The sequence below is a fragment of the Nostoc sp. PCC 9305 genome (genome assembly GCF_963920915.1).
Taxonomy (GTDB): domain Bacteria; phylum Cyanobacteriota; class Cyanobacteriia; order Cyanobacteriales; family Nostocaceae; genus Nostoc.
In genome coordinates, this window is the sequence record NZ_CAWUDN010000021.1 from 1 (window position 1) to 57,671 (window position 57,671).

General features: G+C 42.8%; 49 protein-coding genes and 1 pseudogene (1 of these 50 running past the window's edge). 27 read left to right on the plus strand and 23 right to left on the minus strand.

Going from position 1 to position 57,671, the window contains the following annotated elements:
- Window positions 1-124: 124 nt before the first annotated feature.
- The gene (locus ACM0OX_RS10085) at window positions 125-949 is read right to left on the minus strand and encodes a SirB1 family protein (protein ID WP_414514759.1); all 825 of its coding nucleotides are present in this window, start codon (window positions 947-949) and stop codon (window positions 125-127) included.
- Window positions 950-1,504: 555 nt separating this feature from the next.
- Here ACM0OX_RS10085 and atpD point away from each other — a divergent pair.
- The 4 genes from atpD (at window position 1,505) to ACM0OX_RS10105 (ending at window position 8,133) form a co-directional block, all read left to right on the plus strand.
- Window positions 1,505-2,953 (plus strand): F0F1 ATP synthase subunit beta, encoded by a 1,449-nt coding sequence (atpD, locus tag ACM0OX_RS10090; RefSeq protein ID WP_335105531.1) that lies wholly within the window; start codon window positions 1,505-1,507, stop codon window positions 2,951-2,953.
- Window positions 2,954-3,099: 146 nt separating this feature from the next.
- Complete coding sequence (gene atpC / locus ACM0OX_RS10095) at window positions 3,100-3,513, plus strand: ATP synthase F1 subunit epsilon (protein ID WP_292715968.1); 414 nt, start codon at window positions 3,100-3,102, stop codon at window positions 3,511-3,513.
- A gap of 443 nt (window positions 3,514-3,956) precedes the next feature.
- A complete protein-coding gene (locus tag ACM0OX_RS10100) occupies window positions 3,957-6,062 on the plus strand; it encodes an SPFH domain-containing protein (protein WP_414514760.1) in 2,106 nt (701 codons plus the stop codon).
- 226 nt (window positions 6,063-6,288) lie between these two features.
- The gene (locus ACM0OX_RS10105; RefSeq protein WP_414514761.1) at window positions 6,289-8,133 is read left to right on the plus strand and encodes a protein kinase domain-containing protein; all 1,845 of its coding nucleotides are present in this window, start codon (window positions 6,289-6,291) and stop codon (window positions 8,131-8,133) included.
- A gap of 10 nt (window positions 8,134-8,143) precedes the next feature.
- On the opposite strand, the gene ACM0OX_RS10110 is transcribed toward ACM0OX_RS10105, so the two are convergent.
- On the minus strand, window positions 8,144-8,443 hold the full coding sequence (locus ACM0OX_RS10110; RefSeq protein ID WP_094333099.1) for a 30S ribosomal protein PSRP-3: 300 nt from the start codon (window positions 8,441-8,443) through the stop codon (window positions 8,144-8,146).
- A gap of 203 nt (window positions 8,444-8,646) precedes the next feature.
- Here ACM0OX_RS10110 and ACM0OX_RS10115 point away from each other — a divergent pair, with 203 nt between their 5' ends.
- From ACM0OX_RS10115 to ACM0OX_RS10125, 3 genes are all read left to right on the plus strand, one after another.
- Complete coding sequence (locus ACM0OX_RS10115; protein WP_414514762.1) at window positions 8,647-9,117, plus strand: DUF29 domain-containing protein; 471 nt, start codon at window positions 8,647-8,649, stop codon at window positions 9,115-9,117.
- 44 nt (window positions 9,118-9,161) lie between these two features.
- Window positions 9,162-9,965 (plus strand): TIGR01548 family HAD-type hydrolase, encoded by an 804-nt coding sequence (locus tag ACM0OX_RS10120; RefSeq protein WP_414514763.1) that lies wholly within the window; start codon window positions 9,162-9,164, stop codon window positions 9,963-9,965.
- A gap of 87 nt (window positions 9,966-10,052) precedes the next feature.
- Entirely contained in the window at window positions 10,053-11,441 is a 1,389-nt protein-coding gene (locus tag ACM0OX_RS10125; RefSeq protein WP_414514764.1) for a cytochrome P450, read from the plus strand.
- A gap of 59 nt (window positions 11,442-11,500) precedes the next feature.
- Here the strand turns inward: ACM0OX_RS10125 and ACM0OX_RS10130 are convergent, their stop codons facing one another.
- Window positions 11,501-12,304, minus strand: coding sequence for a tetratricopeptide repeat protein (locus ACM0OX_RS10130; RefSeq protein WP_414514765.1), 804 nt, complete (start codon window positions 12,302-12,304; stop codon window positions 11,501-11,503).
- A gap of 221 nt (window positions 12,305-12,525) precedes the next feature.
- The gene (ruvB, locus tag ACM0OX_RS10135) at window positions 12,526-13,626 is read right to left on the minus strand and encodes a Holliday junction branch migration DNA helicase RuvB (RefSeq protein ID WP_414514766.1); all 1,101 of its coding nucleotides are present in this window, start codon (window positions 13,624-13,626) and stop codon (window positions 12,526-12,528) included.
- Between the two features lie 232 nt (window positions 13,627-13,858).
- Here ruvB and hisF point away from each other — a divergent pair, with 232 nt between their 5' ends.
- From hisF to ACM0OX_RS10150, 3 genes and pseudogenes are all read left to right on the plus strand, one after another.
- Window positions 13,859-14,632, plus strand: a complete 774-nt coding sequence (gene hisF, locus ACM0OX_RS10140) for an imidazole glycerol phosphate synthase subunit HisF (protein WP_334840134.1) — start codon at window positions 13,859-13,861, stop codon at window positions 14,630-14,632.
- Between the two features lie 99 nt (window positions 14,633-14,731).
- Window positions 14,732-14,923 carry a hypothetical protein gene (locus ACM0OX_RS10145; RefSeq protein ID WP_094348875.1) on the plus strand — a complete coding sequence of 64 codons (192 nt, stop codon included), beginning with the start codon at window positions 14,732-14,734 and terminating at the stop codon, window positions 14,921-14,923.
- Between the two features lie 294 nt (window positions 14,924-15,217).
- A pseudogene (locus tag ACM0OX_RS10150) lies at window positions 15,218-15,301 on the plus strand (IS5/IS1182 family transposase); the annotation flags it as partial.
- Window positions 15,302-15,483: 182 nt separating this feature from the next.
- On the opposite strand, the gene ACM0OX_RS10155 reads toward ACM0OX_RS10150, so the two are convergent.
- Entirely contained in the window at window positions 15,484-16,965 is a 1,482-nt protein-coding gene (locus ACM0OX_RS10155; protein ID WP_414514767.1) for a GTP-binding protein, read from the minus strand.
- 185 nt (window positions 16,966-17,150) lie between these two features.
- Here ACM0OX_RS10155 and tpiA point away from each other — a divergent pair, with 185 nt between their 5' ends.
- Both tpiA and folP read left to right on the plus strand, forming a co-directional pair.
- Window positions 17,151-17,882: a triose-phosphate isomerase gene (tpiA, locus tag ACM0OX_RS10160; RefSeq protein ID WP_414514815.1), complete on the plus strand. Its 732-nt coding sequence runs from the start codon at window positions 17,151-17,153 to the stop codon at window positions 17,880-17,882.
- A gap of 262 nt (window positions 17,883-18,144) precedes the next feature.
- Window positions 18,145-19,005: a dihydropteroate synthase gene (gene folP / locus ACM0OX_RS10165; RefSeq protein WP_414514768.1), complete on the plus strand. Its 861-nt coding sequence runs from the start codon at window positions 18,145-18,147 to the stop codon at window positions 19,003-19,005.
- Window positions 19,006-19,008: 3 nt separating this feature from the next.
- Here the strand turns inward: folP and ACM0OX_RS10170 are convergent, their stop codons facing one another.
- Window positions 19,009-19,845, minus strand: coding sequence for an SPFH domain-containing protein (locus ACM0OX_RS10170; RefSeq protein ID WP_414514769.1), 837 nt, complete (start codon window positions 19,843-19,845; stop codon window positions 19,009-19,011).
- Window positions 19,846-20,224: 379 nt separating this feature from the next.
- Here ACM0OX_RS10170 and ACM0OX_RS10175 point away from each other — a divergent pair, with 379 nt between their 5' ends.
- Window positions 20,225-20,569 carry a hypothetical protein gene (locus ACM0OX_RS10175; RefSeq protein WP_104905479.1) on the plus strand — a complete coding sequence of 115 codons (345 nt, stop codon included), beginning with the start codon at window positions 20,225-20,227 and terminating at the stop codon, window positions 20,567-20,569.
- A gap of 292 nt (window positions 20,570-20,861) precedes the next feature.
- Window positions 20,862-21,041, plus strand: a complete 180-nt coding sequence (rpsU, locus tag ACM0OX_RS10180) for a 30S ribosomal protein S21 (protein WP_069073049.1) — start codon at window positions 20,862-20,864, stop codon at window positions 21,039-21,041.
- A 270-nt stretch (window positions 21,042-21,311) separates the two neighbouring features.
- On the opposite strand, the gene pth is transcribed toward rpsU, so the two are convergent.
- The 3 genes from pth to psbH form a co-directional block, all read right to left on the minus strand.
- Window positions 21,312-21,953 carry an aminoacyl-tRNA hydrolase gene (gene pth / locus ACM0OX_RS10185; protein WP_414514770.1) on the minus strand — a complete coding sequence of 214 codons (642 nt, stop codon included), beginning with the start codon at window positions 21,951-21,953 and terminating at the stop codon, window positions 21,312-21,314.
- Window positions 21,954-22,083: 130 nt separating this feature from the next.
- Complete coding sequence (locus ACM0OX_RS10190) at window positions 22,084-22,356, minus strand: TatA/E family twin arginine-targeting protein translocase (protein WP_099103129.1); 273 nt, start codon at window positions 22,354-22,356, stop codon at window positions 22,084-22,086.
- Window positions 22,357-22,497: 141 nt separating this feature from the next.
- The gene (gene psbH, locus ACM0OX_RS10195) at window positions 22,498-22,701 is read right to left on the minus strand and encodes a photosystem II reaction center phosphoprotein PsbH (RefSeq protein ID WP_094348882.1); all 204 of its coding nucleotides are present in this window, start codon (window positions 22,699-22,701) and stop codon (window positions 22,498-22,500) included.
- 85 nt (window positions 22,702-22,786) lie between these two features.
- Between psbH and psbN the strand changes: the two genes are divergently transcribed.
- Window positions 22,787-22,918, plus strand: coding sequence for a photosystem II reaction center protein PsbN (gene psbN, locus ACM0OX_RS10200; protein WP_012410654.1), 132 nt, complete (start codon window positions 22,787-22,789; stop codon window positions 22,916-22,918).
- Between the two features lie 231 nt (window positions 22,919-23,149).
- Here psbN and ACM0OX_RS10205 read toward each other — a convergent pair whose 3' ends face one another.
- The 4 genes from ACM0OX_RS10205 to ACM0OX_RS10220 form a co-directional block, all read right to left on the minus strand.
- On the minus strand, window positions 23,150-24,154 hold the full coding sequence (locus tag ACM0OX_RS10205; protein ID WP_414514771.1) for a transaldolase: 1,005 nt from the start codon (window positions 24,152-24,154) through the stop codon (window positions 23,150-23,152).
- A gap of 258 nt (window positions 24,155-24,412) precedes the next feature.
- Window positions 24,413-25,843, minus strand: a complete 1,431-nt coding sequence (gene pyk / locus ACM0OX_RS10210; protein WP_335198119.1) for a pyruvate kinase — start codon at window positions 25,841-25,843, stop codon at window positions 24,413-24,415.
- A gap of 260 nt (window positions 25,844-26,103) precedes the next feature.
- Window positions 26,104-27,147 (minus strand): type I glyceraldehyde-3-phosphate dehydrogenase, encoded by a 1,044-nt coding sequence (gene gap, locus ACM0OX_RS10215; protein WP_414514772.1) that lies wholly within the window; start codon window positions 27,145-27,147, stop codon window positions 26,104-26,106.
- 253 nt (window positions 27,148-27,400) lie between these two features.
- On the minus strand, window positions 27,401-29,239 hold the full coding sequence (locus ACM0OX_RS10220) for a vWA domain-containing protein (RefSeq protein ID WP_414514773.1): 1,839 nt from the start codon (window positions 29,237-29,239) through the stop codon (window positions 27,401-27,403).
- A 259-nt stretch (window positions 29,240-29,498) separates the two neighbouring features.
- Between ACM0OX_RS10220 and ACM0OX_RS10225 the strand changes: the two genes are divergently transcribed.
- On the plus strand, window positions 29,499-29,858 hold the full coding sequence (locus ACM0OX_RS10225; protein ID WP_335150900.1) for a Rieske (2Fe-2S) protein: 360 nt from the start codon (window positions 29,499-29,501) through the stop codon (window positions 29,856-29,858).
- Between the two features lie 174 nt (window positions 29,859-30,032).
- Here the strand turns inward: ACM0OX_RS10225 and ACM0OX_RS10230 are convergent, their stop codons facing one another.
- Window positions 30,033-30,536: an Hsp20/alpha crystallin family protein gene (locus tag ACM0OX_RS10230; protein WP_414514774.1), complete on the minus strand. Its 504-nt coding sequence runs from the start codon at window positions 30,534-30,536 to the stop codon at window positions 30,033-30,035.
- A 795-nt stretch (window positions 30,537-31,331) separates the two neighbouring features.
- Here ACM0OX_RS10230 and ACM0OX_RS10235 point away from each other — a divergent pair.
- Complete coding sequence (locus ACM0OX_RS10235) at window positions 31,332-37,085, plus strand: PAS domain S-box protein (protein ID WP_414514775.1); 5,754 nt, start codon at window positions 31,332-31,334, stop codon at window positions 37,083-37,085.
- 270 nt (window positions 37,086-37,355) lie between these two features.
- Here the strand turns inward: ACM0OX_RS10235 and ACM0OX_RS10240 are convergent, their stop codons facing one another.
- The 3 genes from ACM0OX_RS10240 to ACM0OX_RS10250 form a co-directional block, all read right to left on the minus strand.
- Window positions 37,356-39,002, minus strand: a complete 1,647-nt coding sequence (locus tag ACM0OX_RS10240; protein ID WP_414514776.1) for an ABC1 kinase family protein — start codon at window positions 39,000-39,002, stop codon at window positions 37,356-37,358.
- Between the two features lie 31 nt (window positions 39,003-39,033).
- The gene (yidD, locus tag ACM0OX_RS10245) at window positions 39,034-39,330 is read right to left on the minus strand and encodes a membrane protein insertion efficiency factor YidD (protein ID WP_414514777.1); all 297 of its coding nucleotides are present in this window, start codon (window positions 39,328-39,330) and stop codon (window positions 39,034-39,036) included.
- Window positions 39,331-39,408: 78 nt separating this feature from the next.
- Complete coding sequence (locus tag ACM0OX_RS10250) at window positions 39,409-40,473, minus strand: mannose-1-phosphate guanylyltransferase (protein WP_414514778.1); 1,065 nt, start codon at window positions 40,471-40,473, stop codon at window positions 39,409-39,411.
- 115 nt (window positions 40,474-40,588) lie between these two features.
- On the opposite strand from ACM0OX_RS10250, the gene ACM0OX_RS10255 reads away from it, so the two are divergent.
- From ACM0OX_RS10255 to ACM0OX_RS10270, 4 genes are all read left to right on the plus strand, one after another.
- On the plus strand, window positions 40,589-42,109 hold the full coding sequence (locus ACM0OX_RS10255) for an LCP family protein (protein WP_414514779.1): 1,521 nt from the start codon (window positions 40,589-40,591) through the stop codon (window positions 42,107-42,109).
- A gap of 126 nt (window positions 42,110-42,235) precedes the next feature.
- The gene (locus ACM0OX_RS10260; RefSeq protein WP_414514780.1) at window positions 42,236-42,742 is read left to right on the plus strand and encodes a pentapeptide repeat-containing protein; all 507 of its coding nucleotides are present in this window, start codon (window positions 42,236-42,238) and stop codon (window positions 42,740-42,742) included.
- A gap of 46 nt (window positions 42,743-42,788) precedes the next feature.
- Window positions 42,789-43,466 carry a hypothetical protein gene (locus ACM0OX_RS10265; protein ID WP_414514781.1) on the plus strand — a complete coding sequence of 226 codons (678 nt, stop codon included), beginning with the start codon at window positions 42,789-42,791 and terminating at the stop codon, window positions 43,464-43,466.
- Window positions 43,424-43,813, plus strand: a complete 390-nt coding sequence (locus ACM0OX_RS10270) for a hypothetical protein (protein WP_414514782.1) — start codon at window positions 43,424-43,426, stop codon at window positions 43,811-43,813. The genes ACM0OX_RS10265 and ACM0OX_RS10270 overlap by 43 nt, the downstream gene beginning before the upstream one ends.
- A gap of 213 nt (window positions 43,814-44,026) precedes the next feature.
- On the opposite strand, the gene ACM0OX_RS10275 is transcribed toward ACM0OX_RS10270, so the two are convergent.
- Window positions 44,027-47,044: a GAF domain-containing protein gene (locus tag ACM0OX_RS10275; RefSeq protein ID WP_414514783.1), complete on the minus strand. Its 3,018-nt coding sequence runs from the start codon at window positions 47,042-47,044 to the stop codon at window positions 44,027-44,029.
- 761 nt (window positions 47,045-47,805) lie between these two features.
- Between ACM0OX_RS10275 and murJ the strand changes: the two genes are divergently transcribed.
- From murJ to ACM0OX_RS10290, 3 genes are all read left to right on the plus strand, one after another.
- Window positions 47,806-49,410 carry a murein biosynthesis integral membrane protein MurJ gene (murJ, locus tag ACM0OX_RS10280; protein ID WP_414514784.1) on the plus strand — a complete coding sequence of 535 codons (1,605 nt, stop codon included), beginning with the start codon at window positions 47,806-47,808 and terminating at the stop codon, window positions 49,408-49,410.
- A 221-nt stretch (window positions 49,411-49,631) separates the two neighbouring features.
- Window positions 49,632-50,144 carry an outer membrane beta-barrel protein gene (locus ACM0OX_RS10285; RefSeq protein WP_414514785.1) on the plus strand — a complete coding sequence of 171 codons (513 nt, stop codon included), beginning with the start codon at window positions 49,632-49,634 and terminating at the stop codon, window positions 50,142-50,144.
- Window positions 50,145-50,348: 204 nt separating this feature from the next.
- Window positions 50,349-50,642, plus strand: a complete 294-nt coding sequence (locus tag ACM0OX_RS10290; protein WP_414514786.1) for a hypothetical protein — start codon at window positions 50,349-50,351, stop codon at window positions 50,640-50,642.
- On the opposite strand, the gene ACM0OX_RS10295 is transcribed toward ACM0OX_RS10290, so the two are convergent.
- The 3 genes from ACM0OX_RS10295 to ACM0OX_RS10305 form a co-directional block, all read right to left on the minus strand.
- Window positions 50,639-53,548, minus strand: coding sequence for a DUF3769 domain-containing protein (locus ACM0OX_RS10295; protein WP_414514787.1), 2,910 nt, complete (start codon window positions 53,546-53,548; stop codon window positions 50,639-50,641). The genes ACM0OX_RS10290 and ACM0OX_RS10295 overlap by 4 nt on opposite strands.
- Window positions 53,549-53,745: 197 nt before the next feature.
- Window positions 53,746-53,862 carry a photosystem II reaction center protein I gene (locus ACM0OX_RS10300; protein ID WP_041566417.1) on the minus strand — a complete coding sequence of 39 codons (117 nt, stop codon included), beginning with the start codon at window positions 53,860-53,862 and terminating at the stop codon, window positions 53,746-53,748.
- A 435-nt stretch (window positions 53,863-54,297) separates the two neighbouring features.
- Window positions 54,298-54,999 (minus strand): acyltransferase, encoded by a 702-nt coding sequence (locus tag ACM0OX_RS10305; RefSeq protein ID WP_414514788.1) that lies wholly within the window; start codon window positions 54,997-54,999, stop codon window positions 54,298-54,300.
- A gap of 231 nt (window positions 55,000-55,230) precedes the next feature.
- Between ACM0OX_RS10305 and ACM0OX_RS10310 the strand changes: the two genes are divergently transcribed.
- Complete coding sequence (locus ACM0OX_RS10310; RefSeq protein ID WP_414514789.1) at window positions 55,231-55,515, plus strand: hypothetical protein; 285 nt, start codon at window positions 55,231-55,233, stop codon at window positions 55,513-55,515.
- Between the two features lie 142 nt (window positions 55,516-55,657).
- Here the strand turns inward: ACM0OX_RS10310 and ACM0OX_RS10315 are convergent, their stop codons facing one another.
- Complete coding sequence (locus ACM0OX_RS10315; RefSeq protein WP_256091202.1) at window positions 55,658-55,786, minus strand: hypothetical protein; 129 nt, start codon at window positions 55,784-55,786, stop codon at window positions 55,658-55,660.
- 136 nt (window positions 55,787-55,922) lie between these two features.
- Window positions 55,923-56,051 (minus strand): hypothetical protein, encoded by a 129-nt coding sequence (locus ACM0OX_RS10320; protein WP_414514790.1) that lies wholly within the window; start codon window positions 56,049-56,051, stop codon window positions 55,923-55,925.
- Window positions 56,052-56,519: 468 nt separating this feature from the next.
- Here ACM0OX_RS10320 and ACM0OX_RS10325 point away from each other — a divergent pair, with 468 nt between their 5' ends.
- Together ACM0OX_RS10325 and glgP are read left to right on the plus strand one after the other, a co-directional pair.
- A complete protein-coding gene (locus ACM0OX_RS10325) occupies window positions 56,520-56,843 on the plus strand; it encodes a hypothetical protein (protein ID WP_335195981.1) in 324 nt (107 codons plus the stop codon).
- A 628-nt stretch (window positions 56,844-57,471) separates the two neighbouring features.
- A protein-coding gene (gene glgP / locus ACM0OX_RS10330; RefSeq protein WP_414514791.1) for an alpha-glucan family phosphorylase crosses the window boundary here: on the plus strand, window positions 57,472-57,671 show its 5' portion. Its footprint extends 2,365 nt past the window's final position; only the first 200 of its 2,565 coding nucleotides appear in the window; the start codon lies at window positions 57,472-57,474; its stop codon lies beyond the right edge, outside the window.

A 57,671-nucleotide genomic window follows, 5' to 3' on the forward strand; every position in this document is an offset into this window, starting at 1 on the left:
TAATTCGTAATTCGTAATTCGTAATTCGTAATTCGTAATTCGTAATTCGTAATTGGGCAGAGGGGCAGAGGGGAAAAACTTACTGCAACTTCTCCTCTGCTCCCCTGCTCCCCTGCCTCTTCCCCTACTTCTCTTTACCCAATTCGGTAATTAGCCGCCGAATCACAGATGCATCCTCGGCATTGGGAACTTTTGCTAAATAATTTTGTAAATCGTCTACGGCTTGGGGATAGTAACCGAGTTGATAGTAGATCAAACCGCGATCGCGCAATTCTAAAGTTAAACCAGGAAACAGCAACAAAATTCGTTCAACTGCTGCCAGCGTTTTTTCTAACTCTTGCTGTTTAAGGTAAATAAATTTTAAATTTGTCAACATCCGGGCTAAAAATTGCCGATTACTAACTACAGCTAAAAATTCTGGTTGTAGCGTTACAGGTTGCTGATAAAGTTGAGATAGGCGTTCCTCGCAATCTTGGGCAAATATTATTTCACCGCCATTGAAAGCATCCACAAAAATCTCTATATCGGGAATATCTGGGCGGATTAGGAAATGTCCTGGCATCCCTATACCCACCATTGGAAAATCAATCCGTCGAGCAACTTCCAGGTAAACCAGCGCTAAGGTAATGGGAATCCCCAATCGGCGATCTATTACATCATTGAAAAAGCTGTTGCGCGGGTCGTAATAGTCAATTTTATTACCAGAAAATTTTAAATCATCGTAGAGATACTGGTTAATACTTTGAACTATCCGCAGAGGATATCGTGAGTCAGGCAGACGTTCTTGTAGCTCCCACGCCATTGTATCAAGGGCGTTGAGGTATTCTTCTGCATCTAGATTGGGATATTCTTCTTGTGCAATATACAAAGCTGCCTTTGCCAAATCAATACGCTCGTCAGACTGCTGAATCTCTTGGTAAAAATATTGTCGTGCTGACGAGAAATTCATAAGCTGTTGCTCGGTGTAAGTGTGAGAATGAAGCCACAGGTACGCCCAACTCAGGCATCGCGGCTTGGCTAAAAGTTGTTTTTGTATCTATCTTCATCTTATGGATATTCAGAAGTTTTGGAAATGTAGTTTACATCTATATATTGCTAACTAACTTTTAGCAAATGCTGTGTTGGTGATGTCTTCGATGGGCTGTAACCACGCAAAGTACACAACGGAATACAAAACATTATTTCAAGACCAAATTTAGATATCAAATATCTAGCTTTTTGCTTGCGAGTGGAAGTATCTAAGTAATTTATATTAGTGGTATTTTTTGATACAAAGCATGAGAACTAGGGCGATCGCATCTGAAAAATCAGATTAGGGATAAACTAGAGCCTATCCCGTCAATCTAGTCAAGATGGGGACTACAACCGTAGCCACCAAACACCTTTTTAAGGAATTACTAAGAGAGTTATGTCCCCGTCCGGTGCTAGAGTGAAAGGTGACATTTCTTATTCTTATGTCTTCTCCGACCTTATCTGAAATCTAGCTTCAATCATTAGGCGCAGCATGGTCACAACCGCAGAAAAAACAAACATTGGTTACATTACCCAAATCATTGGCCCAGTTGTAGACGTTAAATTTCCCGGCGGGAAATTGCCACAAATCTACAACGCCTTGAAAATCAAAGGCACCAACGAAGCTGGACAGGAAATCAACATCACCGTTGAAGTACAGCAACTGCTGGGCGACAACCAGGTGCGGACTGTTGCGATGAGTTCTACCGAAGGCTTAGTCCGCGGTTTTGAAGTCAGCGATACAGGCGCTCCCATCAGCGTACCAGTTGGTAAAGCCACTTTGGGTCGGATTTTCAACGTCCTTGGCGAACCTGTGGACAACAGGGGCCCTGTAAATGCTGAGGCAACTCTACCCATCCACCGCTCTGCTCCCAAATTCACCGACCTGGAAACCAAACCTTCCGTGTTTGAAACTGGGATTAAAGTTGTTGACCTTCTGACTCCCTATCGACGCGGCGGTAAGATTGGTCTGTTCGGCGGTGCTGGTGTTGGTAAGACCGTGATCATGATGGAGTTGATCAACAACATCGCTACTCAGCATGGTGGAGTATCCGTTTTTGCTGGCGTGGGTGAACGCACCCGTGAAGGCAATGACCTTTACAACGAAATGATTGAATCTGGGGTTATCAACAAAGACAACCTCAATGAATCAAAAATTGCTCTAGTCTACGGTCAAATGAACGAGCCACCCGGAGCCAGAATGCGGGTTGGTCTTTCGGGATTGACAGTAGCAGAATACTTCCGCGATGTGAACAAGCAGGATGTGCTGTTGTTTATTGACAACATCTTCCGGTTTGTACAAGCAGGTTCGGAAGTATCGGCGCTACTAGGTCGGATGCCTTCAGCGGTGGGATATCAGCCCACATTGGGAACCGACGTAGGTGAACTGCAAGAACGGATTACCTCCACTACCGAGGGTTCGATTACCTCCATTCAAGCAGTGTACGTACCAGCGGATGACCTCACCGACCCCGCACCTGCTACCACCTTCGCCCACTTGGACGGTACAACAGTACTATCTCGTGGTTTGGCAGCTAAGGGAATTTATCCCGCAGTTGACCCCCTTGGTTCAACTTCCACCATGCTCCAGCCCAATATTGTCGGTGACGAACACTACAATACTGCGCGGGCGGTGCAATCAACTCTGCAACGTTATAAAGAACTCCAAGACATTATCGCCATTCTCGGTCTAGATGAATTGTCTGAAGAAGACCGTCTCATCGTAGCGCGGGCCCGGAAAGTTGAGCGTTTCTTGTCTCAGCCGTTCTTTGTGGCAGAAGTATTCACCGGTTCTCCTGGTAAGTACGTGAAGTTGGAAGATACCATCAAAGGGTTCCAAAAAATTCTGTCTGGTGAATTGGATGCTCTACCAGAACAGGCTTTCTACTTGGTTGGCGATATTAACGAAGCGATCGCCAAAGCTGAAAAAATCAAAGGTTAGTCATTAGTCACTTGTACTGAGCGAAGCCGTTGGCGCAGCCTCTCGTAGAGAAGTATTGGTCATTAGTCATTAGTTCAACTGCTAATGACTAATGGCAATTACAAAAGACAAAGGACAAAAGACGAAGGACGAAGGACAAAAGACAAATGACATTAACCGTTCGTGTAATTTCCCCAGATAAAACAGTCTGGGATGCTCCAGCTGAAGAAGTTGTTTTGCCTAGCACTACTGGTCAACTAGGTATCCTAACTGGACACGCACCACTTTTGACCGCTTTAGATACTGGTGTCATGCGAGTTCGTGGCGCAAAAAATCAGAATTGGGAAGCGATCGCTCTTTTGGGTGGCTTTGCCGAAGTCGAAGAAAATGAAGTGACAATTCTGGTTAACGGCGCTGAACGTGGCGACAAAATTAACCTTGATGAAGCTCGTACTGCTTACAACCAAGCAGAAGCACGTCTAAGTCAAGTTTCCGCAGACGATCGCCAAGCCCAAATTCAGGCAACCCAAGCCTTCAAACGCGCCCGCGCTCGGTTTCAAGCTGCTGGCGGTTCGGTCTAATTTAACTTTATATTTCCACTTTGTAGGTTGGGCAATTTCCAACCTACAAAATATTTATTCAGAAGAACTCAGGAGTCAGGAGCCAGAATGGGCTAAACGCCCCGCTACCGCTAACAGTATAAATTCTATACGGATGCTAAAACTCCATCCCTTTACAGCAGTTTTCTTTTGCATGAGGTACAAAGTCACTGGTTTTGAGGCAGGAGGCAGGAGGCAGAAGGCAGGAGGCAGGAGGCAGGAAGCAGAAGAATAATTTGGTTTGTGAATTCTTGGTTCTGTACCTCATTTAGTTGCAAACTGCTGTATGGATAGAGTATTCTGAGTTCTGAATTTTGACTCCTTATTTATTAATTTTAAAAAAAATTACGTCAAGTTTAAGAAATCGAGGCAAGCTTTGGTGGAGTGTTAAATTAACTAATTAGTTGCCCTTTTGGGCACAAATTATGAAAAGCCTTTCATCTTTGCTTGGTACTCGTAAACAAAATAAGGTAGCTCGTTTTGCAGCATCGGTCGTAGCAACGTTAGCGCTCTCTGGTAGTATTCATTCTGCCAATGCTACTTCTGTCAAAATAACTACTGCACAAGAAATCACTCCGGCATCAGTCCAGCTAAATCAGACTAAACCTAATATTGCCCAATTACAAACTAGCAGGATTCAATATCAAGCTGCTGGAATCAATCCTGTTGTAGTGGTTCCTATTCTTGTTGTTGGCGGTTTAGTCATATTTGTCCCCCTATTCTTCGGGGGACTAGTAGTTATTGGCGAACGGGAAGTTGGCATTGTAGTTAGAAAATTTACCCTTTCCGGGCGTGGACTCCCTGCTGGCAGTTTGATTGCCCTCAACGGCGAAGCTGGTTTGCAGGCAGATACTTTAGCTCCTGGTTGGCATTGGGGCTATTGGCCTTGGCAATATTCTGTAAAAAAAGAATCGGTAATTGTCGTTCCCCAAGGGGAAATCGCTTTGATTGTGGCAGCAGATGGCGCATCCAATCCACCAGAGCGGATTTTGGGGAAAATCGTGGGTTGTGACAACTTCCAAGATGCTCGAAAATTCCTCACCCAAGGCGGCGAAAAAGGGCGGCAAATGGGTTTTCTTACGGCTGGTACGTACCGGATAAATACTGCCCTGTTTAAAGTCATCATGGCATCAAATGCCAGCGCTCATGGCATGACTCCAGAACAGCTACGGGTGTATAGTCTGGCATCTGACAAAGTTGGCATTGTTACTACTTTAGATGGCGTACCAATTTCTGCTGGTGAACTTGCAGGCCCCACAATTGACGGACACGACAACTTCCAAAATGGTCAAAAATTTATTAATGGCGGTGGGCGGCGAGGTTTACAAGAGCAAACCTTACTTTCTGGTTCTTGGAACTTGAACCCTTGGTTTGTCCAGGTTGAACAAGTACCGATGACCGAAATTCCCATTGGGTATGTAGGTGTGGTAATTTCTTTCGTGGGCAAGGCACATCAAGATGTCAGCGGTGCAGCTTTCACCCACGGTAATTTGGTGAATCAGGGACACAAAGGTGTGTGGGTCGAACCGCTATATCCTGGTAAGCACCCGATTAATTCCCGAATTATGAAGATTGAACTCGTGCCAACGACCAACATCGTCTTAAACTGGTCAGGTCGGACTGAACGCCACAGTTATGATGCTAAACTGGCTTCTTTAACGGTGCGATCGCGTGATGGGTTTGCCTTTGATTTGGAAGTAGCGCAAATTATCCATGTCGGTGCTTTAGATGCTCCGAAGGTAATTTCCCGCGTTGGTGCAATGCAAAATTTGGTAGACCATGTATTAGAACCGACTATCGGCAATTATTTCCGCAACTCAGCCCAAGACTATACTGTACTAGACTTTCTCACCGCTCGGAGCGAACGACAATCTGAGGCTGCTGAGTATATTAAAACAGCATTGCGGGCTTATGACGTACAAGCGATCGACACCCTGATTGGTGATATTCTGCCACCAGCCTCACTAATGCAGACACAGACAGACCGGAAGATTGCCGAAGAAGAACGCAAGACTTATGAAGTCCAGCAGATGGCGCAAACCCAACGGCAGCAGCTTGTTCGGGAAACGGCATTGGCTGATATTCAGCAAGAAATGGTGAAATCAGAGCAGAGTGTGCATATTGCTGACCTCAAAGCCCAAGCCCAAATTAAGCAGGCGAACGGTGAAGCTGAGGGTACAAAACTCCGGGCAATTGCTGAGGCTGAAGGTATCCGAGCCACAGGTAACGCCAAAGCTGAAACCTACCGCGCTGGTGTAGAAGCTCTGGGGCCACAAGGTTATACAGCAATGCAACTAATGCAGATTATAGGCGATCGCAATGTTCGCTTGATTCCAGATGTTTTAGTTGGCAGCAATGGCAGCAATAACGGTTTAGTGGATGGGCTACTATCGATGATTTTATGGAATCAAACTGGTAAGGGTGAATTGACACCAACACCTTTGCATCCACAACCAGTAGTTACTAAAGCACAACCAACTTCAGAAAACGGTTATCCACCGATAGTTGTGAATTTTCCCGAAGATAAGTAACATCAGGAACATGAGTTAGGGGCATAACATTGTTCCTTGGTGTCAACTTAAGCTGAAACTCCTTTAAAACCTCGTTTCCAGCCGGAGGCTGGAAATGCTGCTTCTGGTGGCTCTACCGCCAGTAAAGAGAGGCGGAGCCTCAAAGACAAGTATTCCCAGTCGGAGACTGGAAACTAGGCAATCTAAAAGCAAGTCTAGAAGTAGCTTTCACGTTAAGTTTACACCAATGAACATTGTTGTGCCCTTGCAAAAAACAGGGTATTTTGCTCACCTTGTAGGTAGGGAAATTTTGCTTTTACAAGAACGTTATCGTTTACTTAAGCAGATTGGTAAAGCAGGATTCTGCAAAACTTTCCTCGCTGTAGATGAGGGTGAGTTTCCGCCAATTCCTTGTGTCGTTCAAGAATTATTGCTGGAAGACGAAACATTTAAAAATTTTCAGCAAAAGGCGCACAAGCTAGAGGAATTAGGAAAGCACCCGCAAATTCCCGCTTTATTAAATTATTTTCAGCATAACGGGCATTTTTTTTTAGTGCAGGAGTTTATTGCAGGCACTAATTTAGCTCAGGTGGTTGAAGAAGAAGGCGCTTTTAATGAAACTCAGATTTGGCAGATGTTAGAAGATTTGTTGCCAGTTTTGCAGTTTATTAGCGATCGCCACATCATCCACCGCGATATTAAACCCCACAATATCATCCGTAGATCCCCAATTAGCAAGAAGGGAGATTTTTTCATAGTTGATTTTAGCACTGCGAAAATCGTCACAGAAATCGATCGTTTAACATCTGAAACCAGTATCGGCAGTCCAGAATATGCTGCACCAGAACAAACAAGAGGAAAAGCGGTTTTTGCGAGTGATTTATATAGCTTGGGTGTAACTTGTATTTACTTACTTACCCAGATTTCTCCCTTTGATTTATTTGATATTGCAAATGATTGTTGGGTCTGGCAACAATATCTTACTACCAAAGTTAGCGATGTCTGGCGACAAGACTCAAAAAGTCTACGCTTGGCCCAAATCCTCGACAAGCTGCTGCACAACGCTGTTAACCGTCGCTTTCAATCGGCTGATGAAGTTATGCAAGCAATGGGTATGGAATGTAAAACTCAAAATTTTAAATTACCAACTCCTCCTTGGCGATGCTTGCATACCCTAAGTGGAGATTCTGGTGTGTTGAGTAGGGTTAATACCATTGCCATTAGTCCAGACAGTCACACTTTAGCCAGTGGTAGTGATGACAAAAACATCAAGTTGTGGGATTTAAATAACAAAAAAGTCCTAGCTAGCTTATCAGGACATTCCCAGGCTGTAAAATCAGTTGCCTTCAATCCTGATGGTCAAATTCTGGCAACTGCTAGCGATGATAAAACTATTAAATTGTGGCAGATTGAGACATTAAAAGAAATCTGCACCCTCTTGGGACACTCACACGCGGTAAAATCAGTTGCTTTTAGTCCAAATGGGCAGATTCTCGCTAGTGGTAGCTGGGATAAGACAATCAAACTCTGGGATGTAAATACTGGGACAGAAATTTGCACCATAACTGGACACCAATTACAGGTAAATTCAGTAGCATTTAGTCCCCAAGGACAGCTTTTCGCCAGCGCTAGTTATGACAGAACAATTCGCTTGTGGCAGATAGAAGGTTCCCAGAGAGAAATTCAAAACCGCCCATGCTATAGCTTGTTAAGCACCCTTTCGGGTCATGCATGGGCGGTTTTGACAGTCGCTTTTAGTCCCGATGGGAAAATTTTGGCGACGGGTAGTGATGATAACACTATTAAGTTGTGGGAGGTAAACACTGGTCAGCTAATTTGCACACTTGTAGGCCATTCTTGGTCTGTGGTGGCTGTGGCTTTTACTGCCGATGGCGAAACACTCCTAAGTGCAAGTTGCGACAAAACAGTTAAACTTTGGAGGGTAAGCACAGCAGAAGAGATTGTTACTCTCTCTGGTCATATAGACTCAGTATCTGCTGTTGCTGTGAGCAAAGTTACACAGTTAATTGCAAGCGGCAGCCGGGACAAGACTATCAAACTGTGGCAGCTTGTAGAACTCGACAATAGCTAATTTTGTAATCTCAAGCGCTACCTGTAAAGGCAACTTCTGGAAATTTCAACTGAGCTTCTGCCATTGGACGGTTTCTGCCTTCCTCTTGCCAGTAGTTAATCACTTCTGTCGCTTTGTTAAGCAACTCAACACGATCCAGATCAGTAATCCAATGTTTGGACTCTAATTCCTTTTTTAACTCTTCCCAGGCATCATTTCTGGGCCAAAAAAAGTACTTAGTCAAGGGACTGGTGCCTTTGCCTACAACTTGATCCACTGCTAGAGCAACGTTCTCGTCTAACCACAGAATTTTCAAAATAAACTTGGTCAATCACACCTCCGGGAATTTCCGGGCATTATTTAACAAGGATAGCGATCGCTTATTTTAACGCAATACCCTATCAAATGACCAAACAGTGATTGGATTGGGCTAGCATTAAGGTGTAGTCGGCGCTAGCTACAGAGGCTTATGACCGCCAAAGACAGGAAATTATTAATTTTGAATTTTGAATTTTGAATTCGGAGCGAAGCGACGTGACTACCCAACTGCCCCAATCTCCAACAAAATCTGGTTCAGATTTGTATGAGCAAGACTTTTACCTGTGGATTCAAACCACAGCAGAACTGCTCAAGCAAAAGAATTTCACACAACTGGACTTAGAGAATTTGATTGATGAAATTGAAACAATGGGCAGGAGTGAAAAGAAAGCACTAAGAAGCAATTTGGAAGTGGTGCTGATGCACCTCTTGAAGTATAAATATCAAGCCGAGAAGCGCTCTGGTAGTTGGCGAGCAACAATTCGGGAGCATCGCAAACGCCTCAGAGAATCTCTAGAAGAAAGTCCTAGCCTCAAACCCTATTTCTCTGAGGTTTTTGGGCTGTGTTATGACAATGCTAGACTCTTAGCTGCTGATGAAACTGAATTGCATTTGGCTATCTTCCCAGAAAAATCTCTCTTTACGCCAGAGCAAGCCCTCGACCCCGATTTTTTACCTGAGTCATGATCTCACGTTTTATGATGATGTAAAACTCTTTTGCTTCTTACTCCATGACTCAACCAACTTCTGCAAAAGCGATCGCTATTTTCGATATTGATGGCGTTGTGCGCGATGTTAGCGGTTCTTATCGCCGGGCGATCGCAGATACGGTAGAATATTTTACCACCCAAGCATATCGTCCAACCCCACTAGATATTGACCAGCTGAAATCTGAAGGCGTGTGGAATAACGATTGGGAAGCATCGCAGGAATTAATTTACCGCTACTTTGAAACCCAAAAACAGAGCCGTGAGCAACTGCAACTAGATTACAGTGCGATCGTTGCTTTTTTTCAATCGCGTTACCGCGGCCCAGACTCAAATAATTTTACTGGGTATATCTGTAATGAACCTTTATTATTACAACCTAGCTATTTAGAACAACTTACCCAAGCGGGGATTGCTTGGGGATTTTTTAGCGGTGCAACTCGTGCTTCTGCTAACTATGTATTAGAAAAACGCCTGGGCTTGGAATCTCCAGTGTTGATTGCGATGGAAGATGCGCCAGGAAAACCAGACCCCACTGGGCTTTTCGCTACAGTTCGTGAGTTAGAAAATGGAATTGAGCAAAAATTAGCTGTAGTGTATGTGGGAGATACGGTAGCAGATATGTATACCGTCGAGAAAGCGCGGCGTTTAGATTCTTCTCGCCCTTGGATTGGTGTAGGGGTTTTACCGCCCCACGTCCAGGAAACAGCAACGCGTAGTGATGCATACAGTAAGACACTAATAGCAGCAGGAGCAGCTGTAGTTTTTCGTAATGTGCAAGAATTAACCCCTAGGCAGATTCAAGAATTGGTGAGTTCATCTATTTAATCTGTGTTCTAAGATTAATCCAGCTATGCGTGGATGAATGACTAGCTGATAACGATCTTGCTCCAATTTATTGGGAGATAAATAAAAATGTCTGCACATAAACTGCCTAACGGCCCTCAAACTCACCCTTGGGTACAGACGTATCAATGGCTGACTAACCCATTGGAATACATGGAAGACTGTGCTAAAAGCTATGGTGATATGTTCACTCTCCGAATTGGCCCAGTTTTTACTCCTCAAGTCTTCATTAGCAATCCTCAAGCGATTCAGCAGATTTTTACCACAGATCCAAAACAGTTAGATTCTGGTACACCGGCAGGTTCAGGTTCGCCTTTATTGGGGCCAAATTCTCTACTATCCTTAGAAGGAAAACCTCACCAACGCCAGCGTAAACTGCTGACACCTCCTCTACATGGGGAAAGAATGCAGGCTTATGGTGATTTAATCTGTGAAATCACCCAGCAAGTAACTAGCGAGTGGCCAGTCGGAGAAACCTTTACAGTCTTGTCATCCATGCAAGAAATCTCCTTTCAGGTGATTTTGAAGGCTGTATTTGGTCTAAAGGACGGACTTCGTTATGAAAAACTCAAAGAAATCCTGATTGCGATCCTGAATCCAAAAAGACCTATTGTACGGGCAATACTGCTCATGTTCCCATTATTACGACAGGATTTAGGGCCTCGTAGTCCTTGGGGAAGTTATCTACGTTTGCGGCAGGAAATGGACGATCTAATCTATGCTGAAATTCAAGAGAGGCGATCGCTTGCTGATGAGTCTCGAAGTGATATTCTGTCTTTAATGATGGCGGCTCGTGATGAAGCAGGTGAGCCGATGACAGATTTGGAATTACGTGATGAGTTGATGACTTTGTTGGTTGCAGGCCATGAAACTACAGCCAGTTCTTTGGCATGGGCGCTGTACTGGATTCATCATCAGCCTGAAGTCTGGGAAAAACTGATGCAAGAACTGGATACTCTGGGTGAGAACAAAGACCCAAACGCCATTTTCCGATTACCTTATTTGAATGCAGTTTGTTCGGAAACAATGCGCCTGTATCCAGTGGCGATGTTGGGATTAAATCGATTGGTTAAATCACCTCTAGAAATTGCAGGCTACAAATTTGACCCTGGTACTATATTGGTTCCTTGTATTTATTTGAACCATCATCGAGAGGATTTATACCCCAATTCCAAGCAGTTTCAGCCAGATCGTTTTCTAGAACGCCAATTTACTCCATCTGAATATTTGCCCTTTGGTGGTGGTAATCGTCGCTGTATTGGGATGGCATTTGCCCTATTTGAGATGAAACTGGTATTGGCAACTGTATTATCTGATTGGCAAATAAAACTAGCTGATACAAAGCCAGTACTGCCGGTTCGGAAAAGCTTCTTGTTAGCACCAGGCGGTGGTGTACCAATGGTGGTAACTGGAAAGCGTCAGCAAAATCAGCCAGTTCTTGAGACTAACTTAGTGTAAAAAGTCTCAGAATCAGGTGGGAGCAATTGCTCCGCTTCCCCTTTTATTTACCTGTTAAATTACTGGATTTTCAAGAACTTATCCAAAGCTGTCACGAGGCTGGGAGGCCAACGCCGGATATTTTTTACCCAGTCGATATCTTTGTAGCGGCTATCAAGTCCATAAGCTGCTACCCAGTTGCTTTCGGCTTCACCTTGTTCTCCATTTACCCAATATGCAGCTGTGAGGGCGGCACGCACATCAGCAAACTTGGAGTATTTACGGGCGATATTTCGCATTTCGCGGATTGCTTGCTCTTTTTGACCAGTTTCATAGAGGGCGAGAGCGTAGTTCGCACGGGCGAAAGCAAAATTTGGGGCTATCTCATTAGATTTTTTGTAGTCTGCGATCGCATCTTCCCATTTTCCTAAACCTGTTTTGGCATTTCCCCGATTGTTATATGCCATCGCATCATTAGGATCGAGTTCTAAGACATGATTATAATCTGCGATCGCATCGTCCCATTTTCCCATCCCTTCTAACGCTGCACCCCGATTCAAATATGGATCGGTAACATTTGGCGCTAGTTCTATCGCTTTGTTATAATCTGCCAGCGCCTCTTGTAACTTATTCTGGCTCACCCGCGAATTTCCCCGGTTACTCCACGCCCCCGCATTCGTGGGAAATTGCTCAATAATCTTTGTCCAGTAAGTTTCAGCCGTAGCAAAGTCACCTTGATTCGTCGCTATAAACGCTTGATTTGCCCACTCATCGCCTTGTTTTAACTGTTCTTGAGTAATGGGCGGTTGAGATTGTGCCATAACTGGTGTACCCCAGCCAAACACAAGTAACAGACTGAGAAAAATACTAATCAACTTAATCATCTAGGTTTACCTAATTTGTTCTTTGTTAGGACTTACGCACGGGTAACGGAAAACGAACCACAGAGGGCGCAGAGTTCACGGAGGAATGAGAGTTTGAGAGGGTTTTTGCATAAGTCCTATTTGTCATTTGTCATTTGTCATTGAGTATGGGGCAGAGGAATGGAGTTCAAAGGCTCATTTACGAGTATCAATGCCCAATGCCTAATGCCCAATCCCCGTAATTACAATAATGACAACTGTTCATTAGGCGGCGTGAATCCCAAATGCTTATATGCTGCCTTAGTCGCCATCCTGCCGCGATGAGTTCGAGTTAAATACCCAATCTGCATGAGGTAAGGTTCGTATACCTCTTCAATTGTTTGAGTATCTTCACCTGTGGCTGCTGCCATTGTTTCTAAACCTACTGGCCCGCCGTTAAATTGTTCAATTATTACACTTAGCATCTGGCGATCTGTCCAATCTAAACCGCAAGGATCTACTTGGAATAGTTGCAATGCTTCAGATGCGATGTTTTCATTAATCTCCCCAGATATTTTTACTTCCGCATAATCACGTACCCGTTTTAGTAGCCTATTTGCAATCCGTGGCGTTCCGCGTGAACGACGGGCAATTTCTGTAGCACCATCTTGTGTAATAGGGGTTTTGAGTAATTGAGCGGTTCGCAGTACAATTTGAGTCAGTTCGTCAACTTCGTAAAATCGGAGTTTTTGAATTAAGCCGAAGCGATCGCGCAGTGGTGAAGTTAAAGCACCGACACGGGTTGTAGCACCCACTAAGGTAAACTTTGATAGCGGCAAACTTCTAATCCGAGCGCTGGAACCCTTACCAATGGTAATATCTAAGCGATAATCTTCCATTGCTGGATAGAGAATTTCTTCCGTCATCCGCGAGAGGCGATGAATTTCATCCACAAATAAGATATCCCCTGGCTTCATGTTCACCAGTAGCCCAACAATATCTCGTGGACGTTCTAAGGCTGGCGCACTGGTAATTTTGTAATTTACCCCCATTTCCGATGCTAAAATCATTGCCATTGTGGTTTTGCCCAATCCCGGCGGCCCATACAGCAGCAAGTGATCCAGCACCTCACCACGAGACTTAGCTGCTTTAATGGCAATATCTAGCACATCCTTTAAATCTTTTTGTCCAATGTAATCGGCAAATCGGTGCGGCCGAATACCTTCTTCCTGTTGTTCTTGTTCATCAATAGCAGCTTCAGGCTTCAAAATATTTTCTGTGGATGGTGCTTTCGCCGACTCTCGACGCTGCTTTGGTTCTCTATTGGGTTCTGGAGGCTGTTTTTTCGAGGAGATTATCGCCATAATTCTTACAGGGTAGAGGTTACAGGGTAAAGGTTACAGGGAATGGGGTACAGGGTACAGTTACAGGGAATGGGGTACAGGGTAAAGGTTACAGGGTACAGATTATTCCCTATAACCTGTCACCTGTTACCTCTCTCCTAATCCCAATACCCATGAAAATTTTCGGTTGAGAATACCCGCGCCAATTTAAAATTTAAATTCCGGTCATTTACCCAGAAGTACAAAAGTTATTATGTTATCTAAAAGAATCTTACCGTGCTTAGATGTGAAGGCGGGACGGGTTGTAAAAGGAGTTAACTTTGTTAATCTCCAAGATGCAGGCGATCCGGTAGAGCTGGCAAAGGTTTACAACGAAGCCGGTGCTGATGAGTTAGTATTTCTGGATATTACAGCTACTCATGAAGACCGAGCTACAATTTTAGATGTGGTCTACCGCACTGCTGAACAGGTCTTTATTCCATTGACTGTAGGTGGTGGCATTCAATCCTTAGAAAATGTTAAAGCTTTGTTACGAGCGGGCGCAGATAAGGTTAGTATTAATTCTGCGGCAGTGCGGGAACCAGACTTGATTAATCGGGCAAGCGATCGCTTTGGTAATCAGTGCATAGTTGTTGCTATTGATGCCAGACGCAGAAATAACCCGGAGAATCCAGGTTGGGATGTGTATGTGCGGGGTGGCAGAGAAAATACAGGCTTAGATGCCCTATTGTGGGCACAGGAAGTTGAAAAACGGGGGGCCGGAGAACTGCTAGTCACAAGTATGGATGCTGATGGAACCCAAGCTGGATATGACATCGAGATTACACGGGCAATTGCCGATGCTGTAGAAATTCCAGTTATTGCTTCTGGTGGTGCAGGTAATTGTGAACATATCTACACTGCCCTAACTGAAGGCAAAGCTGAAGCCGCATTACTCGCATCACTGTTACATTACGGACAATTAAGCGTAGCAGAAATTAAAAGTTACTTGCGCGATCGCAACGTGCCAGTCAGAACATTATCTTGATCCACCATTTCCCATTTGATGACATCCATCTAAGGTTAGACACACTTCCTGAAAAGGGTGTTAATATTATTTTACAAGTATTAACAAATATTAAAAAATATGTTGCTTCCTATATTACTTTTTGATGTAGCCCTGGTAGCGTGGTCGCTGCACTTAATGGAAAAAGCCTACGAGAGTAAAGAATTTTCTCTAATGTTAGCTGGTACCTTGGTTGCTCTTGCTGCTGCTGCCATGTTAGTAGTTTACTTTTTGATGGGGCATTGTATGACCTATTTGTTGCAAGTATCCTAGAGAATGCTGAATGCCAGAAGAGATATTTAAAATTTAGTTTCCAGAAAACTTGACAAAGTAATAATAACTAAGTAACTGTATATAGCTGATTTTAAGAAGATGTTTTCAAAGTACCAGAAAGTATAATTTTTGCCTTCTGGACTACGGTAATTACAACGAAAAACTAGGGTTCTCGCCATATACTTAAATGCTTGACTGTGCTAATTATGAGAGCAAAAGACCCTTTTCAAGCATCCTCTAAGGGGTCATAGCGCAGTTGGTAGTGCACCTGTACATTCACAAATTAGATGTCGCAATCGATTTCGGGGTTTGAGTAAGGATTATGAGTTGTACACAGAGTTAAGTGAAGCAATGATTTATAGCTCATTGATTCGTCTTAGGACTTACGCAAAAACCCTCTCAAACTCTCATTCCTCCGTGAACTCTGCGCCCTCTGTGGTTCGTTTTCCGTTACCCGTGCGTAAGTCCTACGTCTGATGGTAAAGCAAATGGCACCTTAAGCTTTTCTTGACGAATCAGATATAAGCAATAAATATGGCTAACCAAAGCTTATTGATGCATTACTTTTTGAGTTTTACTTTGTGGAGTAATTCATCTTTAATCCGGTTAAGAATTGAACTCTCATCCAAGTTTGCCAAAATCCGATTAATTACTGCTTTCGGGCCATCAGGCCCCCAAGTTGCGCCATTGGCTAAATAAACTTTGGTAACTTGTCCAATGCCGTAAGAAGAAACACCAGCTACTCCTCCTTGGGTAATTGCTACCGATATATAAGGGCCTAGCGCAATGCCACCCGTAGCTGTTGCAGAGATCCCAAGTAAAGTTTTTAATCCACTCAAGCCTAAATTTGCTAACAATTCACTAGCACCGATACCGCCCATACTCAGGGCGATTTTTTGTAGCAGTTGTACAGCGCCGGCTTCGGTCATGGAGAAGCCATAGAGTTTAGATAAACCCAAGATCAGAGCAATATCAATTACCACACTACTCAGAATATCTACCACAGTTACGGGATTGAGTGCGATCGCTAATGCCTTAGTCATCACAGCCTTCCAAATCAACTGATTGGCATTCTGTTCCCGAATCATCAGTTTTCGTTCTATCAACTGCTCATTTACGATATCGGCATAAAGCATAGTATTTAGGGCAACCAAGGCTTTGCCCTCACGATGCAGAATTTCCAATATTTTCAGCTTCAGTTCCTCGACTTGGGCATTCCCTGTACGCAACTGTATACCCCTCGTACCATCAGGGCGACGAATCGCTGTCTTCACCAATGGCGATGCCGCAGCCATAACAATTTCTAGAGGTGTGAGTAATTCCCGCACTCTTTCATCTCGGATTTTGTGATAAATTGCCATCCGGTCTGCTTCTGGATACTGGTCTACTTTGTTAAATACCAGAATGATCGGTTTACCTGCTTCCCGCAACTGAGAAAGGGCGGCGTATTCTAACTTTGTCATGTCGCCAGATATCACAAACAAAATCAAATCTGCTTGTTTGGCAATCTGTTCAGCTAAGGCGGCACGAGTTGCACCATCTACTTCATCTAACCCAGGAGTATCAATTAATTCCACCTGCGATTGACCTACACCAGGGAGAGTGACACGCAAAGCCCGTTCAGTTTCCCCAATCATCTCCTCGCTAATACTCCAATTAACTGTTTGGGCAGTACGGGTGACACCGTGCAGCGGCCCAGTTTCAAATACCGTTTGCCCAACTAAAGAATTGAGTAGGGAAGACTTACCACGTCCCACCATGCCAAAAGTCGCAATCTGCACTACCATCCGGTCTAACTTTCCCAGCATGGTTTCCAACTCAGCAATTTCCGTCTCTAACCCGGTTTTTTCTTGGGAAGTAAGGTCGAGATTGGCTACCAAGTTTCGCAACGCTGTTTGTGCTTGTTTATAGTTCAGTTCCGTCTGAATGTCTTCAAAACTGAAAATAGCACTATCCAGTTCTTCCTCCCAGCTGAGAGAATTTGCGTCAGTGTTAGCGGAATCGCTTTGATGAGGTTCAGGCACGGGCAATGTCGAAGTCATATCAATTTGAGATTTGAAATTTGGGATTTTTAAATTAGCCCTGTCTCTTATCCTAGTTATTTTTGAGAGGGGAGTGGGGAATAGGGAATGCCCAATGCCCAACTCGTAGACTAATGACTAACAAAAAGTCATAAACTGAAAAATGCATCTAAATATAACGCGTTAGGATCTTGACTAAATTACCTGTGCGGAAAATCGTTATTGCCGGCAACTGGAAAATGTTCAAAACCCAGGCAGAAACCCAGGAGTTTCTACAAGGATTTCTGCCCCACTTAGAGGAAACCCCCGAAGGGCGAGAAGTGATATTGTGTCCTCCTTTCACTGATTTAAGTGTTTTGTCCAAGACCTTGCACGGTAGCCTCATCCAACTGGGGGCACAAAATATCCATTGGGAAGAATATGGAGCCTATACGGGTGAGATTTCTGGCCCAATGCTGACAGAAAGTGGTGTGCGCTTTGTGATTGTCGGTCATAGCGAACGACGGCAATATTTTGGGGAAACAGATGCCACCGTTAATCTGCGCCTCCGAACTGCTCAAAGGTTTGGTTTGACTCCAATTCTCTGTGTTGGCGAAACTAAACAACAACGAGATGCGGGAGAAGCTGAATCTCTGATTGCTCTCCAACTCGACAAAGGCTTGGTAGATATCGATCAGGATAATTTGGTGATTGCCTACGAACCGATTTGGGCAATTGGCACTGGTGACACTTGTGAAGTAGAGGAAGCTAATCGAATAATTGGCTTAATTCGTAGCAAGTTGACTAATCCAAATGTATCAATTCAATATGGCGGCTCAGTCAAGCCGAATAATATTGATGAGATTATGGCTCAACCAGAAATTGATGGTGTCCTCGTGGGAGGAGCAAGTCTAGAACCTGAGAGTTTCGCTCGGATTGTGAATTTTAAGTCAGTGTGATGTGCTTTTTTCTCGTTCCCATGCAGAGCATGGGAATGCCTAATGTAGATAAGAAGAATTCAGAACTCAGGAGTCAGAATTCAGAATTGAATTTTGTACGACTGGGTAATGAATATTACTTGAAAACATTGCTCTTTGTGGGCGAAAGAAAATTAAAATATTTTTTAAGAGTTGATACTCCACCCGTGAAAGGATGGAATATTCTGAATTCTGACTCCTGTTAGCGGATAGCTAAGGTTTAGCCCATTCTGACTCCTGTTTTATGCCAAGGAACTTGATAATTCGAGGACGCTGTTTCAATTGGGGACAGCGGACTTATTTGATGGGCATTTTAAATGTAACGCCCGATAGCTTTAGTGATGGGGGTGAGTTTAACACTTCCTCTGCCGCTTTAATACAGGCGCAAGCACTGGTGGCTGCTGGTGCTGACATCATCGATGTGGGCGGTCAATCAACTCGACCAGGGGCAAAGCAAATCACTCTGGCGGAGGAACTTGACCGGGTACTATCGGTATTACAGTTGCTAAGACCAGAGATTTCAGTCCCGATTTCTGTAGATACAACCCGTGCTGCTGTCGCCAAGGCATCTATAGAAGCTGGAGCAGATATTATTAATGATATTTCTGGCGGCACTTTTGACTCAGAAATGTTGCCAACAGTCGCAGAGTTAGGTGTACCGATGATTTTAATGCACATCCGGGGGACACCACAGACAATGCAACAACAAACTGATTATCAAGATTTGCTCGGTGAGATTTATAGTTTTTTGGCTCGGCAAATTGAGGCTGCAACTACTGCGGGTATTGACCTAGAAAAAATTATTATCGATCCTGGTATTGGTTTTGCTAAAAACTATGAGCAAAATTTAGAAATTTTTCGCAGCTTGCGATCGCTCGCACCACTCAACTGTCCTATCTTGGTAGGAGCATCTCGAAAAAGTTTCATTGGTCGCATTTTAAATCAACCAGATCCCAAAGCACGAGTTTGGGGAACGGCAGCAGCTTGTTGTGCTGCTATTTTTAATGGCGCTGATATCCTCCGAGTTCATGATGTTCAAGAAATGCGCGATGTTTCATTAGTCGCCGATGCCTTATTAAGACAAGCCGCACAGCCTGATTGTTAGGTATTAGCGTTCTTCGATTTTTTTGCCATTACCTTCTTGAGTTACCGACTCGGCTATCAATTCCTGAAACATTTCACTTGAGTTAGCTGGGTCTACAAAGACAATTTTGGCGTTATTGCTCTCACCAAGTTTTTGGCTAGCATCTACATAATCTTGAGCCACAAGATACCGCAGAATGTCTCTACTATCGGGATTGGCACGGAGAGCTTGAGAAATGATTTGCACTGAAGCCATAGTTCCTTCTGCTTTCTTAATTGCAGCTTCTTTTTCTCCTTCTGCTTCGGTAATCAGTGCCCGTTTTTTGATGACAGCGGCTTGTTCCTCTTCCCTAGACTTTCGGACACTCTCAGGTAGAGTAATTCTCTGAATATCTAACCGGAGAATATCAACTCCCCAATCTGCCGTTATACTATTCAACTGGTCTAAGATAGCTGAGTCCATCTCCGCTCTAGAGACGTTGGTTTGCTCTAGGGTATTCTGAGCAATGATTTCTCGCAGCGTGGTTGTGGTGATCTGTGTCAATGCCCCTTGCAGATCCTCAATCGCGTAAAAGCTTCTCTCAATATCTCGAATCCGCCAGTATACAATAGCGTCCACTTCTACGTAAATATTATCTTGGGTGATTACATTCTGAGGTTTGATGTCTAAAAACTGCTCTCGTGTAGTATCTTCCATCACAATCTGATCGACCAAGGGAACAATAAAGTTCAGCCCCGGCTTAAGTTTTCGATGATACCGCCCTAAGCGTTCGACTAGGGCTTCATTTCCTTGATTAATCAGTTTTGCAGAACCTAATGCATAACCTATAAGGGCTAAAACTATAGCAATAATTGGCTCCATGTATGCTCCTATTCAGCTTTGGGGAGAATTTAGTGTCAAAGATATGCTACTAGCTTGTCATATCTTTGAGTTTAATGTTTTGAGTCTGTAATTTTATCAACACCAGCAGCGATGTCGAGTCGCTACAAGTTTTGTACATATTCTGTAAGTGAGACTGTTTTGCAGAATGCGATCGCTATTAAAGCACCTTGATAAAACGCTGGCAAGGACTACTTGATGTAATCAACATTACTTGTACTGCCATTTTCAGACAGCCGGAATTTAATTTAAGTATATTTACGCAAAAAATTTTATATAAAGGTAAAAATTTGGCAAGTTTTAAAAACCCCACTATAATCGGAGAAAAATTGGCTTGAGCCATTAAAAATATCAAAATATTATGGGCAGGTTGTTAATCAAACTTATAGGTTTAATTCTACTTTTCACAGGATTATACTTTTTTGGTCAAAACATCATATTTGTTAGCGGTTACTATTCATATTTTTATCGGAGCTTACCTGCTACAGCTTCAGTTTTAGCAACGATGATAGGTATATTTGCATTAGTCTTTTTCCAAAGAGAAACTGGTAACTTGGGGTGGATTTTTCTAGGCATTGGCATAGTACTAGTTTTCTTAAGCGGTGGAGTTATTTTAAAGCCTACTAGCTTATGGAATTTCATCATTGCTTTTACAGCATTAGCAACTGGATATAAATTACTAAATGAGGGCAGAATCAACTTTTAAAATCTGTTTTCATCATATATCTTAGTAACTAAGATTACATTATTCCCCTATTCAGAGTACAGTCAGAAAAATTTAGCATGATAATTTCCCCATCTTCTCTATTGGTTCTGAGAGTGCATTTGGGCACTTAGATTAACTTTTAGTTAAGTACCGATTTTACGAGATAGAAGCACACATAACCCGCCTCAAACGGACGAATAGCCTCTTAATGATGACTTTAGCTCAGAGGGGTTTTACTAAGGTTGAGGGTAATATTAGAATGGAAACTATTGATGATGAGGAAAAGGGAAGAATGACCCAGGTGGTTCTAGGAGAGAACGAAGGAATAGACTCAGCTTTGCGTCGGTTTAAACGTCAGGTTTCCAAAGCTGGGATATTAGCTGATGTGAAATATCATCGGCACTTTGAAACACCAATAGAAAAACGCAAACGTAAGGCAGTAGCAGCTAGACGCACAAGACGTTTTAAATAAACCTATTTGGTGTGATATCGGCGTTGCTTGAGGTTATGACCAAAAACAGGCAATAGCGCTTGCACCCTTATTCATACAAACATTAAGCAAAGTCTGCCGCACCGTTAATTAGGGTGTAAATGAGTTACTTTTCTTATACATAGAGAGCGTTAGAGACTTTATCTTGGTTAGATGGAGCAAGCTAAAATCGCTGCCCATCAACCAAAATAAGCGCCTTTAAACATCGGTTAGCTTTCTTTAATCAGCTGATAGGACGGTATTCATCCAGCCTTAAGACTCAGAATTATTAATGGTGCGGCTATTACAAACATTCATCGCCTTTTCTACTCCCTGCTTGAGACTTAGTTCAATACACTCAACTACGAACTGAAGTACAAGAGACATCTGCTGATTTTCGGCAGCGGAAAATCGCCCCAGCACATGAGAGATAGCACCGGAATCATCTTTATTAGCTGCATCTTTGGGTTTACCAATACCGATTCGCAAACGGGGAAAGTTTTGGCTACTAAGATGTGCGATCGCACTTTTCATGCCGTTATGTCCTCCAGCCGAACCAGATAAACGCAAACGAGTTTTTCCCAAGGGCAAATCCATATCGTCATAAATTATCAGCACTGACTCAGGCGGCAATTTATACCAACTTGTCACCGCTTGTATTGCTTGCCCTGAGCGATTCATATAAGTTAACGGCTTTAGCAAGCGAATCTTACCTCCACCTGGGGTCATACCCTCGCCATACTCACCCTGAAACTTGCGGTTTTCTGTTAAGGAAATGCGCCAAGAACGAGAGAGAGTTTCTAAAGCAGCAAAACCGATATTATGGCGTGTTTGGTCGTACTTAGCTTCTGGATTCCCTAATCCGACGATTAGTTGTGGAATTACCAAAGCTGGTTGCGTAACAGCTTCTGTCATTTTGTCTACAGTCAATTGATATGCAGCACTCTTCTATATAGTCTGTCTGATTAATTTTGATAAGTTCGTAGTAAGCACTTCAGTGCTTAAAATCCAGGACTAAAGTCCTTACTACGAACTTGACAAACTACTAGCTAGGTTGGGAAGAACTAGCGGTATCCTGCTCAGATTTAGCAGGGTGGATTTGCTTAGGTTCCAATTCAGCAGTAGTCTTTACTACTTCTTCTAACTGTTCTGCTTCTTTTTGAAACTCGTTTTGAAACTCCTTAGAAGCTTCTTGGAAACTACGAATTGTTTTGCCCACACTCCGACCGATCTCTGGTAGCTTTTTTGGGCCAAAGATTAACAGCGCTACTACCATAATTACAGCCATTTCCGGCAGACCGATACCAAATATATTCATTTTTTGTCTCCTGTAAACTCTAAAACCACTACAGAAACTCACATATATAGTTAGTCTAGTCGGAAATTGCAACTCACAAAAAAACCCGGAAGAACCGGGTGTAACTTAACTTGTTATCCAAACTCGCTCGCTGTGTATGCGTTAGCGTCCTAAACTGCGCCAATCGACAAATACATCCTGAACCAACAGTGATTTATTGTAAAGTTGCAGAATAATCAGCAGAAACACGAAAAATAGCGCCATAAAAACAGCCATCACAGGGGTAGTACCCCAACCTGGAGCCACTTTCCCATACTCAGAGTTAAGTGGTTTCAGGATATCTCCCAACCTAGTCCTTTGTGCCATAGTTCACCTAAGATTACTTGCCAAAGCTTTTTTTAATCTTCTGTAATATTCTATAAGAATAGCACTCATCATCTATCTCTCAATTATGGAACCCGCAATAGTTCTTAGCATTTCTATGGCTGCCGTGGTGGTTGCCATCACTGGAATTTCGATTTATACCTCCTTTGGCCCTCCTAGCAAGGAATTGAACGATCCGTTCGATGACCACGAAGATTAAAAGAGTTATATCATGTCCGCATAAATTGTTGGTGCAATGTCTACGATGGGCTATGCCTACGTAGACAAATATTGCTGTCGCTTGTCGGGGTTTCCTCTATGAGCGATTGATGTGTGGGGTGAAATGACTATGGCAATCATAACTAATTACCCAGACATGCATGATATTTGAAGTGCGTTACGGCTTGAGCCGTAACGCACACTACTTTGGATGTTTTTTAATTGGAAGTCTCTAATGGCTTGCCACTACCTCTCCTTCCAGGCGAACGAGTCGGTCTGCCAAAAGTTTCTCAAGGTCTTCTAGTGCCTTGGTGAAACCTTTAATACCTTCGTCTAGTTTGTCAGTTGCCATACGGTCAGCAGCGTGCATCCGATCATAGCTAGCTTTGTCAATGGATATCTTTTCGATTTCCAAGCTTGCTACCTTCGCAGGGTCTAGTTTGCGTGGCAGTTCTCCAACGGTTGCTTGCAATTCAGCCAAAAGCGACGGCGAAATGGTCAGCAAGTCACTACCTGCAAGTTCAGTAATTTCACCAAGGTTACGGAAACTGGCTCCCATAACTTCGGTTTTATAGCCAAATTTCTTGTAGTAGTTGTAGATTTTGGTGACAGACAAAACTCCTGGATCTTCGGCTGCTGGGTAGCTATCGCGTCCGGTATCTTTTTTGTACCAGTCAAGAATCCGACCGACGAAGGGAGAAATTAAAGTAATGCCGGCTTCTGCACAGGCGATCGCTTGGTGAAGACCAAATAACAAGGTAAGGTTACAGTGAATACCTTCTTTTTCGAGAATTTCCGCAGCGCGAATGCCTTCCCATGTGGTGGCAATTTTAATTAAAACGCGATCGCGGCCAACTCCAGCAGCTTTATACTGAGCAATTAATTCCCGTGCCTTAGTCAGAGTAGCTTCGGTATCATAGGACAAGCGAGCATCCACTTCTGTAGACACGCGACCGGGAATGATTTGCAAAATCTTTAATCCAAAAGCAACTGCCAAACGGTCAAAAGCTAGAGAAACTATCTGTGCTTGGGTGGCTCCGGCTCCAGCATCTTTTTTTGCTTGGAGTAAAGTTTGATCGACAATTCCCTGATATTCTGGCATTTGCGCCGCAGCAGTAATCAGAGAAGGATTGGTGGTGGCATCTTGGGGTTTGAACTTTTCAATTGCCTGGATATCCCCTGTATCTGCGACCACAACAGTCACTTCTCGCAATTGTTCCAGTAAATTCTTAGACATAAAATACTCCGTGATGTTTGTTTAGGATTTACTTATTCCCTAGCGAGTGCTGAGTGCTAAGTGCTGAGTGCTGAGTTAGGAGTAGAGACGCGATTAATCAATCGAGTCTGTACAAGAGTTATTATTCTCTCCTTGTCTCCCCAGTTCCTAGTCCCCAGTCTTCAGTCTCCAGTTCCTTCAATTCTGATTCTGGCAATTTTTCAGAATCATTGCCTAAGTTTGCTTACTATTCAGAGCCACAGCCTTATTCTAAGTGCCTTATGCCGAAATTGGCTGTCCAATGGAATGCACTTTGATTAAACTAGTTGTTCCTGATTTACCAATTGGAACACCAGAAGTAATTACTACTTTATCGCCCTTGTTTGCTAGACCCATGTCTACAACTGTGTTCACTACATTGGTAAACATCTCTTCGGCATTGTGGACTGGTGGAATCAGCAAAGCTTCCACACCCCAAGAAAGTGCTAGCTGGCGGTAAGCGGTGATGTCGGAGGTGAGGGCAATAATGGGAGAAGTCGGCCGATATTTAGACACCATTCTCGCTGTACTTCCTGATGAAGTGTTACAGAGAATTGCCCGTGAGCCTGTTTCATAAGCGATGCGACAGACGGATTCTGCCACAGATTCGGTAACGCTCAGACTGCCCGCCTCATGACACCACGCATGTTTGCTACCCTCATCGAGAGCTTGTTCTGTCCGCACGGCGATGTTGTGCATCATCTGGACGGCGGCGACGGGATATTGTCCCACAGCTGTTTCACCAGAAAGCATCACCGCGTCTGTTCCATCCAAGATCGAGTTAGCAACATCGGTGGCTTCGGCGCGGGTGGGATCGGGGGCGCTAATCATCGACTCTAGCATTTGGGTGGCTGTAATCACCGGCTTGCCAGCACGATTGCAACGGCGAATAATATCTTTTTGAATTAGGGGTACTTCATGAATTGGCACTTCCACCCCTAAATCGCCACGGGCAATCATAATCGCGTCGGCAACTTTCAGAATGGAATCAAAGTTTTCTACTGCCTCCGATCTTTCGATTTTGGCAATTAAGCGAATCGAAGCACCAGCGGCTTCAATCATCCGTCTGGCGGGTTCTAAGTCTTGTGGCGATCGCACGAAGGACACCGCCACCCAGTCTACACCCAACTGAATCCCAAAACGCAGATCCAGCAAGTCTTTTTCGGTGATCGAACTTACAGGTAAAGGCGTTTGGGGCAGGTTTACTCCCTTGTGCGTAGAAATTAACCCGCCATTTTTCACTTGGGCCCGAATGCGATCGGCATCGCGATCGGTAACTATCAACTTGACGCGACCATCATTAATCAAAATCGGTTCGCCAGGTCGCACCATTGCAAATAAAGTCGGCAATGGTAAGGGTAGTTCGTCAATACTCTCACCCTTTTCTTGCAAAACAAAAGTAACTTCAGTACCAGCTTCTAAATTTAACCCTTCCGGTGGTAAAGTTCCTAAGCGAATTTTAGGGCCGCATAAATCTTGCATAATTGCGATCGGCTTTTGCAGCTCAGTACTAATCTGCCTGAGATAGTGAGCCGTTTGGGCGTGGAATTCATAAGCTCCGTGAGAAAAATTCAGCCGTGCCACATTCATTCCAGCTTTTACCAAGGCTTGCAGCTTTTCAGGTGCAGATGTAGCCGGGCCAACAGTACAAATGATTTTGGTTCGACGCATAGGGATTGGGGGTTGAGGAGTAACTTGCAAATTTGGATGCTTTATACCAATTCGTAATTCGTAATTCGTAATTCGTAATTAAGAGACTTCGCATCCAAATTCACACGTGCTTCATATCACTGGTTTGCTAAATAAAAATACTAGATTCCGTTTTATTTTCGGAGTATTTACCATTTGACCCAAATCCCAAAAGTCCCTAGTCAAGAGTCAGCAGTCAAAAGCTAATGACCAATGACTAATGACTAATGACTAATGACTAATCAAACCACAGCCGCTGTCGGTGCGAGTTTTTCCTTCTGTGACATAGACAACATCAGGTCAATTACGCGATTTGAATAGCCCCACTCGTTGTCATACCAGGCAATTACCTTGAAGAAGTTTGAATTCAACTCAATTCCAGCACCTGCATCAAAGATGCTGGAATGAGTATCACCTTGAAAATCTGTGGAAACTACTTCTTCATCCGTGTAACCCAAGATACCCTTTAGTGAACCTGTGGCAGCCTCCTTCATGGCAGCACAGATTTCCTTATAACTGGTGGCTTTGGCTGTTTTGAAAGTTAAATCAACTACAGAGACATCGGGAGTTGGAACTCGTAATGCCATCCCAGTTAACCTGCCCTTCAATTCTGGCAAAACCAATGCTACGGCTTTAGCTGCGCCTGTGGAGGAGGGAATAATATTTTGGGATGCACCTCGACCACCCCGCCAATCTTTCTTGCTGGGGCCGTCTACAGTTGGCTGAGTGGCAGTCATGGCATGGACTGTGGTCATCAACCCTTCAGTCAACCCAAAGTTGTCATTAATGACCTTAGCAATGGGAGCTAGACAGTTTGTAGTGCAGCTAGCATTGGAAACAATAATATCCTTGCTAGGGTCAAATAGGTGATGATTGACACCCATTAACAGGGTAGTAACTCTATCTGGATCTTTGGTGGGAGCGGAAATTACCACTCGCTTTGCACCTGCCTTCAGGTGGTTTGCAGCTCCTTCGTAATCAGTGAAGAGTCCGGTAGCTTCTACGACATAATCTGCACCTAATTTTCCCCAAGGTAACTCTGCTGGATTCCTAACTGACACACAAGGAATAAAATGTCCGTCAATCAGGATGCCGTCTTCCTTGGCTTCAACCTTCTGCTTTAATTTACCGTGGGTTGAATCGTACTTTAATAGATAAGCGAGATTATCTGGTGGTACTAGGTCGTTAATGCCCACAAACTCAATGTTGGGGTTATCGATGCCAGCACGAAGCACAAGTCGTCCGATTCGACCGAAGCCATTGATACCAACTTTCAATTTAGTCAAGATTAAACCTCCCGTTGTGGAAGTTGAACAAAAGGAGAAAGTTAAAAGTCAAAATAGATTGCCTTTTACTCTTTACTCTTTGATCCTGACAGTCTCAGTCGGCTAAGGCATATTTACTTGGCATCTTTTAAGGATTGGGCATTAGAAGAGGCAGAGGTGCAGAGGTGCGGAGGTGCGGAGGTGCGGAGGGGCAGAGGGGAATAAACTTACTGCAACTGCTCCCCTGCTCCCCTGCTCCCCCCCACTCCTCAATTCAAGTAGGTTGGACAAATCGCTTAATTTCACCACAGGCAATATAAGACTTGCCATCTGGTGCGGTTTTGACTTCATCAACGACGTAAAGCATTCCTTCCTCGCGAACCGATCGCGGAAAACGCATATTCCAATCTGGTTCATATCCGTCGGAAACCACCCTAGCGCGCAGCTTGCTGCCATCTTTGACACACTGAACTAAAATGCTGTCCCCTACACTGTCAGTTGTAGGAAGATCGGCAGCACTGGCAGGGCCTTTGGAAGCTTTACCTGTGTTAGTTGGATACGCTTGTCTAGGGGCAACAAAGATATCTGTTTCACCGGGTTGAGCAAAACGAGTGATTTTACCACGTACCCGATAGAAAGTAGCATCGCTTGAGAGTTCCAATCCTTCAACAACATAGCGTGCCCCTTCGGCACGAATGGCGCGGGGAAATTGGATGTTCTTGGTTGAATCATAACCTTCGGACATGACTTTGATCCGCAGTTTACCCCCTTCACGAACGCAGTGCAATTCAACACCTGAACCGACTTCATTCACAATGGGCATGGCGTAAACTTCATCGCCAGCAGTGACACCGCGACCCACCAAATCGCTGCGATTGCGCGTCATCGTTTGGTAAGTCTGATCTCGCATCTCTTTCCGTCCGGCATTGCCTAAAGCTTTTTGAGCGATCCGACTGGCGAAATATTCAAGCTGATCGATTTCTTCAGCAATTTCAAAATTCTCATTCAACCCTTTATCCCGCAAATCTTTCACAAGCGATCGCAGGGTTTGTTCAGCTTCCTGATGCTTGCCATGTTCAGCGAGATTAAGTCCAATCTCTTTGGCCTTAGCAATGGTAAGGCGACTCAGTTCCAGAATGATATGGCTTGTAGCAGCAAAAGCTGCTTCCTCAACAGTGCCAACTTTGGCGACAATATCGACTGTACCTGAAACGCTTTGAATGCGGTCATCTTGCACAACATCGGCGCTGTAATGCAACTTCATCACAGGTAAATCACCAATTTGAGCGCTTGATATGCCCAGACTCAAACCGAGAAGTTTGTCTTCACCCTCATAAAGCTCTCCCAAGGTGATAACAGCTTGACCAGCGTCATTCTGGCTAACTTTAGCCAGACTTAAAGTATCAACCAGACTGACACCATCGGCCAATTCAAGTGTCACCTTGAGGTTTTGTCCCACTACTGCTCTGAGACTGTCTAGCTCAATACTAAACACTTCAGTTGCTTCGTCGATGCTCTGAATGAAATAGAAGTTGCCTGTGGCTGCCCTTGCCATCCCAATTAGCAGGTCTTCATTGAAACCCTGAGCAAAACCTAACGTAGTTGTGATAATGCCTTCCTCAGCTTTTTGCCCTGCTGTCGCCGTCAGTATCTTGGGGTCTTGAATGCCCATATTGGCGTGACCATCGGTAAGCAGGAGAACACGGTTGATTTTTTGCGGATCGAGTCGCGTTTTCACGTGTTCGCACCCTTTGAGCCATCCCCCCGATAAGTTGGTAATACCGCCCGCTCTCACCTTGCGGATGGAATTTTTCAGTGCGGCTTTGTTAGTCACAGCCTGGGGTGGTACAACACTATCTACTTCATCGTCGTAAACAACTACTGAGAGAATATCATCTGGCTCAAGTCGATCTACCACAGACTCAGCGGCTTTGAGTGCGTGATGCAAGGGAGCGCCTGCCATAGAGCCGGAACGGTCAATTACAAGCGAAAGGTTAAGGTTGCGTCGAGGAGATTTAGCTATATCAGTACGAAAACGTAGCAGAATATCAGTCTTTAATGAAGATCCTGCGGCGAGGATAGATTGGTCAAATTCGTAACTTGTCTTAATCATTTTTTATATCCCTCAGAATTGTCTTTTATCAGCTAAAAGCCTTGGAAAACATAGACAGTAAGCGCTTTATTTAGTTTACCCAGAAATAAGTTTGGTCAGTATAAAAATGGTATTTAATGTAAGATTTTATAGTTTTAGTATCTTACCAGCATAGACAAAGCCCGTCCTAGACATTCTCGACTCTCTGCTCTTGAAAGGCGATCGCACTGGTCACAATTGCGGGAAACTGAAAGCAGATATATTAGGAGAGGAGAACCTAATGAGTTGGACTAAAGTTCTTGCAGTCGATGCACTTTCCCCAGGTACGCGAGAAGTCGTGAAAGTTGGCAACCGGAAAATTTTGCTTTTGAATCACGAAAGTCAGCTTTATGCTGTAGATAACACTTGTCCTCACTTAAAATTACCTTTGAAAAGTGGGAAAATAAATGAGAATGGCGCAATTGTTTGTTCCTTCCATCACAGTGCTTTTGACCTGCGGACTGGTGAGGTAAAAGATTGGTGTTCTTGGCCACCTGGTGTAGGTAAGGTACTCTCGTTAGTTTCACAACCAAAGGCACTACCAGTGTTTCCGATTCGTGTTGAAGAAGGCAGTATCTGGGTTGATGTCCAAGAGGAATAGCACCCTCTCCCTGAATTTACTGAAATAGTTCTAAAAAAAGAAAAACCCCAGCTAATGAGTTTAGCTGGGGTTTCTAGCAAAATTTACCTATTTCAAAGATATAGGAATCATGGAATGAGAAAATAGAACGTCTTCTCAAGCAGTTTAAACACTTTACTGCGATCTAATGTTGGATTACGTGCTACCATTGCCGCCTTCTATAGAAGCTGTAGCACTTTGAGATTGGCCTAAATTCACTTTGAATACCTTGCTCTGCTCTTGCTCCAGTTTGGGTAAAGTCAAAATTAAAATCCCATCTTTCAAGTCTGCCTTAACTTGTTGATTCTGAACTTTGGTTGGCAGAGGAATTACTCTAGCGAACTTGCCATACCGGAATTCCGAATGAACTTTATCCTTAGATTGGGAATGTTTTTCGTAACGATGCTCACCAGCAATCGAAACTGCATCTTGAGTAACTTGAACATCGAGGTCTTTAGCTTCCACGCCTGGAATCTCAACTCTTAATAGCAACTCTGAACCATTATCATGTAATTCAACCGCAGGAACCCACGCTGTTCTCGGTGATGCAGAAATCTCAGAGTTACCGCGCTCGGCTACTGTAAGCTCAGAGAATAGTTGATCCATTTGACGACGCAGAATCTCCATTTCACGGAATGGTTCCCAACGAATCAGTGCCATATTTTAATTTCTCCTTAACTTTCTAATTCAATCTTGGGTAATCAAACAAAGTTTTAGAGGTATTTTTTAGAGAGGAGCTTTATTTGCTTTGTTTCTTCTCTCTAGTAAGTAATTTAATAAAAGAAGAATCTAAAAACAGTTGGGTAAACCGTACAGACATAGGTTGGATTTACCGTATCAAACAAAAAAAATATCAAAAGCTTGAGAATAGTGAATGTCAAAGGAAATAGGCAATCGCAAATTAAACTATATTATGTAATGTAAATTTAATTAAATTCGCTTGTAGCTAGAAGCTCTAGCCCGATGCTAAGAGTTAGATTGACAAAGACATTGCGCGTAGCTTGCCGTATGGCGTCTCCCCAATGCGAAGGACTACGGTATGTATAGACACAATTAGAAAAAAAGCTCAATTATCTCCTTCCCATCCAGAGCATGGCAATGGCTGATTAGGGGCTGCTGCCTCCAATCAGACATTGAGTCAGAGACTCAATGAATGCATTCCCAGTCGGAGACTGGGAACGAGTCAAGCCTCATCAAGCTAGGTTTTTAGGACTTGTGTGTACATAGTCGCTTTGGCTGTTTGGGATTCTTCGGATTTAATTAAATAATCAAGCGGAGATGATATAAACAGTTATCCTGCTTTATATGCAACTTTTCTATACACCCGGCGCTGAAGTATGGTTGTAAGCGACGATGATTTTATTTACAATCTGGTGACAGAGTTTTGCTGTCTGATTTCATGTTCAGTTTTATTCAAGAAATTCTTCCTGATTGAAAATTAACTTAGTAACTGATATGGATGCTCAAAAAATAAAAATTTTATTAGTTGATGACAACTTAGAGAATTTACATTTTTTATCAGACATCCTTCAACACCAAGGTTATCAGGTAGAAAGTGTCATTTCTGGACAATTGGCAATCAATACAGCAATTGCTTCTCCCCCGGATTTGCTTTTGCTAAATGTTCTCATTATAGAGAGGGATAATTATGAAGTATGTCAATATTTGAAAGTTAACGATCAAACTCAAGAAATTCCGATAATTCTTTTCGGAATTTTCGATGATTTTTTTGAAAAAATAAACGTCTTGAATTTAGGCGATATTGACTATATTACTCAACCATTCCAAACTAAAGAAGTTTTATTACGCGTCCGAAATCAACTCACTCTTCTAAGACTGAAAAAACAGTTAAAAGAAAAAAATGTGCAACTGCAACAGGAGATTAAAGAGCGTCAACGGATTACAGTTGAGTTAAATATTCGCAACAGACAAATAGAAGATATTTTTAAAGAAATTCCCGTTAGCATTAGCAAAGCCTTTTGTAGAGAAGTTTATCAAAGCGAACGCCTGGTAGTCGAAGCCGCCCTCAAGAAGAGTGAAAGTCAGTATCGCCTCCTAGTGGAGACATCCCAGGACATGATCTGGTCTGTGGATATTGATGGACTAATTACCTTTGTTAATCCAGCAGTCAAGCAGATTTATGGCTACGAACCACAAGAAATGATCGGGCGTGCCTTAATTGATTTCATCTCACCTACACAAGTTGCTCAAGATAAAGTAGCCTTTGAGCGTGTTCTTCAGGGAAAGTCTATTTTCCAACATGAAACTACCTGTGTGGCTAAAGATGGTACCTTACTTTATTTAATGTTGAATGCGATCGCATTACGCAACGAAGAGGGTCAGGTTATCGGCATGACGGGCACTGCTAGTAATATTACGCAGCGTCGAGGAGTCGAAAAATTACTCCAAGAAAGCGCAATTAAGCTGCGTAACCATAATCTCGTGCTAACACAATTGGCACAAAATCAGACGCTTTATCAGGGTGATTTGAAAGCAGCCTTGAGTATAATCACAGAAACAGCTGTCAACAATATTGGCGTAGAACGAGCTAGTGTCTGGCTGTATGACGAAACAGGCATGAAAATCCAGTGTTTCGATCTATTTGAGGGCAGTCGCAATCAACATAACGAAGGACTTTTCTTGTCAGCGGTAGACTATCCAATTTATTTTGCAGCTTTGCAGCAAAACCAATCAATCGCCGCAGATGATGCTCATACCGATTTTAGAATTAAAGAATTTTCTGCCTCTTACTCAAGATTAAACATTACCTCTATACTCGATACACCAATTAGGCTAGAGGGAAAGACCGTAGGAGTTTTATGTCTGGAGGCAGTGGAAGTTACTCATCATTGGACGCTAGAAGACCAAAATTTCGCTCGCTCTCTGGGTAATTTAGTATCTTTGGTATTGGAGGCAAAAGAACGCCAACGCGCAGAAGCAGCACGACGGGCTTCTGAAGAAAAGTTAGCATCAGCTTTCCGGTCATCTCCCGATCCAATTGCCTTAATTACTGTTCCCAACAAACGCTACATCGAAGTAAACGACAGCTTTTGTCGGTTTTTTGGTTATTCTCGCTCTCAGGTAATCGATCGCACCGATGAAGAATTGCATATTTGGGTGAATCCAGAAGAATATAATTTTCTCATCAACATCCTGCAACAAGCAAAAGCCATCCGCAACTATGAGATTGATGTCTGCACAGCAACAGGAGAAATCAGGACAACACTGTTGAGTGCAGAAATGATTGAGATTGATGGACAATGGTACGTACTGGGAACCGCAAAAGATATTACTGAACGCAAGCAGGCAGAAAATGAAAGCCGTTTGTTACTTTTGACAACCCAAGCTATCACGCGCGCCAGTGATGTCAACAGCGCCTTAGCAGTGGTCTTGCGCTTAATTTGTCACACCATTGGCTGGGATTTTGGTGAAGCCTGGATACCTAATAAATATGGGACTGTTTTAGAACACAGTCTGGGTTGGTACGGAGATGAGAGCAGCTTAGAAGAATTTTGTCAGCAAAGCCAAACTTTGAAATTTTCTTTAGGAGTGGGATTACCAGGAAGAGTTTGGCAGAGTCAAGAACCAGAATGGATAGAAGATGTTTCTAAAGTTACACAACCAGTTTTCTTGCGATCGCCACAAGCCGCAAAGGTAGGATTCAAAGCTGGGTTTGGTGTTCCCATACTGGCTGGGAACCAAGTATTAGCTGTTTTAGTGTTTTTTAAACGTAGCTCAGTATTGGTAGATCGGCGTTTGCTCTTGCTAGTCAGTGCTGTTGCGGCTCAGTTGGGTGGGTTGATTGAGCGCAAAACCTTAGAACAAGAACTAGCACTCAGAGAAGCTCGTCTCAATGCCTTTTTTAGCAGTGCTCCCGTCGGCATGAATATTGTAGATAACCAGCTGCGATTTGTCCAAATTAACCAACTGTTGGCGGAGATTAATGGACTACCCCAGCAAGCTCATATTGGCAAAACCATCCATGAAGTCTTACCCGACATCGCCCCTTTAGTAGAACCAATTTATCAACAAGTTCTAGTAACTGGTCAACCGATTATTAATCAAGAATTAAGCAGCACATCAATCAAGCAACCAGATATTATCCGCCACTTCTTAGCTTCTTATTTTCCGATTGTTGGTGAAGACGATCGCCCCTCTGGTGTTGGCACAGTTTTAGTAGAAATTAGCGAACTACACGCAGCGCTACGCGAACGCAAACACGTCGAACAAGAATTACGTTTAGCCAACGAACGCCTACAATATCTGCTCACCTCTAGCCCTGTAGTCATTTATAGCAGCAAAACATCAGACGATTTTGGCATTACTTTTATCAGTGAAAACGTTAAAGAAATGGTGGGCTATGAAGCGCGGGAATTTATCGATAACTCCAGTTTTTGGCTCGATCGCGTCCATCCACAAGATATTGAACCGATCTCGGAAAAATTTTCTCCCTTTATTAAGCGGGAGTATATTTCTTACGAATACCGTTGGTTGCACGCTGACGGAACTTATCACTGGTTCTACGAAGAGATAAGGTTAATTCGTGACGAAGCGAATTCCCCGATCGAATGGGTTGGTTATTGGGCAGATATTAACGATCGCAAATTGGCAGAACTAGCTTTGCAGTCAGGTCAGCAACGATATCAACTTCTAGCAGAAGCCTCACCAGCTTGTATATTTCATACTGATGTCGATGGCAATGTTTTATATTTTAATCAACGCTGGAGTGAAATTACTGGATGTAGTTTAGAAAATTCTCTGGGAACAGGTTGGGCAAATGCCGTACATCCAGACGACCGCGAACAGCTATTGTTGGCATGGAATCAAGCAACAGTCGCTAAATCAATCTATAAGTACGAACATCGTTTCTTACATGACGATGACAATACAGTCATCTGGGTAATTTGTCATGCTCTGCCAGAATTTAGAGATGATGGAGAAATTAAAGGCTACATCGGTACAATTACAGATATTACCGAGAGAAAATTGGCAGAAGAAGCCTTGCGTGAAAGTGCAGAACGAGAAAGAGCGATCGCGCAAGTGATTCAAAGAATGCGCCAAACACTGGATTTAGAGACGATATTTGCGGCGACAACCGAAGAATTACGCCAAGTACTCAACTGCGATCGGGTTGTTGTCTATCGTTTCAATCCCGACTGGAATGGCGAATTTGTTTCTGAATCAGTGGGTAACGGTTGGATTTCTCTCATAGAAGAACACAACAATGACCCTTATCTCACAGAGGGAGTATTACAAGATGGGCGTTGTCTAGCGAAAATTTTGGATAGTGCGGATAACCAGATGGAATATTCCGATCTGCAAGCAACCCCAGGCACAAGTTTCCTCTGTGTCCCAGACATTTACAACACTGAGTTTCATCCTGCTTATATCAATCTCTTAGAGCGCTTTCAGGCCAAAGCCTACATTATTGTTCCGATTTTACATGGTAGTCAGCTTTGGGGATTGCTGGCGAGTTATCAAAATTCCGATCCCCGCCAATGGAAATCGGGAGAAATCAACATCGTAGTTCAAATTGGCAATCAGTTGGGTGTTGCTTTACAGCAGGCACAATTGCTAGCACAAACTCAAAGGCAGTCACAAGCATTGCAAGAAGCTGTGATCGTTGCTGATGCTGCTAACCGTGCCAAAAGCGAATTCCTGGCCAACATGAGTCACGAACTGCGTACCCCACTTAACGCCATCCTTGGTTTTACCCAAGTCATGAGCCACGATCGTGAATTATCAACTGAACATCAGCAAAATCTAACAATTATCAATCGTGCTGGCGAACATCTCCTGAATTTAATCAACGATATTTTGGAAATGTCTAAAATCGAAGCTGGCAGAATAACCTTAAATCTCAACAGCTTTGACTTAATTCGCCTCTTGGAAAACCTCAAAGAGATGTTGCGCTTCCGCGCCACCTCCAAAGGATTGGAATTGGTCTTTGAATATACATCTCACCTTCCCCAATACATCCAAGTTGACGAAAGTAAACTGCGTCAAGTCTTGCTTAACCTCCTGGGAAATGCCATCAAATTTACCGATACTGGCAGGGTGACGCTGCGGGTGGGGATGGGGAGTGGGGACTGGGGAGCAGCAGGGGAACAGGGGAGCAGGGGAGCAGGGGAGCAGGGGAGAATAATTAATCTCCAATGCCCAATGCCCAATGCTCAATCTCCACTTGCCCTGAGCGTAGCCGAAGGGATGCCCAATGCTCAATCCCTAATCTTCGAGGTACAAGATACTGGCCGCGGTATTGCCCCACAAGAAATTGACTTGCTATTTGAAGCTTTTGGGCAAACTGAAACCGGAAGAAAATCGCAGCAGGGAACAGGACTAGGTTTAGCAATTAGCCGCAAATATGTGCAACTAATGGGAGGAGATATTAGCGTCACCAGTACTATTGGTGAGGGAAGTAAATTTATTTTTGATATTCAAATTGGTCTAGCCACAGTCAGCGAAATCCAGATCCAACAAATTAGACCCCAAGTTATTAGTTTAGCGCCTGCTCAAAGTGAATACCGTATTTTAGTGGTTGATGACTCCACAGACAGCCGTTTAGTGTTAAAGAAAATTCTCACATCTATCGGTTTTGTAGTCCAGGAAGCAATAAATGGCATTGAAGCGATCGCACTTTGGCAGACATGGCAACCACATCTAATCTTAATGGATATGCGGATGCCAATTATGGACGGCTACGAAGCCACAAAAGTTATTAAAACTAGAGAAGAAACCTCAATCCAAAATACCGAATCCCAAATCTCCAATTGGAAGACCATTATTATTGCCTTAACTGCTAATGCTTTTGAGGAACAACGAGAGGCAATAATCAAAGCGGGTTGCGATGATTATATTAACAAGCCTTTTCGCGAGGAAGAATTACTAGAAAAGTTGAGCGAATATTTGGGAGTTCAATATATTTATCAAGAAGAAAGCTATCAGTTAACAAACCTGAAGCAACAAAGACCAAAATCAATGTTGACACTCACAGATTTAGTAACTCTATTATCTGAAATGTCGCCTGAATGGGTGAAACAGGTGTACACTGCCGCAGCCCAATGTAGTGATGACCTGATTTTAGAATTGATTGAGCAAATCCCTTCAGAAAATGCTGTGTTGCAAAATTTTATCAAGAATTTAGCTCATGATTTTCAGTTTGAGAAAATCATGGAATTGACGAGTATTGCAGGAGTCTTATCCAGCTAATAAAAATTGATGGTTAAGCGAGTTCGTAGTAAGGACTAAAGTCCTTAATTTTCTCAGCACTAAAGTGCTTATATCATGTCCGCATAATTAGTTATGCTAACCACAGTCATTGCACCCCACCCCTTAATCCCCTGGAGACAAAGCGTAGCTTTGGCGGGGGTGGGGTTCTTCCGGTTTAATAAGCAATCAAGCGGACATGATATTACTACAAACTTCAATTTTAAATTTTATATTTTTCCTTCAATTTAAAGTCCAAAATTCCAGATGATTTTACCGTAAACGTCCCGATCGCAATGTACTAATAATTAACCACAAACCCAATAAACTAGCGACTGCAAATAGTATAGTGCTTAAAAAAGATAGCTGAGTTGTTTGCGCTCTAGTGGAAATAATTGCCGCACCCATAATCAGCGAACCCACTAATATACTAAAAGATAGTCGGTTAGCTGCATCGTCCATAGTGCGCCGCACACCATCTAACCCCCGCAGCGATAAATTCCACTGTAAGGTTTCTGAGGTAACTCGGTCTAATAATAGTTCAATTTGGCGAGGAGATTGGAGAGACAGACTTTTAATATCTAAGGCTGTCCGTAATAGCGATCGCACTGGATTATCGCCCAGTAATTGCCGACGAAACAAGTCTGTAATTAATGGTTTAACTTCATCAAAAAAATTAAGCTCTGGATTGAATGTCCGCGCTACACCCTCTAAATTCGCTAAGGTTTTGGCATACAAACCCATATTACTGGGCAACCTAATTTTATTGTTGCGGGCAACTTGTAAAACTTCATAAATTATCTGACTGAAGTTTATTTGTGTGAGGCTGACGTTATGATATTTTCGCAACATGCGATCGTAATCATTTTCTAACCGCGACAAAATCACTGGTTGAGCAGAATCTGATAGCTGTAAAGTTAACTGAGCGCACCTTTGAGCATCTAAATCAACGATCGCTAACAACATCTCTGTTAATATTTGCTGTGTCCGGGGATCGAGTCTTCCCACCATGCCACAATCTAAAAGAGCGACACGCCCATCTTTGAGATAAAACAAGTTTCCTGGATGGGGATCGGCGTGGAAAAAGCCATCAATATATAGTTGCTGGAAAAATACCCGAAATAACAAAGTAGTTATTTCTTTACGTTTTTCGGCAGGGTCTTTAATGTTAGGGTCATTATCCAAATCTGCCGCCAGGAACGGCACTCCATCCAGCCATTCCATTACCAGCAATTTCTCTGTGGTCAACTCCCAGTTAATTTCCGCCACCACTATTTGTGTGGGATCGTACCAGCGACTTTGGGATAAGTTGCGCCGCAGTTGGTCTGTAAAACCCGCTTCCCGTGTAAAATCTAACTCGGCTTCTAAGGCTTTAGTAAATTCTTCGGCAATGGATTTAATTTCGTAGGTTTGCCCAAAATCAGTCCGCGCCACTAAATCGGCAATACCTTGAATTAAAGCAATATCTTGAGCAATAGTAATATCAATTCCTGGACGTTGCACTTTTAGAGCGACTTCCCGACCGTCTGCTAGTGTAGCCCGATGTGTCTGAGCAATCGATCCGGCTGCTACGGGGATCGGGTTAACTGTGCTGAAGGTTTCTGCTAATGGACGTTTTAATTCTTTGCGGAGGATTATTTCTATCTCTGACCAAGGAACTGGCGGTACTTCATCTTGTAGAGTTGACAATTCCTCAATATAGGAGGCGCTCAGTAAGTCGGGGCGGGTAGAGAGTAGCTGACCAAGTTTGACGTAAACTGGCCCCAAGTCTACCAGAATATTTTTTAAAACCGCAGGTGTCGGCAGCTGGGGTTCATCAGCTTTGCCACCAGTAAGTAACCTTCGCATATAGTCCCAGCCATTGCGAAGGAAGACTTCCAGGATTTCTCGTTGACGGGGAACAGTTTGGGTGAGGAACATTTTTATAAAAAACTGCAAAAAGGCAGAGGAGTTAAAGAGGTAGACAGCAGGGGATGACAATACAACCGAAATCGGCTCTAGTTTTGATGCTTGTTAAAGTTTTGCTAGCTGCGGCACAATCTTGAAATCTTTTTATGGATGATTGTACGGCTTCGTGGAGCTTCTGTTCGTTCAGCATCCGTTTGACATAACTAGAGCAAGAATCCCCACCGTGTAATAAGCGATGGGAACAAGAAAATCCTTTAGACGGAGAAATGTATTTTTGATAGGCAGTAATAGAATCGATTGCCATTGTCTTGGCCAGAGGCTCAAAGCTAATAATGTCCATAACTGTCAGATAAAATAACAGACTGTCAAGTTATAATGGGAAAATAGACTTTTTCGCCTCTGCCAAGGGTTCTAACTTTTATAGCAGGTCAGTAAATCGGGAATCGCTTTGGAGAATTTTAAGGATCTGCTTGATTTCCTGGGTACGTTCTTTTTTAACAACGAGGGTGACATTGCGATCGCGCACAATCACCACATCCTCTAAACCAATAGTAACAACTACATCTTCTGGATTTGAGGCGTAAATAATCGCCCCTTGCGTATCTAAACCTACGTGGGTAGCGAGTTCCACATTTGGAGTCTCTTCCGTTTTCAGTAAACGTTCGATCGCATTCCAATCTCCTAAATCATCCCAACCAAAATCAACTGGCAAAACGTATGCTAGAGTTGTCTTTTCCATTAACGCATAGTCTATACTCTTCTTAGGCAACTGGGGATAGATATCAGGGCCATGTTGTTCTAAAGGTTCGATAATTTCTGGAGCATGGGTATGTAGTTCCTTGAGAACAACTCCTGCCCGAAAAACGAACATTCCACTATTCCAGCTAAAACGTCCCGTAGATAAAAAAGTCTCTGCCGTTTCTCGGTCGGGCTTTTCAGTAAAGCGGTTCACGTGATAAGCTGGCAACTCATTAAAGCTACCTATTTTTTCACCTTGTTCAATGTAGCCGTAACCGGTTGATGGAAAAGTAGGCTTGATCCCCAGTGTAACGATCGCTGCTGTGCTTGTTGCCAGTTGCGTAGCTGCATTTAATGTGTGTGCAAAGGCCTCTTGGTCAGCAATCCAGTGGTCAGCAGGGAAAAAGCCAATCACAGCGTCTTCACCATAGCGCTGTTTGATTTCTAAACTTGTCCAAGCAACGGCGGCGGCAGTGTCTCTGCCTTCCGACTCAATCAGTAAGTTTTCAACTGGTAAATCGGGTAGTTGTTGTCTTACGCCTTCAGCTATCTGACTAGAAGTGATAACCCACAGGGAATTCCACCCGCCACCGAGTTCAATCAATCGATCGGCGGTTGCTTGTAATAGACTTCTAGAGCTACCATCAAGACTTAAAAATTGCTTGGGTCGGTCTTTGCGGCTTAGGGGCCAAAAACGTTCACCTTTACCACCAGCTAGGATTACGGGGAACAATAAAGTATTCATGTTGTCATACACGCCTACCGAAGAACATTACAAGTTTACAGTGAGCTTTTCCACTGGCAATATTTGTAGCTTGGATTAACATACTTTTAGGGAGTGGTTGAGTGGGGAGATAATTGTGATAAAACAAGTCGAATGGTCGGAAAATCCGGTTACGTCTCAGCAAGTAGTAGAGTTTGAAAGTGACGTGCGATCGTCGCAAATTCAACGGACAGAAAATCAAGTAGCGCCAGCACCAGTAGCCGACTTAGAGGAGGAGCAGGTCGAACTAAACCAGCCAGCAAATCCGAACCGTAGCGTCATCGAATCTGTGGGTGCGTTTCCCAATCAGCTTTCTGAAAGACTGGGCTTAACCATGCCTCGATGGCTGTTATGGTTTATGACGGTTGTCATTGGCATCATCTTATCTGGGCTGCTGGTGTCAACATTAGCGCTGTGGACTCCTTTATGGAGCAATCTAGATCGAACAGATGAGGATTTAGGAACTACTGCTAAAGACGAAGTAAAAATCCCATTACCAGGGGAGTTATGGGGCAAACTCTCCCAGTACAAGCTTTCACGTCCGATGAATATTTTAATCATGGGGATTGAACCAGTCAGCGGTACCGTTGATGGCTCACCAGAAAGCTTTGCCGGGAAAAGCGACTCCATGCTACTGGTACGACTGAACCCTAGTGAAAAATCTGTAAGGGTGCTTTCCATTCCCAGAGATACAATGATCGCCATTCCCGAAAAGGGAGAAAAGGGATTAACTAAGGTATCTGATGCCAATGCCAAAGGCGGCCCAGTCTTGGCTGCACGGGTAGTTAGCCGTACCTTAAACAACGCCCCAATCGATCGCTACATCCGTATTTCTACCAGCGGCTTACGGCAGTTAGTCGATCAGTTAGGCGGAGTAGAAGTCTTTGTTCCCCAATCAATGGAATATAAAGACTCCAGCAGTCGGCTGTCGATTAATTTAGTTAGTGGCTGGCAAACCCTTAATGGCGAACAAGCAGAACAGTTTGCCCGATTCCGCGAACCAGGTTTGGGAGATTTGCCGAGAGTGCAGCGTCAGCAAGCACTAACAGCAGCCCTGCTGCAACGCTTAAATAGTCCCACCATCTTACCCAGGTTGCCTCAATTAACTCGCCTAATGCGAAAATATTTTGATACCAACCTGAAGATGGAAGAAATGATGGCGTTGGTCAATTTTGGACTCAACCTAGATCGGGATAATTTCCAAATGACTGTGTTGCCTGGTACCTTTAGCCGCTTTAGCAAAGACCCTGATAGCTATTGGCTGAATATGACTGGACAACAGAGCCTGTTGAATGATTATGTTGGGGTAAATGTACCTGGTCTAAAACCAGATATGCGTCAGGTTCCTAACCTCAAAATTGCTATTCAAAATGCTTCAAATCAACCTCAGCTAACTGAAAAAGTTATTGCTTATCTTAAACAGAAAGGCTTTAATAATATTTACAAAGTGCCTGATTGGCCGGATACCCAACGTCAAACTCAGATTATTGTCCAAAAAGGCAACCGACGAGTTGGGGTTGATTTGCAAAAAGTCTTAGGCTTGGGTCAAATCGATGTGTCTGCCATTGGTGATTTAGAATCCGATCTGACAATCCGCATTGGGAAAGATTGGAAATAGCTAAGAGTCATTAGTCATTAGTCATTGGTTAAATGGCAAAGCGCAAAATCTGAGCGGGGGTTTCCTCCGCTCAGAACTTTGTAAGATAGAACTAATGACGAAGGACTACTGAGAAATAATAAAGTTATGAAAAAGATTTTACTGCGCTTTTTGGGTTTGATTGTAATTTTGCTACTAGCCTTTGGGTGGATAATACTTAATCCCAAACCGGCTTTTGCTCAGATAAACACAATCAATTACAACAACATAAATTTAGAAAATCGTGACTTTTCTCATGCTGATTTAGCAGGGGTAACTTTTGTAGCAGCAGAAATGCGGGGGACAAATTTTCAAGGAGCGAATTTAACCAACGCAATTCTGACTAAAGGAGTTTTATTAAAGGCAAATTTGGAAGATGCGAACTTGAGCGGTGCTTTAGTCGATCGCGCCACTATGGATGGTGCTAACCTGAAAAATGCCATCTTTACTGAAGCAACTTTGACCCGCAGCCGTTTTTATGATGCTGATGTCACTGGTGCTGATTTTACCGATGCTTTAATTGATCGCTATCAAGTGTCGCTGCTGTGTGAAAGAGCCGATGGCGTAAATCCAGCTACGGGTGTGTCAACGCGAGATAGTTTGGGTTGTAGGTAAAAAAACTCAGCGTTGAGCATAAAAACAGAGACATTTTTGCGAAAAAATGGAAAATACAAATTCTTTATTAAAATATGTATTATTCGCTATCGATTTGATTTTCATTTGGGATTTGGTCAGAGATAAAAAGATACAAATTTATGAGCAAACACAAAATAAGCTTAAGTTTATTGTTCAACCGAAGTTACTTAGATTTATTGGGTTCTTTATTGGACAAATAGGTATAATTTGTTTATATGCTATTTTTCTGTTTATACCTATCACACAACTTGATTGTAACCGAGTTTTACAAAATATAGATACTTCAAATATCGAGCAAAAGTCATCAAAAATTATATGTCAACTGATAGAATTTGATTTTTTTGGTCATCCAAAAAGCCAAAAACAAATTTCTGGATTAATTGAAAGTCGTTTAGAAAAACAAACTAAAACTGATACAGAGGGAAAAATAATATATAAATATCAAGTTCAGTTATTAACTAAAACAGAAAGTATTCCGTTTAGAAGAAGTACTTACAGTGATTATTTTTCCGAAGAAGCGGAGTTTATCGTATTAAAAATTAAGAATTTCTTAGTACAACCTTTAGAAAAAAGTTTAGTCGTTACAGCAGTTTCGGCAGCTATGAGGTACATCCTAAAAGCTGAAAGCAATGATAGGAGAGGGGCAAGGAGAAAACTATATTGCATAATAGCCGGAAGCGCTGTAAGCAAGATGATACCTTAGTCGGCTATGCTGCAATTGGCATAACCATATTTTGCCTATTATTAGGTTTATTAATTATAGCGTCAGGTTCATTTATCGACTGTAATTTTGATAAAGAGTCAAATAGCTTAAGTATCAGCCACTATAAATGGTTTGGAATATTGGGAAAATCAGTTTTTTTGTACTCGTTAAACGAAATTGTTGATATTAAAGTTAAAAACTTTTATGGCGAAGATGGTACAGCTCATCAAATTACCTTAATGTTAGAATCTGGTGAAAGAGTACCTTTAATTGGTACCTATAGTTCTGGGTTTAAAGAAAAACAAGAAATAGTTAAAATAATCAAAAATTTCCTCGCTTCAAATTAGTAGCTGTTTATACTAATTCTGCCACTTTCTCAATATCAACTCTGCGATCGCATCCCAAAAAATGATCCTAAACTCTAAAGAAAATAAATTATTATATTGATTCAGAGGGTGCTGCATTAGTCTGTTACGATGCCTTCGGGGAACGGAGGAAACCTCTACTTATCCTGGCTCCCCTATTTAAAGTTGACTGAAATTGTCAAAAATCAATAGCCTCTAATTATCAATGGGAATTTCAATTAAAAACTCTGTTCCTTCTCCTGGTTTAGAAGAACATTTCATCTGACCACGATGTTTCTCAACTACTATTTGATGGCTAATAGACAATCCTAACCCCGTACCTTTACCAGGTGCTTTGGTAGTAAAGAAGGGATCGAATATATGCGATCGCACCTCTTCTGGAATCCCAAGACCATTATCAGCTATTCTTATTACAACCTGGTTATTAATGACTTGCGTATTAATCCAGATGCTTAAGGGTATTCTCGGACACGTTTGTAATAATTTCAAATACCTTTGCTGTATAGTGTTAAACTTTTCCTCTAATGCATCAATACTGTTACTCAAAAGATTCATAAACACTTGGTTTAATTGTGCGGGATAGCATTCGAGCAAAGGTAAACAATCATATTGTTTAACAATCTCAATTGCTGGGCGTTCATTATTATTTTTGAGGCGATGCCCTAAAATTAACAAAGTACTATCCAACCCTTCATGAATATCTACTGGCTTTAATTCAGCCTCATCTGTACGAGAGAAGTTTCGTAGTGATAGCACAATATCACAAATCCGCTCTGTTCCTACTTTCATTGACTCAAGAGTTTTGGGTAAATCTTCAATGAGAAAGTCCAAATCACTCTTGTCGATTTGCTCTTGAACAGTTGGCAATATTGAGGAGTTTTGACGGTAAAGTTTCACTACTTTTAGCAGTTCTTGAGTATATTCATTTAAATGGATAAGATTGCCAAAAATAAAACTGATGGGATTGTTGATTTCATGGGCAACTCCAGCAAGTAGTTGTCCTAATCCCGCCATTTTTTCACCCTGAATTAACCTAGTCTGAGTTTGTTTTAATTCTTGCAGAGTTTGAGAAAGTTCCAAGGTTTGACGTTTAGTTTGCTCGAGTAATTCTGCTTGCTGAATTGCAATTCCTAATTGCACCCCAACTTGAGCCAGTAAATTAATTTCCTCTTCTTTCCAATAACGTGGTTGTGAATTTTGATAAGCAACTAATAATCCCCATAATTTTTCACCTTCCCGAATCGGCACAAAGGTTTCGTTACGTGGAAGTTCGTTATCGTCGTCTGTATCCTCAAAAGTTTCTATAATCGTTGGTTGGGTTTGTGCAACTGGTTTCCAACCATCTTTGAAGGAATCTGCCACAAATTTACCACTCCAATCCGGGTTGAAGCGGTAAATTGCAATTCGCTCGACTTCGAGCAACTCTCGTACAGCTTGAGTAGTGGTTCTAAAAATAGTTTTAATATCGAGTGACTGGCGGATTTTATCAATAGTTGCAGCCAGCAGTTCTTGACGTTCCATTGCTTTCTCCCGTTCAGTGGCTTCTGCTAACTGGACAACCTGCATTTGAACTTGCTTTAAATAAGAATCTTGTTTTAATGCGACTCCTAATTGTTCGGCGATTTGACTGGTAAATTCAATCTCAGAAGGTTGCCAGTAACGAGGAGCGGTGCATTGGTGAATACACAGCAATCCCCAAAGTTCACCTTTTTTCAATAGAGGTGCAACCATATTTGCCCGCACTTGAAATTTTTCTAGGATTTGGACGTAGCAACCGGGGAACTTTCCTTGATAAATGTCAGCGATCGCATTTACTCGGCCTTGGGCGTAAAGGGGTGCAAAGTTTTCCCCGAAACAATAGTCATAAACTTTTTCTGCCATTACCGAATTACACTCAGGCACAAAATCCTCAGAAATAAATTCTCCTTCCCAATCTTTTTGCGGGTCAAAACGAAAGACTGCCACTCGGTCTGCTTGCAGCATTTGCCTAGCCTCGGTGACAGTAGTCTGGAAGATTGTATCTAAATCTAGAGACTCCCGAATTCGAGTAATTACACTAGTTAATGTCTTTTGTTGCTCTGCTTGGTACTGAGCGTATGCCAGCAACTTATGGTGTCGAACTGCTACACCAATTTGTGTACCGATTTTGATCAGTGATTCGACTTCATAAGATTCCCATTCTCTGGGTGAAGCATTTTGGTAGGCAGCGATGATTCCCCAAAGTTGATCTCCTTGGAGAATAGGGGCAGTTGCAAAGGCTTTTGCCTGGAATTGCTCCAACAGAGTTACATGGCAGTTTGTTAATCCAGCTTGGTAAATATCATTAACTATAAAAGTCTGGTTGTTAACGTAACGCCCACCTTGCGTCTGTTGTAAATAAGTATCAGCGATCGCAGGCTCAACCCCAACTAAGGGAGTCCAGCCTTCCGTAAATGATTCCGCAACAAATTTACCACTCCAATCGGGATTGAAGCTAAAGATGGCAACTCGGTCAGCTTGCAACAGCTTGCGTATTTCTTGAGTTGTGGTTTTAAAGATAGTTTCAATATCAAGGGGCGAGCGAATTTCATCGACAATTTTAGCTATTACTTGGTCGCGCTGAACTGCTTGAGCCAATTTTGCAGCTTGCAATTTGACTTCATGGAGATGCTTTGCTTGTTGAATCGCAACAACAAGATGGTCAGCAATTTGACGAATAAACTCAATTTCCGATTCTTTCCATTCACGAGTCTCACTGCACTGATGAATGCAAAGCAATCCCCACAGTTCCTTCTGGCGGGATAGAGGGACAACAAGGTTGGCCTGTACCTGAAATTTACTCAAAATTGCCACATGGCAATCACTCAGTCCCGCCTTGTAAATATCTGCTACTGCTTGCACTCGACCTTGTTGATAACTGGCAGCAAATTGTTCTCCAAAGCAATGGTCGTAAACTTTTACTGTCATTGCTGAGTCCCAGCCAATTGCAACATCTTCAGAAACAAATTCTCCCTCCCAGTTTTGTTCGCGGTCGAACTGGAAGACTGCTACTCGGTCAGCATTCAGCAACTGACGCACTTGTGTAACAGTCGTTTGAAAAATTTTTTCTAAATCAAGCGATTCCCGAATGCGGACAATTACACTCGCCAGAGCTTTTTGTTGCTCTAGTTGCTCTTGAAGTTGAGCGCTTGACAAAAGAAGTTGATTTTCTGTGAAATTTGAATTGGGTTCCATTGCTCTGGATTATCTCGTTTTTATACAAGGGTTCCTCACACCAAAGTTCATGGGATTAAGAAGTGTCACAAATATGACAAACTGCAAAGTTTTACAGTCTTCAACTGGCCGCGTCCAGGATTCACCAATTTCAGATGGATAGCAACTTGTTGAGGTGGGGACGAATGGGCGCTTTGGGACTGAGTACTGGGTACTAAGGAATAAAATATGAGTAAAATTTGTTTGGGATTCAAATCTCGCCCGATATCCAGTCTCTAGTCTCCAATCCCCAATCCCTAGTTCAACTATTTCCCAGAAGATGGTTATTGTTATAGTTCCCCTTTCTCGATCTATCCTTGTAATGGATTAAAAAATAATTTTGGCTTATACACAACAGAAAAGATAGCTAAGTACGCAATTGTGTAAATTCATTGCCAATTGAGGGTTTAATTTGAAACACAGAGGAGTGCAAAGTTTATTTGAGTATATTCACTACGAACTTAGGCAAGGCTGTCAATAAGTTAGTATTATCGGGACAAATCAGAAAAGCGGCCTGACCCCTTTGAAATCGGGATCTAACTAACTTGTAATTCGCTGTATTATCGCAATCTCAGGAATTTAATTTTGAGCGTAGGCGTAGTCCGTCTTAAGCATCGCTCTGCCTTTGCCCTGAGCGTAGGCATTTAAAATTACTAATTTGTCAAAATTTACCTGACAGACTGCGGAATTTCAGGTTAAATGTTTTAAAGTATGCACTCTGCAAGAGTTGTCGGGTATTATTCGTGACACAACAAGATCAAAAACCCTCTCGTTCCTTCGCTGGAATTGCTGGCATTGTTGCCGCAGCCACATTAATTAGTAAAGTCTTCGGTTTAGTGCGGCAGCAAGCGATCGCTGCCGCATTTGGTGTTGGTGCTGCTGCCACCGCCTATAGTTATGCCTATATTATCCCTGGCTTTCTGTTGATCTTACTCGGTGGCGTAAATGGGCCATTACATAGTGCGATCGTCAGCGTTTTAGCCAAGCGTCGCCGAGAAGAAGCAGCTCCTTTAGTGGAAACTGTGACAACGCTGGTAGCTGGATTGCTGTTGCTGGTGACAGTTGCTCAAGTTCTATTTGCGGATACGATCGTTGATTTAGTCGGTCATGGTTTAGAAGAAACAACCAGAGCAATCGCTATTCAACAACTCCGCATTATGGCCCCAATGGCTTTATTTGCCGGTTTAATTGGCATTGGCTTCGGTACTCTCAATACAGCCAATCAATATTGGTTACTGTCCATTAGCCCTTTATTATCCAGTATTACCGTTGTTGGCGGTCTTGCGATCTTGGCGATGCAACTGGGCAAGGACATTATTAAACCGGAGTACGCTTTAATCGGGGGAATGGTCTTAGCTTGGGGAACCTTGGCAGGAGCGATTCTCCAGTGGGTAGTGCAGCTAATTGTTCAATGGCGATTAGGATTGGGCACATTACGCCTGCGGTTTGATTTTAAATCTCCAGGCGTTCAAGAAGTAATTAAAATCATGACTCCGGCAACAGTTTCATCTGGAATGATGCCAATTAATGTTGCCACTGACCTTTATTTTGCTAGTCCTATCCCTGGTGCAGCGGCAGGATTTAACTATGCCAATCTATTAGTCCAAACTCCCTTGGGGATTATTTCTAATATTATTTTGCTGCCTCTATTACCGATATTTGCCAAACTTGCTGGCCCCGAAAATTGGCAGGACTTAAAATTACGGATTCGCCAAGGACTGCTACTCACTGCTTTTACGATGTTACCGCTAGGGGCACTGATGGTGTCGCTATCAGTACCCATTGTGCAGGTGGTATATGAACGCGGTGCTTTCAAGCCAGAAGCCACAGAGCTAGTTTCATCCTTACTAGTAGCTTATGGAATTGGGATGTTTGTCTATTTAGGGCGTGATGTATTGGTGCGGGTATTCTATGCTTTAGGCGATGGACAGACACCTTTTCGCATCAGTATTTTTAACATCTTGCTCAACATCTTATTAGATTGGTTTTTCGTGAAACCTTTTGGCGCTCCCGGTTTGGTATTAGCAACGGTGGGTGTAAATTGTAGCTCAATGTTAATGCTATTATGGTTGCTCGATCGCAAACTCAATGGTTTACCTTGGCGCGAGTGGAGTTTGCCGATTCTGGGTTTGGCTGGTGGTAGCATAGTTGCTGGAGTAGCAAGCTATGGGACTTTGGTTGGTTCTCAGCATTTGTTAGGTAAAACGGGTTTACTGATTCTGGTGTTGCAGTTGTGTATATCTGGCTTCGTAGGGATTATAGTGTTTGCTGCGATCGCTTCATGGCTGAAAATACCAGAGGTGAATATATTTATATCTCGTCTACGTCAGCGCTTTTTGAAGAAATAACTGTTATCTAAATAGAATTCAGGAGTCAGGAGTCAGAATGGGCTAAACGCCCATTCTGACTCCTGAATTCTTCAATTAAATATTTCAGTTGTTACACCCAGGTGGGTGAGAAATAATTCAGCCACTTGGGTGAACCAGATGCGTGAGGTTACATTTTGTAAAAAAAGAGATTCTAGTACTAGAGAAGATTAATTTTACTTAACTCTAGTGAGAATAATTCTATGAAACTTACAAAATTAGCTGCCTCTTTCCTTGCTGTTGCTTCCATTGTCCTCTCAGCCGGCATTGCATCTGCTCAAACAGCTGGTACTAACGGTAACTACATCGGTGCTGGTGTTGCTGTTGGTGCAACCAGTGGCGGACAAGGAAATGATGAAGCCCAAATTGGTGGTAATATTCAAGGACGATACGCCGTACCCAATGCCCCTGTTTCACTGCGGGGTTCTGTGTTGTATGGTGGCGATGCTGCTGCAATTATGCCCATAGTGACTTATGATGCGCCCATCGCCAAAAATACTAACGTTTACTTCGGTGGTGGTTATTCCTTTGTAACTGACGAAGGTCAAAAAACTCCATTGGGCAATCGGAATTCACCTGTAGTCACCCTTGGGGTTGAATCAGAAGTTAGCAAAAATGTCATTGCCTACGGCGATACTAAATGGGGTATTGACGCCTACAAAAATAGTGATGCTGATGCCGTCAGCTTTCAAGCTGGATTAGGCTATCGTTTCTAGTGATTACCACCTAGAAAACGGCTTATTCGGAAGCTAAAGCAATGATATTTTCCAGCCGTAATAGTAATTCACTCTTTCATGCCCAAGTATTAATGCTTGGGCATGAATCATTTTTAGTGATTATTTTGATAAAAAATGATATTGGCTAGTATTGATACTTTATCTTAAAGTGAAGCAAATACATATACGTATAAGATATTACTCATGAAAAAGATTAATCCCATTCCAGAAATAGTTGGTGAAACAACTGATGTAGAATCCTGGCTGATGCGAGCAGGGCTAAGATTTTCAGACTTAGGTGACGATGCTGCAAGTATTGCAATCCGTAGGCAATGGCGAGAGTATCAAGCCGCAGTTCATAGATGTTGTGTAACCCTACACCAACCACCATTAGGCGTTCAACTAAGCGGCGACTATGCCAACTTGAGAATACCTGGCGCGGCATTTACTAATTGTGCGATCGATCGCCTGTCGAGTCGTCCCCAGTCCTTAGACTAATTATCCTGTTGCACGCCGTTCACTACTGGCTTAATTTCCGAAAATGGATCGGTGCCACCACCCCAGTTAAAATCACTAATTCGGATGCTGAAACCGCCTAACTCCAGCACCGGATTGTAACGTAAGGTAATGCCATAGGTGCGACGGCTATATTCCAAAATGTAGTCGGTGCTACTTTCTTTACCAGTATCCAAGTTAACAGATGTTTGAAAGCCTAAGCGAAAAGGTCCGTAGATTTGCTGTGATATTCCAGCGGTCAATACTGTGTTATCAACGGAGCGGTCAAACAAAAAGGGTGATAATCCGTTATTTAAGCCTTGAGAGTAACTGACATTAAAGGCTGTATAGTCGAAAAAAGGTCGAGAAAAATGACCAATTTGCCCTTGTAAGCCAATTGTACCAATTAAGGTGCTTTGGTTATCACCATTGCTGTAATAACTGGTAGTGCCTGTAAGGCTAGCGATCGCTTGCAAGTAAGGAACTACAGGGGTAGCGGTGTATCGTAATCCCTCAGTGGCAGTAGGTGGTAATGGTTTTCCCTGCCACAGCAACAGCCCTCTACTGAGAGTCGCACTGCCTTGTAAACGACTAAGTGAAATGCGATCGTTTTCCCGTGCTGGTTCTAGCAAGTCTTGGCGATCGGTGTTGGCATCAATATACTGGGCACTTGCCTGGTAGTTAAGGTTGATGCCACTTTTTCCTAAAGGAATCACAGGAGAGGTAATAATGCCGCCAAAACTGCTCTGGACAGTTTGAAAACCCAGAGTACCGTTGTAGAGACGATCGCGGTAGTTATATTGCACATTCAATGTGTGGGGAAGAGAAGTGCCTAATGTCTGGCGCACTCCTAAATTCATTCGCAAATTCTCTTCCACGTCATTCAAGTTAAAACTAGTTAACTCTCCAGTTCCTTGAATTATCGTCCGTGGACTCAAAACAGAATTTATCTTGGTCTTCACACCAAAAAGTGCGCCTAAGTCACCTGTGCCTTCTTGCACAGCTCTCTGTAATAATAACTGGGGCGTGATTGTCCAGCGTGTCTGCTCTGTATCGATTATTGGAAAGCCGCGCTCAATATATAAACCACCCCGATCTTCTCCATCGTAGCCAGGGGAGACTATTGCAGGTGAAACGTCCCGTTCTCGACGGTCAATAGTACGCTCATTCAGGGGAATTGGTAAGGAGACTTTTTGATCCAATACCAAACGCTGCCCCTGTGTCCTGATGCGGTCTACCAAGGGTGATTCTCGCGTCAAAGTTACTGTATTTGCACGTAATTCCAATTCAGGCGGCGAAAAAGGATCGTTGGTGATGCGGACATTGCTTGCTTGCCAGCCTTGCGGATAAAAGTCAATTTGTTCAGCTTCAAACCTGAGCCGATTGACTACACCCCCTGTTTTCGGTGGCGGGATGTTGCTAACACCTGCCCGACCACCAATTGTCACATCAATTCCTCCAGGGCTGCTGACACCGGAAAGGGGTTGATTGGCTCTAATGCGATCGCTGGGCGGACGTTTTGAAACTCCACCAGTACTTACAGCTGTGGGTGAAAAAGCAAAATCTGTTTGTGCTGAAGGTACGTAAATTTCTCCTCTACCATTTTCCAGTTCCCCACGATCTTGAACGAAGTTATAGGTAAAGCGTTGTCCGCGCAGTATCTGATCGCCCCGTGTTAAGGTGACGTTGCCGAATCCCGCAGCGATCATGTTGTCCAAATTGACTTGTAAGCGATCGGCATCCACCACCGCCCCATCAAATCGCACAATTACATTACCTACAGCTGTAATAATTCGCTGTTTCTCGTCATACTCTTGCCGATCTGAAGTGACTTCTACAATTCTTTGTCCGGCTGGCGGTGGGGTAGCTGGCGCAGTTGTACTAGATGGTTGAGCTTGTGGCTGAGTGGTATTTACTTGTGGTGTAGGCGTTGGGACTTGGCTTTGTTGCTGGACTTGGGACTTAAATTCTATAGTGATCGGTACAGAGAGTTGGTTTGTGGGCTTACGAGATTTAAATGTTATAAAATTTTGTACTGATTGAGAACTCGGTGCTAGATCGGCAGCAGATAAAGAGATATTGTCTTTTTTTAGAGACTGTTGTGCGGTGAAATAGCGTTGCTGTTTTTGTTGGGTTAACTTCTCAGCTAAAATTTCTGATTTGGATTTGCCTAACTTCTTGCTGTTTGTGACAGTTGGGGCAATTTGAAGAGGGTGTTGAGATTGGGCGATAAGAGGACTTGGAGAAACTCTATAGCTAAAGCTAGAAGAGTCCAAAAAGGTTGGTTTTGCTCCACCATTAGAGTTTGGATTTTGCGTAGACGCAAAGCAGCTTGTCGTCAGACATCGCTGACTGAGTTTTTGAGCAGGCTCATCTTTCGCGTTTTGGTCTAAAGCCTCCGCTCCGACTTTTTTTTGCAAGGTAGCGGCTTCTCTTTGCATCTCCCGTTTACGCAGTGCCGACATCAGAAGAAGTTCCGAGTGGCGGGGTTTGACGCTCGGACTTGTCTTTGTGTATTCTTTAACTTGGCCATTAGAGGTTGTAACCTCCTGCGTGGGATAACCAACAACCATTGGCTGTCCCAAAAGCCCAGCAGTTGCAGAAGCAGGGAGTGGGGAACTTTCTGGTGGAAAGGTTTCTGGTGAATGAGGTACAGAAGAAGTTTTAGCAACTACCAAGTCATCTTGAGTTGAGTCGATCGGAGTTGACAATAAAGGATCCCTTTTAGTGTTACCCGAAATTGCCAACTGAGCCAAATTCTTGGGCTGCTTGGATTTGTCTGTATTTTCGTGTATTCCAGTATCTACACCTGAAAGAAACTTTGTATGACTAGCAGATGAGGCGGGATTTACAGGTTGTAAAGATTCAACAATAGGAGGCGGATTAGGTGGCAGAACTGGATGAAGCATAAGTGAGCAAAATCGGGCTAACAAACAGCCAAATGACAAAGGGAAGGATTAAACATACATTTTGCCTTCCGACTGTCGCCTTCTGCTACCTACAGCAAGCTACTTGGAGGAAGAAACTTACTAAATTTTCGCTTAGTAAGTTTCCGTGGCGTTTAGTATTTTCCGCCTTCCAAAGTCGCGGATGATTTATCGGCCTTTTACTCTAAGTCCCGACGGCCGGGGTTACGAGCTGGATCGTTCGACAAAAATCCGAAGATGAAGATAGTTACGAAGAAGGCAACAACAATATAAACAGCGATTTTTAAAGTCAGCATAGAAATATCTCCAACGGGTAAAACAAAGAAAGCTTTTCTTTCAGTATCTGCAATGCAGAAAAGATAGCTACTTTATATTACCCAAATCTCGTCCCTTTTTTAGAGGACTCTGGGGACTCAAGACTAGCAATGTCTACCCTATGGTTATGATAGATGTACAAGATGTCAGTTGTCTGACTTGTAGATGCCCTTAAGAAAAATAACTCAGAGGCGTTTACCCTTGTGACGTTGACTGATGGCAAAGGTTTCCCAAAAAAGACAACAGGTTACAGGGGATAGTTATTATTCCCCATACCCTTCAGGAGTGCTGTTAGCGGATAGCTAAAGTTCAACCCTTGCTGAGTTATTTCTCCTCTGCTCCCCTGCTCCCCTGCTCCCCTGCTCCCCTGCTCCTCTCTCTGCTCCCCTGCCCCTCTGCCCCTTATACCTCATGCCCTATTTCTCAACTTGAAGCTTTGCTATATCTTTGCCAATTCGGTTTTTGATTACTCGTGCAGGTATGCCAACAGCAACGGAAAAAGGAGGAATATCTCGATTAACAACTGCTCCTGCACCAATAACACTGCCTTTGCCGATAGTAACGCCATCTAATACTGTTACTCCATGTCCTAGCCAACAATCATCCTCAATCACAATTCCCTTGCGAGTAACACCTTGGTATTTAATTAGCTCCATCGGATCGGCAAAATTATGATTATTGGCATATATCCCTGAATGGGCAGCAATCAAGCAGTGTTTACCAATTTTAATGTCTCCTGGCCCCTCAATAGACACGTTGGGAGCAATGAAGGTGTCTTCATCAATATGTATACACGTATCTTCTAAAGACCCAATATCAACGTTACGCTCAATTGCGACTCTATTTCCTAGATGAATTCTATTATTTTTGTGTCCTCTCGCATCTATTCGCACACCCTTGAAAATATAGACTCCTGCGCCGATCTCAATACAAGAAGTACCGTTAAATTCAACACCATTTTGAATATACACGGGGCTATCTATCTGGCTAAAAATACTACGATATCCTAAATTACGCAACTTTGGGCCGAGAAGAAGTGTTGGAATATCTCCTAACAGTGTAGTTACTAAAAGTTCTTGCACGCGCTGCAATTTGGAAAAATATTGCTCGTTCTGCATGGCTACATATCTCTTTAATCAGTTTTTGTTGACAGTGTTTCAAGTTGTTTTGGCTGTATCCTAATCTTTTGCCAATACCAATAGGCTCCGTGTGTATTAATACATGAGCTAGCAGTATCACCAAAATTTTCCAAGATTTTTAGATGGTTTTCCAATATTTGAAAAACCAGAGTCTGGCTTTGACTATGCAAGCAATTCTTGAGGTTAGGTGTGTAGAATTACTCAAGTATTATGCACAATTACGTTAAGTCGCTAGCAGATTTTGTACTATATGCACGTAAAACTTTGGCTTATTTTTCACAAAATCAATTAACAAAAAAATTTTCAGTGCATTGCCGAGTCAAAACTCAGACTTTTAAATTGTCTGATAGAAAATTTGCTGATTTAGATAGACTACTGTTTTGGTTCTCTGGCAAATTTGAAAAGCTTGCTACCGCTAACAGCACTCCTAAAGTAAATAGGGATAGTGTTGTTTGTCTTGAAGCTATTTGCTCTCAAGCGGTTTTAGTCTTTTGAAACAACTCAGTTTCGCAAGCTATTTGGCAACAAAAAATACATTTAACTAGACTATATTCAAAGTTTAGATAAAATTTCTGCCTAGCATGACAATGTAATTATTGTTGGATTTCTATGGGTATTTGTGCCCAAAAAAATCCAATTAGGGTGGATTATCTCCCACATCAGCCATCACATTGAAGTTAACCATCGGTGCAAACAAGTAAGCGCTTCCCCGACTGCTATGACGGCTTTCTTGCAACGAATTTCTAGAGTATGCTGCTCCAATCATGTTGCACACGGATGATTTACAGACTAGCCAATTCACGTTTGTAATGACATGAATGGTTTTTAATAACAATTGTTTTTAACGATAACACATTTTATTTTTAGTGGAACACTCTCATTAAATAAGTTGATTTCTATATTTATTGTTGATGATAATGCTGGAAATAAGTTAACTTTTTTACTAGAGCGATGCCTACGGTGGTAACAGAGCGGCTGGTGAGCATCTCGGCTTCGCTCGATGGAGCCGGAGTCGAACCATGTCGAACCACTTGCCTACGGCACGCTGTGCGAACGTGGAGTCTTGTAGAAAAGTGCGGGCAAAGCCTACGCTACTCTCAAATATTTTTATACACTTAGATAACATCCATTAAGGAGAGAGATTTAAAAATGCTGTAAGTAGTTATTGGCATTTTGGCCTATATTTCTATCGATTACTATTTTATAATTTGGGGTTCAACTCATAATGATATCTACTATACTTGTGACACCCTTTTCCTTAAAAAGCCAAAGTAGCTGAAAATTTTCCTCTTTACTATTACTTGTATCTAAAAGTATCTAAAAATTTATAAATCACCCATTCGGGTGAGCCAAGCGGGTGATGCGTGCTTGGTACTACTCATTATAAATTTTATTAAAAGAAAGCTAAAAGTAGCTTAGTTTCGAGGATAAATCTACAAAAAAACATCTAATTTCCCAAATTGAGGTATCGGTTTTAACTCACATACTTGGTTCAAATTATGGCTTTAATTAAAGAAATCGTACAAGAAGCTCTAACTATCGGCTATCTGAGTGTTGTAGCCGAAGATCAACTGCGATCGCAGCTTCAAGGTAATTATGACTCAGAAGACCTAGATGCCTGGATCATTTTACAGCGAGCGATTGCAGCCGGTGATGTTAAACAAGAGTCGCGCCGAAAAAAAGCTTCCCCATCTCCTAAAGCCAAGGACACTTCATCAAGTATCAAACTAGCTTATCAAATGGCAGCGGAACTTGCTTATGCAGCAGCTGTAGCTCTGACAATGACAAAAAATACTAAAGATCAGCCTTCACTAGGTGCATAAAATAACACCTTTATAAGTTATTTCCCTGGTTTAGTGCAAATATTTCATACCAAGTAGTTAGCGTAGGCTAGCAAAAATCGCAGGCATCGCTTTTCCTGGTTAATTGCTTGGTAGGGTTTTCATCCGATTAATTATTTATGGGGTTTCCTTGCTGCCTCCTGGCTTGAGAGTGCTGAGTAAAAATCACAGTCTTTAGAATATTTTCATGTTTGGCTTTTGAAACTCGTTTTATCGCGACTGCCTTCTTTGATAGCGCAATTTTATTAAAAAATAATTAAAAAATTTCACTTTACTGGACACAGCTATGGAGAATTTTCACCCTCAGCCAAGAATCTCGAATTGATCCCCGGAAGCAATACTAAAATAAATATAAATTATTTATTCAAAACTAAATTTTTTTAAGTGATACATACCAGTCAATGATTAAATTTTAATATACCAAGTACATGGCTCAGAGTCAGGCATAGAATTAGAAACACCTTGGTGTAAACTTTAGCAACGAGGTTAAAAATAATTCTCAATGCTTAACAAAGTCATCGCTTTTTCACAAACTACTGTATAAAGAATTGGCAACATTGGTAAAGAGAGTAAACAATAACCATAGCTAAACTTGGAGTTTTGCCAACCTATGCAGCCAATTCGCACATTTAATGTATCTCCTTCACTACCGCCGCGACTCGAACCACTACGGCGGCTGGCATATAACTTGCACTGGGATTGGAACGTTGAAAGTAAAGACTTGTTCCGTCGTTTAGACTCTGACCTGTGGGAGTCTAGCCATCATAACCCGGTGTTAATGCTGGGTACGATCTCTCAATCGCGGCTTCT

Coding starts and splice junctions, on each gene's coding strand:
- ACM0OX_RS10085 (WP_414514759.1), bottom strand. CDS start 949: ATGAATTTCTCGTCAGCACGACAATATTTTTACCAAGAGATTCAGCAG.
- atpD (WP_335105531.1), top strand. CDS start 1,505: ATGGTCACAACCGCAGAAAAAACAAACATTGGTTACATTACCCAAATC.
- atpC (WP_292715968.1), top strand. CDS start 3,100: ATGACATTAACCGTTCGTGTAATTTCCCCAGATAAAACAGTCTGGGAT.
- ACM0OX_RS10100 (WP_414514760.1), top strand. CDS start 3,957: ATGAAAAGCCTTTCATCTTTGCTTGGTACTCGTAAACAAAATAAGGTA.
- ACM0OX_RS10105 (WP_414514761.1), top strand. CDS start 6,289: ATGAACATTGTTGTGCCCTTGCAAAAAACAGGGTATTTTGCTCACCTT.
- ACM0OX_RS10120 (WP_414514763.1), top strand. CDS start 9,162: ATGACTCAACCAACTTCTGCAAAAGCGATCGCTATTTTCGATATTGAT.
- ACM0OX_RS10125 (WP_414514764.1), top strand. CDS start 10,053: ATGTCTGCACATAAACTGCCTAACGGCCCTCAAACTCACCCTTGGGTA.
- ACM0OX_RS10130 (WP_414514765.1), bottom strand. CDS start 12,304: ATGATTAAGTTGATTAGTATTTTTCTCAGTCTGTTACTTGTGTTTGGC.
- ruvB (WP_414514766.1), bottom strand. CDS start 13,626: ATGGCGATAATCTCCTCGAAAAAACAGCCTCCAGAACCCAATAGAGAA.
- hisF (WP_334840134.1), top strand. CDS start 13,859: ATGTTATCTAAAAGAATCTTACCGTGCTTAGATGTGAAGGCGGGACGG.
- ACM0OX_RS10145 (WP_094348875.1), top strand. CDS start 14,732: ATGTTGCTTCCTATATTACTTTTTGATGTAGCCCTGGTAGCGTGGTCG.
- ACM0OX_RS10155 (WP_414514767.1), bottom strand. CDS start 16,965: ATGACTTCGACATTGCCCGTGCCTGAACCTCATCAAAGCGATTCCGCT.
- folP (WP_414514768.1), top strand. CDS start 18,145: ATGCCAAGGAACTTGATAATTCGAGGACGCTGTTTCAATTGGGGACAG.
- ACM0OX_RS10170 (WP_414514769.1), bottom strand. CDS start 19,845: ATGGAGCCAATTATTGCTATAGTTTTAGCCCTTATAGGTTATGCATTA.
- ACM0OX_RS10175 (WP_104905479.1), top strand. CDS start 20,225: ATGGGCAGGTTGTTAATCAAACTTATAGGTTTAATTCTACTTTTCACA.
- rpsU (WP_069073049.1), top strand. CDS start 20,862: ATGACCCAGGTGGTTCTAGGAGAGAACGAAGGAATAGACTCAGCTTTG.
- pth (WP_414514770.1), bottom strand. CDS start 21,953: ATGACAGAAGCTGTTACGCAACCAGCTTTGGTAATTCCACAACTAATC.
- ACM0OX_RS10190 (WP_099103129.1), bottom strand. CDS start 22,356: ATGAATATATTTGGTATCGGTCTGCCGGAAATGGCTGTAATTATGGTA.
- psbH (WP_094348882.1), bottom strand. CDS start 22,701: ATGGCACAAAGGACTAGGTTGGGAGATATCCTGAAACCACTTAACTCT.
- psbN (WP_012410654.1), top strand. CDS start 22,787: ATGGAACCCGCAATAGTTCTTAGCATTTCTATGGCTGCCGTGGTGGTT.
- ACM0OX_RS10205 (WP_414514771.1), bottom strand. CDS start 24,154: ATGTCTAAGAATTTACTGGAACAATTGCGAGAAGTGACTGTTGTGGTC.
- pyk (WP_335198119.1), bottom strand. CDS start 25,843: ATGCGTCGAACCAAAATCATTTGTACTGTTGGCCCGGCTACATCTGCA.
- ACM0OX_RS10220 (WP_414514773.1), bottom strand. CDS start 29,239: ATGATTAAGACAAGTTACGAATTTGACCAATCTATCCTCGCCGCAGGA.
- ACM0OX_RS10225 (WP_335150900.1), top strand. CDS start 29,499: ATGAGTTGGACTAAAGTTCTTGCAGTCGATGCACTTTCCCCAGGTACG.
- ACM0OX_RS10230 (WP_414514774.1), bottom strand. CDS start 30,536: ATGGCACTGATTCGTTGGGAACCATTCCGTGAAATGGAGATTCTGCGT.
- ACM0OX_RS10235 (WP_414514775.1), top strand. CDS start 31,332: ATGGATGCTCAAAAAATAAAAATTTTATTAGTTGATGACAACTTAGAG.
- ACM0OX_RS10240 (WP_414514776.1), bottom strand. CDS start 39,002: ATGTTCCTCACCCAAACTGTTCCCCGTCAACGAGAAATCCTGGAAGTC.
- yidD (WP_414514777.1), bottom strand. CDS start 39,330: ATGGACATTATTAGCTTTGAGCCTCTGGCCAAGACAATGGCAATCGAT.
- ACM0OX_RS10250 (WP_414514778.1), bottom strand. CDS start 40,473: ATGAATACTTTATTGTTCCCCGTAATCCTAGCTGGTGGTAAAGGTGAA.
- ACM0OX_RS10260 (WP_414514780.1), top strand. CDS start 42,236: ATGAAAAAGATTTTACTGCGCTTTTTGGGTTTGATTGTAATTTTGCTA.
- ACM0OX_RS10265 (WP_414514781.1), top strand. CDS start 42,789: ATGGAAAATACAAATTCTTTATTAAAATATGTATTATTCGCTATCGAT.
- ACM0OX_RS10275 (WP_414514783.1), bottom strand. CDS start 47,044: ATGGAACCCAATTCAAATTTCACAGAAAATCAACTTCTTTTGTCAAGC.
- ACM0OX_RS10285 (WP_414514785.1), top strand. CDS start 49,632: ATGAAACTTACAAAATTAGCTGCCTCTTTCCTTGCTGTTGCTTCCATT.
- ACM0OX_RS10290 (WP_414514786.1), top strand. CDS start 50,349: ATGAAAAAGATTAATCCCATTCCAGAAATAGTTGGTGAAACAACTGAT.
- ACM0OX_RS10295 (WP_414514787.1), bottom strand. CDS start 53,548: ATGCTTCATCCAGTTCTGCCACCTAATCCGCCTCCTATTGTTGAATCT.
- ACM0OX_RS10300 (WP_041566417.1), bottom strand. CDS start 53,862: ATGCTGACTTTAAAAATCGCTGTTTATATTGTTGTTGCCTTCTTCGTA.
- ACM0OX_RS10305 (WP_414514788.1), bottom strand. CDS start 54,999: ATGCAGAACGAGCAATATTTTTCCAAATTGCAGCGCGTGCAAGAACTT.
- ACM0OX_RS10310 (WP_414514789.1), top strand. CDS start 55,231: ATGCACAATTACGTTAAGTCGCTAGCAGATTTTGTACTATATGCACGT.
- ACM0OX_RS10315 (WP_256091202.1), bottom strand. CDS start 55,786: ATGATTGGAGCAGCATACTCTAGAAATTCGTTGCAAGAAAGCCGTCAT.
- ACM0OX_RS10325 (WP_335195981.1), top strand. CDS start 56,520: ATGGCTTTAATTAAAGAAATCGTACAAGAAGCTCTAACTATCGGCTAT.